This window comes from Paramylibacter ulvae (genome assembly GCF_014652655.1).
Lineage (GTDB): Bacteria > Pseudomonadota > Alphaproteobacteria > Rhodobacterales > Rhodobacteraceae > Amylibacter > Amylibacter ulvae.
Map to the genome: position 1 here is coordinate 284,970 of NZ_BMZF01000003.1, position 57,671 is coordinate 342,640.

The window sequence follows — 57,671 nt, forward strand, 5'->3', positions numbered from 1 at the left end:
GTATGGACCACTGTGCCACTATCGCCTTCGGCAACCAATGCGCCAAAGCTGTCGATATTGGATTCGCCGTAATGATATGGATAAACATGTTTTGGTTTAAACGCTGCAATCGCCGATGCGGCCTGGTTGATATCCATCGTATAGGGCAGGTTCATTGGTACGAACGCCAGATCAATATCAGTAAGTGCGCGCATTTCGGGAATATCTTCGGTATCACCCGCAATATAAATGCGGCTGTCACCAATGGTGAGGATATAACCGTTGTCGCGCCCTTTGGGGTGATATTTCAAACGATCCTCGGCCAAATTATACGCAGGGATCGCATCAATAGCGATATCGCCAATCGTTGTGTTTTCACCATTGCCGATTTTTTGTGCCTTTGATTTCAAGGCATCGGGCAACATGTCAAAAACGGCGGGGTTGGTTAACAGTTTGGTGTTATCCTTGGCCAACACGGCGAGCGTATCAGGGGCGTAGTGGTCGCCATGTTCGTGCGTGAGCAATATCAAATCCGCGTCAGGACGCCCAGCATAGCTGGCAGGATCGCCGACAGGATCATTGTAGATCACCATACCCGGTGTTTCCATCACGAATGACGCATGCGCAATTGGGTGAACTGTTATTGAACCTAGGCTTGTTTCAAACATATCTGAACCACCTGTTTGTGCATGTGCAGCGTAAGGTAAAATGATTGATGCGCCAAGCGTGGTCGCACCAGAAGACAAAAATTGACGGCGAGAATACATGTTGTTCCTCCTGTTGGGGTGAGCCGAATTTTCAGCCTAGCACATCATATACGCATCGATAATCACATCTTTGTTTGATCGCCCGACTACTTGGTCAGCAACAACTTATTCTGTCGTGTTTTGCGTAGCGTATAAACCTGATGATCCAACACCAACTGCACGGTGTTATTTTCGCCAAGCAAATGTTCAACATTGAATGTGGGGCCGGTTTGAATGTCGGTGGATTGGGCAGGTTTAATTGGATGTGGAGCGTTGTATGACATAGGATTTCCTTTTTTGAGTAAAAGAGTCAGGTATTGACGCTTTTTACCAAAGAGTCGGCATTTTGCAATACCTGATTAAAATGCTAGGTTAATAATCTGATACCCGCCGATTTCTGATCTCGGATAAGAAATGTCACAAAAGTGTAGAAAAACATGCTTAGGTTGTAGGCAGATTCTATGCAATTTGGGGACACATCATGCATTTTCGTCACTTCTGGCAGAGCCACATTTTTGGAAATTCTTCATCGAACACATTGATCGGCACCGAACGATCGGAACATTTTTACGGCTTTGGCGGTGACGATACGATCATCGGCGGCGGTGGGAATGATCGCATTTTTGGTGGGCGTGGATCGGATACCGTTCAATTGAATGGATCCATTGCAGATTATGACATTATCAATCGCGGTGGTTGGTGGAACCCAATCACGCGTGTTGTGCAGCGTGATGAAAATGGACATGTGGAATCTGTGACACGATTACATTCCGTAGAATCGCTATATTTTGCAGGGGATGATTATACCTATCATTTGGATGGGACAAATAACGCCGCATTGGCGGGTGACGATACCGCATCGGTATCCGAGGACGATGTTTTGACGTTGGATGTGGATGATTTGCTGGCCAATGACCAAGAGTTTGATGGCGATACACTTTCAATCACAGCCGTGTCTGCAACCAGTGATGCAGGTGCGGTGGTGACGCTTGCAAATGGGATGGTTTCGTATGACGCGGGGGATATGTTTGATAGTCTTGGCGCTGGGGATACTGCAACCGATACATTTACTTATACGGTGGATGAAGGGCAGGGCGGCGCGGATACCGCAACCGTGACCGTTACAATTACGGGGGTAAATGACGGCCCCGTGATCGTAAGTGCAGATGCATTTACAATCGACGAAAATCAATCTGGTGCGGTGGCGTCGGTTTTCGCAACCGATGTGGATGGGGATGGGGTTACCTATGCCATCATTGGTGGTGCAGATGCCGCGAATTTTGCCATCGATGCACAAACTGGCGAGCTGATCTTTGTCGCTCCACAAGATTTCGAAAACCCTGCGGATGCTGATCTTGATAATGTTTACGAAGTGTCAGTCAGTGCGACCGATGACATGGGTGCCGTTACAACACAAGACATCACCACAACCGTGACCGATGTTGATGAAACACCCTCGGTGGATGCACGTATCAACGAAATTCATTATGACAATGCAGGCGCAGACGAAGGTGAATTTTTCGAAATTCGCACCAATGCGGGCGATGATGTGTCAACGCTGGTGGTAGAACTGTATAACGGATCAAATGGTACGGTTTATCAAACCGTTCAGGTGTCTGATCTGACAATGACGACCGATGGAACATTTGATTATTACGTTTGGGATGCTGGCAGCATTCAGAACGGAAGCCCCGATGGAATTGCGTTGTCAAACGATGGAGCAGTTGTTGAATTTCTCAGCTATGAAGGTACATTGACCGCGGTTGGTGGTTCCGCTGATGGGATGACCTCCACCGACATTGGGCAATCTGAAACCAGCAGCACGGCCATTGGTGATTCATTGCAACGTGACGAAGATGGTGTATGGGAAGCGCCACGCGCCAATACCCAAGGTGGTTCAAATGATGCCATTGTGACACCAACACTGGATGCACGTATCAACGAAATTCATTATGACAATGCGGGCGCGGACCAAGGTGAGTTTTTTGAAATTCGCACCAATGCGGGCGATGATGTGTCAACGCTGGTGGTTGAACTGTATAACGGATCAAATGGTACGGTTTATCAAACCGTTCAGGTGTCCGATCTGACAATGACGACCGATGGAACATTCGATTATTATGTTTGGGATGCTGGCAGCATTCAGAACGGAAGCCCCGATGGAATTGCGTTGTCAAACGATGGCACGCTTGTCGAATTTCTCAGTTATGAAGGTACATTGACCGCTGTTGGTGGTTTCGCTGATGGCGTGACATCAACCGATATCGGGCAATCAGAGCCAAGCGACACAGCCATTGGCGATTCCTTGCAACGCAACGAGGATGGAACGTGGGATGCGCCACGCACAAATAGTGCAGGTGGCGATAACGGGGGTGCAACAATACCCGCCGTGGTTATCAATGAACTCGCGGTCAGCACCACTGGTACGGATTGGGAATTTGTTGAGTTGGCAGGCGTTGCGGGTACATCGCTTGACGGGTTTGCACTGTTACAGCTTGACGCGACTGGCGAAGTGATCAGCGCGATTGATCTGAATGGTCAAAGCATTGGCGAAAACGGTTATTTCTTGGCGAGCAGCGATCAAGCCGAGGCAACATTTGGCGTGACGGGTAATGTTACATTTGCCGATAATACGCTGAACAATGAAACATCCAGTTTTCTGTTGGTGGATGGGTATGACGGTATCACCACGTCGGGTGATCTGGACACGGATGATGATGGTGCGTTGGACAGCCAACCATTTGCAAGCGTAGTGGACTCTGTTGCGCTGATCGATGGGGATGCGGGATTGGTTTATTCCGATAATGTTGTTGGGCCTGATGGTGCATTTTTACCCGCAGGCGCGGTGCGCAGCCCCGAAATTATCGGTGAATTTGAAGCCACAGATTTTGCCGATAGTGCGGGTTACACCCCAACCGCGGGTGATGTGATCAATCCAGAACCAACAGAGGCCACGTTGATTTCGACGATCCAAGGTGCTGGCGATGCCAGCTTTATGGTTGGTGAATATGTTCTGGTTTCCGCCATTGTGACCTATGTTGTGAGCGATGGTTTTTACCTGCAAGAAGAAGACGCAGATGTCGACGCAGATGTGAACACATCAGAGGGGTTGTTTATCTTTACCGGTGGTGCACCGCTAGTGGTTGCGGGCGATTTGGTGGAAACGATTGGTACGGTAACTGAATTCAACGGGCTGACCGAAATGAACAACGTGACCAGCACAATTGTACTGTCTAGTGACAATACAATCCCAACGGCGGCACAGGTGCAACTGTCTGGCAGCGCATCAGATTTCGAAGCAGTCGAGGGCATGCATGTTTCTGTGACCAGCGGCAATGGCGAAGCATTGACCGTGATCGAAAACTTTAATCTTGATCGCTTTGGTGAAATCACCATCAGCGCAGGCGTGCAAACCCAGCCTACGCAAATTTTCGATGCGCAAACACAAGGCGATGAAATTGCGCAGCTTCAAGAGGAAAACGCAAACAACACCTTGCTGATCGACGATGGCGTTTCGGCGCAAAATCCAGATGAATTTCAGTATATCCCCAATACAACGGGCGATAATGGCAATGGTTATCTGGATAGTGGCGATACGTTTGATGTGGGAAGTTCCACCATTCGCTTGGGTAGCGAGATTACCGAACCCATTGATGGTGTGATGACGTATGGATTTGGTGATTACCGCCTGTTGGTGAATGGCACGTTGGCAATCGACGAAGACACCAACACGGGTGCGCGTGATGAAAGCCCAGACGATGTGGGTGGTAATATCCAAGTGGCTAGCTTCAATGTGTTGAACTATTTCACCACATTCACGGGGCAGGGTGGCTCAGGCCCAAATAACCTGTCACCGCGTGGTGCCAGCAATCAAGAAGAATTTGATCGCCAATCTGAAAATATCGTTAACGCGATGTCTGGTACAGGTGCCGAAGTTTTTGCATTGCAGGAACTGGAAAACAACGGATTTGATGCAGGTTCAGCGATTTCAACTTTGGTGAGCGAATTGAATATCGAGGCGGGCGCAACGGGATCAGATGCCATTTACGCCTTTGTTGATCCAACCAACGGCGCGGTTGATGGTTTTGTTGGTAATGATGCGATCACCACTGGTATTGTTTATGATAGTAACGCGGTGACATTGGTTACATCCGATTATCTAGAATTTGCAGAAGACTCTAATGCGGCAACATATGCTTTGGCGGAGTTTTTGAACCAATATGTGTCTTCATCCAATCAACTTGATGATTTGGGGCGCAATCGTCCCGCTGTAGCTGCGACGTTTGCCGATAACGAAACGGGCGAAACGTTTACAATCGTAAGCACCCATTTCAAATCCAAAGGCGACAGCGGGTTGCAGAATTTGGCCGATGCGGTACAGGCTGCACTGGATGCTGGCACCATTCCCGCGGACGAGGTTGACGCCGTTACCGATGGATTGGCAGCATTGCTCGCCGATCCAAATTTTGACCAAGGCGATGGCCAAGGGTTTTGGAACGGTGTGCGCACCGATGCCGCAAACGAAGTGGTCGATTGGATGGAAAATTCATACGCAGGAACCAGTACCGATGGCGATTATCTGATCATGGGTGATTTCAACGCTTACGGCATGGAAGACCCAGTTCAGGCCGTGCGCGACGATGCGGGCCTGGCCGATTTGATTGATCAATTCATTGGCCAAGAAGATGCCTATAGCTATGTCTTTGATGGTCAACGCGGCACATTGGATCAGGCATTCGCATCCAACAGCATGGCGGATCAGGTCACGGGCGTAACTGAATGGCACATCAATGCGGATGAACCCGATTTGTTGGGATACGATAGTGATTTTAATAATCCTGCGTTTTACAGCGATGATGTGTTCGCTGCGTCCGACCATGACCCATTGATCATTGGGCTTGATTTGGGCGATCAGGTAATTGGTTGATCATAATCCAAGGGTGGTGTGATTTACACCACTCTTGGTTCACCAAAGACATCTAATATCTGTTGGCGAAACCATGTAATCGCGGGATCGCTATCGGTGATCTGATGCCAAATCATTTTGACCTCATGTTCACCAAGGGGAACGGGGATCGGCAAAATTTGTGCTTGTTGTTGGTTTTTCAAACTTTGCGCATATTGGCTTGGTACAATCGCAACAACATCCATTTGATTTAACAACTGGGGCAATGCACCAAAATGGCGAAGCCGCAGAACGATGTTATTGGCCAAACCCTTTTTGGATAATTCATCCTCGATATCATTGGCATAAGTGGCGCTGGGGGCTGTTAAAGTAATAGGGGCGTCGCGCAATGTTTGGTATTTACGAGGATCAACATCGCGCCCAATGATTGCACGGTAGGTTTCGTGAAACAGGGTGGTGGAATTCAACCCATTTCCCGCAGTGTTCAAAATACCAATAGCGATATCACATTGGCGTTGTTGCAATGCGTTGTGTAAATTTTGCCGTGCAGCGGCAATGTTGTGCATCCGCAGATTTGGTGCAATTTGGGACATGTGATGTGCAAGGCTGGGTAGAAACATCATTTCACCCAAATCAGAGAGCGATAGGCGAAAAGTTTCGCTGCTGCTGTGAGCGACAAAATCGTCTGGTTGTTGCAACGCATTTTCAATGCCTGCCAAATTTGCGCGAACGATGGGCAAAATTTTTGCACAATATGGTGTCGGGATCATGCCGTCGCGGGTGCGCAAAAACAGGGGATCATCAAGGGATGTGCGCAGGCGTGCCAATGCATTACTTGACGCGGGTTGGCTCAGCCCCACTACACCGCCCGCGCGTGACACCGATCCATGCTGATCAATGGCGAGCAACAGGCGCAACAGGTTAAGGTCGATATGATTTACATTTATTGAAATGGTGAATGTTACCTATTCATTAATTAACTTTGACTTTAATTTAGTTTCACGCGACCATCTGTGCAAGAATTAATGCGCAAGAGGTAGCGATATGGAACGTTCATTCGCCAAGGAAATCGAAAGCCTGACACTAGGTGACGGGGAAACATTTTACGGCGAAGGTATCCTCGCTGTGACCAAGGCATTATTACAATCCGGTGTTTCCTATGTTGGCGGATACCAAGGTGCCCCTGTGTCCCATTTGATTGATGTGATGGTTCAGGCGAAATCGGAAATGTCCGCCCTTGGTGTGCATGTGGAACCTTGCACGAACGAGGCATCGGCGGCGGCGATGTTGGGCGCATCGATTATGTATCCCGCGCGCGGGGCAGTTACTTGGAAATCCATTGTTGGCACGAACGTCGCCGCCGATGCATTGTCCAATTTGGCATCTCCCGGTGTGATCGGTGGTGCGTTGATCATCATCGGCGAAGACTATGGCGAGGGTGCCAGTGTTATTCAGGAACGATCACATTCTTACGCGATGAAATCCGGCCTGTGGTTGATGGATCCGCGTCCCAATTTGGACAGTATGGTCAATTGTGTTGAACACGCGTTCGATTTGTCAGAGGCGTCAAACACCCCTGTGATGATGGAGATGCGTATTCGCGCGTGCCACGTCCAAGGCAGCTTTATCGCCAAGGATAATATTGCCCCTGAAATTTCGACAGAAAAACTGCTCGCGGAACCCGCCCCGCATAACTATGCACAATTAGCCCACCCTCCTGTAACTTTTGCCCATGAAAAGCGTAAATATGACGAGCGCATGCCCGCCGCGCGTGAATATATCCGCAAACACAAGTTAAACGATGTTTTGTCAGGGCGGCATGAAAATGTCGGTCTGATTGTGCAAGGTGGTTTGTATAATGCGCTGATCCGCGCGTTGTGTGAAATGGGATTGTCGGATGATCAGGGCAATTGTGACATCCCGATTATGGTGTTGAATGTGGTTTATCCATTGGTGCCCGATGAAATCGTGGAATTCGCCGTGGGCAAAGACGCAGTTGTTGTGATCGAAGAAGGCCAGCCAGAATATATCGAACATGAAATCGGATCGATCCTGCGCCGCCGTGATGTGAACACCAAGTTGTCAGGCAAGGATGTTTTGCCAATGGCGGGCGAATACACATCAGAGGTGTTGATGGATGGTGTTGCCAAATTCCTGCGCCAATATTTACCGGCTGTTGGCAATCAACTGATCGATCAACAATACGAAGAAGAGGTTGCACAGCTTCGCAAAGATGCGAAAAAATATTTGGGTGAACCTGTACCGCCACGCCCACCTGGGTTTTGCACGGGTTGCCCTGAACGACCGTTTTTTGCGGCATTGAAATTAACCGAACGTGAAATCGGTAAGGTGCATTATTCGGCTGATATTGGCTGTCACGCATTTGCGACATTTGCACCGTTTAATTTTGGCAACTCAATCCTTGGCTATGGTATGAGCCTTGCGTCCAATGCCAGTGTCAGTAGCTTTCAACAAAAACGATCGCTTGCGGTGATGGGCGATGGCGGGTTTTGGCATAATGGTTTGCTGTCAGGCGTCACATCGCGATTGTTGAACGATGGCGATGGTGTGTTGGTCATTATGAAAAACGGTTACACCTCTGCCACGGGCACACAAGAGGTGATTTCATCACCTGATTCCACAATGAAGCTGGCCGCCGCCGAAAAAAGCGCCACAACTGGCGAAACCACGATAGAGGATGCGTTGCGCGGGGTCGGTGTAAAATGGCAACGCACGGTTCATACCTATAGCGTTTCAAAAATGCGCGATACGTTACGCGAAGCATTTCAAACTCCGTTCAACGGGTTAAAAGTGATCGTCGCCGAAGGCGAATGCCAGTTGGAGCGCCAACGCCGCATCAAACCCATTCGCGCCAAAGCCTTGGCCAAGGGTGAGCGTGTATCGCGCACACGTTTTGGCATTGATGAAGAAACCTGTACAGGTGATCATTCGTGTATCCGTTTGTCAGGCTGTCCAACGCTTACGGTGAAAACATCATCCGATCCGCTGAAAACCGATCCCGTTGCACATGTGACGAATGGTTGTGTTGGTTGTGGATTGTGTGGCGAAGTGGCCCATGCTGCAACCCTGTGCCCATCGTTTTGGCGTGCAGAAGTGATAAGTAACCCAAACCTATTTGATCGCGTGATGGCAAAATTGCGTGGTGTTTTCACGGGGGTGCAATCAGTATGAATAATTCAGATAAAACATTGCGCATTTTAATCGCAGCCCTTGGTGGACAGGGTGGTGGCACGTTGATGAACTGGATCGTAAGCGCGGCGCGTCAAAACGATTTTCACGTTCAGGCAACGTCGGTTCCAGGCGTTGCACAACGCACGGGTTCAACCAGTTATTACATCGAAATTTCGCCCGATAAAAACGCGGTACTGGGGTTGGTGCCGATGCCTGCGCGTGTGGATGTTGTGCTGTCGAGCGAGCTGATCGAAACGGCACGCATGATGGATGCGGGCTTTGTCTCGCCAAACCGCACGACGTTGATATCATCATCCAGCCGCGTGTTTTCAACGGCGGAAAAAATCAATTTGGGGGATGGTCGGTTTGATGCGCCAGCGGTGAAAGATGTCGCGCAAAAATTGGCCAAGACCTGTCATTTGTTGGATTTGGAGCAGCTTGCGAATGATCATAAAACATTCATCAGCGCGACCATGTATGGCGCGTTGGTCGGAAGTGGTGTTTTGCCGTGGCCTGCGGATAAATCCCGCGTGATTTTGGAAACGGGAGGCAAAACATCGCCAAACCTTGCAGGGTTTGATGCGACGCTTGCGGCATTGCAATTGGATGCACTTGTAAACGAGCATGAAGACGAAACAGAACAACCGTCCATAACATCGCTATCTGGTTTCGAGGATTGCGCCCCTGCTTTGCGAGAGGTGATCACGCTTGGCCATGAACGCACAATCGATTTTCAGGATGCACAATACGGCGCGTTGTACGTCACGCGGTGTAAACAATTGATCGATGCAGCGCAATCCGATCATACCGCACAGGCCACATTAATCGAGGCATGTCGTCGATTGGCGCTTTGGATGGCATATGAGGATACGGCGCGTGTTGCCGATTTGAAAACCCGCGCATCGCGTTTTGAAACCATTCGCAAAGAAGCGGAAATCAAAGATGGTCAGGTTTTTCGTATTACCGAATACCTAAAACCCCGCGCAGAAGAGATTGCGGATGTAATGCCGCGATGGATTGGTGAACGCATTATGAAACGCGCCGTGCGCGGTGGATGGTTCCCGTTCATTGGGCGTGGGATTTATATCCGATCAAATGGGATTGTGGGTTATTGGTTGTTGCGCAGTATGGCGGCATTCAAACATATCCGTCGAAAATCATTGCGATATCACGTTGAACAAGAAGCGATCGAAAATTGGCTTGCGAAGATGACGCAAGCATTGCGTGATGCCCCCGATTTTGCGGGTGCCTTGGCACAACTGCCCCGCGTTTTGAAAGGATATTCAGATACGCAACAACGCGGCAAGCGCGCGTTTGATATGATCATGGCGGATATTGTCGATCCTGCGATGGATGCTGATTTGTCGTCGAAAACAAAATCGCTTCGCGGGGCGATTGCGGCGGCACTTGCCGATGAAAACCACAAATCATTTGATCAATTTATGCAAACAGGCGAAATTGAAATTCAACCACCCACACTTGCCCGAAAGCCAGCCCATGCACATTAGTCAACGAAAATTACAGATCGAATGGGGTGATTGTGATCCTGCTGGGATCGTATTTTATCCACGCTATTTTGCATGGTTTGATGCATCCACGGCCAATCATTTTGCCAGCGTTGGATTGCCAAAACCAGAATTGATCGCGCGTTACGGTGTTGTTGGTTTCCCAATGGTTGATACGCAAGGCAGATTTTACATCCCCTCAAAATTCGGGGATGAAGTTACCATTGAAACCAGCATAACAGGATTTGGAAAATCAAGTTTTGATGTGCATCACCGGTTGTTGCGGGGTGATAAATTGGCGGTTGAAGGGTTTGAAAAACGTGTTTTGGTGAAACGCGCTGATGATGGTGAGGGGATAAAGTCGGTACAGGTACCTGATGAAATCCGCACACTTTTTCAGTGATAGGTGAATTTTTGGCATTAAATCGCAAACGTTTTGAATGTATAGTGTGATCATTATTCATTCAAAGAGGTGTGTCATGTCCAAAAATACCGAACCCAAACGTCCAATCGTATCATCACGCCATCTAGCGCAGGGTGAGGGTTGGGAAACTTCGGAATTGGAGTACGGCATGATCATCGCCTATAACGCTTTTAGCCGTTGGATGGTGCGTTGCATGTCGGCGGCAGGGCGTGTGGATTTAACGCCGCTCGAGATTTTGGTGTTGCATAACACCAATCATCGCGGGCGCGGCAAACGGTTGAATGACATCTGTTTCCTGTTGAATATCGAGGATACGCATACCGTCAATTACGCGTTGCGCAAGTTGTTGAAAATGGAACTTTTGGTATCTGAAAAAATCGGCAAAGAGGTTTTCTACAACGTGTCTGATGCGGGGCAGGGCTTGTGCGAAAAATACCGCGAAATCCGCGAACGTTGTTTGTTGGATGGTTTAAGCAGCTTAAATATGTCTGGGGATGAAATGCGTAAAATCGCGGCTGACCTGCGCACATTGTCGGGACAATATGAACAAGCCAGCCGCGCCGCTGCTTCGTTTTAGTTAGCCAGACATTGCATTTGGTAAAAATGTGACAATGGATGGGAATGCGGTGATCAAAGCCACACCCAAGAGCAACAGTAGGAAAAATGGGAAAGCTGCCTTTGCGATGCGCAAAATGTTGATCCCCGTTAGCCCTTGGATAACGAACAGGTTAAATCCAACGGGCGGTGTGATTTGGCTCATTTCCACCACAACCACCAGATAGATACCGAACCAGAGCGGATCAATTCCGACCTGAACAACCATTGGCATGATGATAGAGGTGGTTAATACCACAACGGAAATCCCGTCCAAAAAACATCCCAAAATTATGAAGAATACTGTCAAGGCAGCGAGTAATGCATAAAGCGATAAATCCATGTCGCCAATCCACGCGGCAAGGTTGCGCGGCAATCCCGTGAATCCCATCGCGCTTGATAAAAACGCGGCACCAACAAGGATGAATGCAATCATACAAGATGTACGCGTGGCAGACATCACCGCATCCCAAAAGAGTGATTTGGAAAACGAACCGGTTAGATAGGCCAATAAGATTGAGAGCACCACGCCAAGTGCAGCGGCATCTGTTGGGGATGCGAGCCCAGCGTAAATTGACCCGATCACACCGATGATCAACAATGCCACGGGGATCAGGTTGCGCGATGCGCGTAATTTTTCACGCAGGCTAAATTTGATGTCATCTTTTGGGATCAGGTCAGGATTTAAAAACGCACGAATGGCGACGTAGCCTGCAAACAAGCTGATCAACATAATCCCTGGCAAGATGCCTGCCACGAACAAACGGGCAATGGATTGTTCTGTGGCCACGCCGTAAACGATTAAGATAATCGAAGGCGGGATCAGCAACCCCAATGTTGCGGAACCTGCGAGTGTGCCCAAAATCAAGCCTTCTGGATATCCGCGTTCCTTAAGTTCCGGAACAGACATGCGCCCAATCGTGGCGGCAGTGGCGGCGGATGATCCTGATACGGCGGCGAAAATTGCGCAACCCAAAATGTTCACATGTAATAATCGCCCCGGCAAGCCACCAAGCCATGGGGCAAGCCCGCTAAACATATCTTGGCTAAGCCGTGATCGGAGCAATATTTCACCCATCAGGATGAATAATGGTAACGCTGTGAGCGACCAAGAATGGCTATGGCCCCAAAACGTTGTGGCCAAGACCAGACCAGCGGGTGCATTGGAGAAAAATGTGATGGCAACTAGCCCAACAATGGCGAGCGACACCGCCACCCAGACGCCCATTGCCAACAGGGCAATCAGAATCCCAAGAAGTGTAAGTGCGATAATCGGATCTGACATCTTATACCTCGTCGGCAGTGGTTAAAATGGGTTCACGTTTGCGCAATAGTTCAACAAATGTATCAATCAATGCGATCAACAATATCACCAGCCCAACAAAAACCACGCTTTGGGGGATCCCAAGCGGAATGGGAATTATTCCCGATGATTTATCGCCGTAATGAATGCTTTCTTGGACCAGTTTAAACATGAACCAAGTGGCGTATCCGACGAGTGATATGGAAATAATCAGGCTGATCGATTCAAATAAAACTTGAATGTTTTTCGACATGGTTTGTATGACTAGGTTCACACGAATGTGCCCGCCGCTGCGCAATGTATGCGCCAAAGCAAGGAATGATGAGGCCGCCAGCATGTAGCCTGAAAAATCGGCATAAGAGGGAATTGTCGTTGGCAAGATTTGCCCAAACATACGACCAAACCCGTTTAACAAAATTTGACAACTGATCAGTACACAAATCGCCAATATCAGTATGCCCGCAAGCGCGCCTGACATATGGTATAACCTATCCAAAAATTTACGCATATCATCCCCTTTGATAACCGCCCCCGAAGGGGCGGCAGTGTTTATTGGCTATATGTCGCAATGATGGATTTGGCCGCGTCCGATGCTTTGGCATCCCATGTTTCCAACATGGTGGCCCCAATCGCCTGAAGCCCTGTTTTCAAAGCATCAGTTGGCGTTGAAATGGTCATGCCATTTTCTGCCATAACGGCAGTTTTTGCGGTTGCTTCCTCGGCGGACATTTCCCAACCGCGTGTTTCGGCGGCCGCTGCTGCGTCCAATACGGCCTGTTGTGTTTCGCCAGACAGGCCATCAAACATACGCTTGTTAACAACGACGATATTTTTTGGAACCCATGCGTCGATGGCGTTATAGTTGCTGACAAAATCCCACGCTTTGGAATTTGCACCTGTGGATGGTGATGTGATCATCGCATCAACTTGGCCTGTGCTGAACGCTTGTGGAATGTCGGGTGCTTCAACTTGAACTGGGGCGGCACCTGCAAGGGCTGCGAATTCTTCGAGTGCGGCGTTATACGCGCGAAAGCGTAATCCGTTTAGCTGTTCAACTGCCGTGATTTCATTTTTGGTATACAGCCCTTGTGCTGGCCATGGCACGGAAAACAATGGCATCAAACCTTGTTCTGCCAACAGCTCCGTTATCACTGGCTTTTGCGCAGACCAAAGTTTTGCCGCATCATCATATGATGTTGCCACAAATGGCTGGCTGTCGACACCGTATGCCGCATCCTCATTTGATAGGGTCGAGAGGAAAAATTCACCAAGTGCTACTTGACGCGAACGAACCGCGTTTTTGATTTCACCATGTGGAAACAGTGATCCCGCCGAATGGATGGTGATGTTCAGATCACCATTTGTGGCCGCGCTCACGTCTTTTGCAAATTGGGAAATGTTTTGTGTGTGAAACGTTGAATCGCCGTATGGCGTTGGCATATCCCAGTCTTCTGCGAATGCTGGCATGGCGAAAACAGCGCTGGCTGCAATTATTGTAAACTTGTTCATATCAGGCTCCCTTGTGAAAGATTTCGGTTTTTTGCGAATCTCTTCGTTGACATTACGTTGTCATTTTGTCAGCGTAATGGCAATAAATCAACAATTTTCTAGATTCGGGTGAAATGATATGTCTGGTACAGTAAATTCAAAGTGGCAGTTTTGGGTCGATCGCGGCGGCACCTTTACGGATATTGTTGCGCGCAAACCTGATGGGAAACTTGTTTCACATAAATTACTGTCTGAAAATCCCGAACTCTATAAAGACGCGGCCGTGCAGGGCATTCGCGATATGCTCGGGCTTGAACCCGTTGATGACATGCCAAAAGGTAAGATTAGCGCGGTAAAGATGGGCACAACGGTTGCGACCAATGCATTGTTGGAACGTGACGGCGAAGATTTGTGTTTGTTTATCACAGCTGGATTTCATGATGTTTTGCGGATTGGTTATCAAAACCGCCCGCGTTTATTTGATCTGCACATTCAATTACCCGAACTGTTGTATAATTCTGTTTGCGAGGTCGAAGAACGCCTTGATGCTACTGGCAATGTATTAACACCCCTAAATTTGGATCGCGCGCGCGCAGATTTACAAACACAGTATGACGCTGGATTGCGTAGCGTCGCGATTGCATTCATGCACAGCTATCAAAACCCTGATCATGAATTAGCGGTTGCAAAATTGGCGCGCGAAATTGGGTTTACGCAAATTTCAACAAGCCATGAAACATCAAAATTGATCAAGATTGTTGGGCGCGGTGATACAACTGTTGTCGATGCATATCTGTCGCCAATTTTGCGTCGTTATGTCGAACAGGTTTCCGATGCGTTGGATGTGGAAAACGGTGGCTGTGATCGTTTGTTCTTTATGAAATCTGATGGTGGATTAACGCAAGCGAACCTGTTCCAAGGAAAAGATTCAATTTTATCGGGCCCTGCGGGAGGCGTGATCGGGATGGTTTCAACGGCCGCCGATGCAGGATTTGAAAAAATCATCGGATTTGACATGGGTGGCACATCCACCGATGTCTGCCATTACGCGGGCGATCTGGAGCGATCATTTGAAACAGAGGTCGCGGGCGTGCGTATGCGCGCACCGATGATGGATATCCATACAGTTGCGGCCGGTGGTGGTTCCATTTTGGCATGGCGAGATGGACGCTATCAAGTGGGGCCAGAATCCGCGGGTGCAAACCCTGGTCCTGCGTGTTATCGCCGTGGTGGCTCATTGACGGTGACGGATTGTAACGTGTTGTTAGGGCGCTTGAACCCCGCTTATTTCCCCAAGGTATTTGGCCCCAACGGGGATCAACCGATGGACACTAAAGTCGTTCGTCAAAAATTTGAAACACTGGCAAAAGAAATTGCCGCGGATACTGGTTCGGATGCAAAATCACCCGAAGAAACCGCCGAGGGTTTCTTGAAAATCGCCATTGAAAATATGGCGCATGCGGTGAAAAAAATTAGTGTGGAACGCGGTCATGATGTGACCGACTATACGCTTGTGTCATTTGGTGGTGCAGGGGGGCAGCATGCCTGTTTGGTGGCCGATGCGCTTGGCATTCGCCGCGTGTTTATCCACCCATTTGCGGGGGTTTTGTCTGCATTGGGAATGGGACTTGCTGATGTGCGTGCATTGCACGAAGAACAGGCTGACTTGACTTTGGATGAATTGCCAACCGCCGTAGAACGCATTGCTGCATTGAAAGATCTAGCGCGAGCAGAAATTCAGAAACAAGGTGTGCCCGAGGAACAGATTATCACCCAAGACTCCTGTCATGTGCGATACGATGGATCACATCAAACCTTGCAGGTTCCGTTTGGTTCACGTGATGATATCCAATCGGCATTCGAGGATGCACATAACGCACGGTTTGGCTTTATATCACCGGATCGATTGATCAAAATTGACATGCTCACCGTCGAAGCCATTGGTGAAATGACAGATAAAGCAATGGTCGAAGAGACACCAAAAGCAGCACAAGACCCTGAATATGTGCCCGTGTATTGTGATGAGAAATTACAAAATGCACCGCTCTTTGATCGCAATGCACTGCAACAGGATGATCGGGTATCTGGACCCGCGGTTATCACCGAGCCAACGGGTACAAATTTTATTGTTTCTGGCTGGCAAGCGGTGAAGGATGATCTGGGAAATCTGATTATTACCCGCGTCAAAGATCGCATCAGCGAACATGCAATCGGCACCACCGCCGATCCTGTGATGTTAGAAGTCTTCAATAACCTGTTTATGTCCATTGCGGAACAAATGGGAACGACACTGGCGCACACAGCATATTCAGTGAATATCCGCGAGCGGTTGGATTTTTCCTGTGCGTTGTTCGACGCAACGGGGGATCTGGTGGCAAATGCCCCCCACGTTCCCGTGCATCTGGGATCAATGGGGGAAAGTGTGCGCACGGTTATTCGCCTGAACGCGGGTAAAATGAAACCGGGCGACAGTTATATGCTAAACGCACCATTCAATGGCGGCACACATTTGCCCGATGTTACCGTGATCACGCCCGTGTTCAATCGCGGTGGCGATGACATTCTGTTTTACGTTGGATCACGTGGGCATCACGCCGATATTGGTGGGCGTACCCCAGGATCTGCACCACCCGATAGCACTCATATCGAAGAAGAAGGTGTCGTGATCGACAACTTTAAATTGGTTGAAAATGGGCGGATGTTGATTGATGAAACGCGGGCCGTTTTGGCATCTGGGCGCTATCCTTGCCGTAACATCGATCAAAACATTGCGGATCTAGAGGCGCAGATCGCGGCCAACACGACAGGTATTAACGAAGTCTATCGTATGATTGATAACTTTGGTGTGGATACGGTGCTGGCCTACATGAAACACGTGCAAAATAACGCCGAAGCATCCGTGCGTCGCGTCATTGGTGAATTGAAAGACGGGTCGTTTGATTACCCACTGGATCACGGTGCGCATATAAAAGTGTCCATCAAAGTTGACCAAGAAAATGGTCGCGCGGTTGTGGATTTTACGGGTACCTCAGACCAACACAGCGGCAACTACAACGCGCCGCTATCAATCTGTCATGCGGTGGTGTTGTATGTTTTTCGCACACTTGTTGGAAAAGATATCCCGATGAACGAAGGGTGTTTGAAACCCATCGATATTATTGCGCCAAGCGGTTCAATGATTAATCCCGTTTCCCCCGCCGCCGTGATTTCAGGGAATACAGAAGTGAGTCAAGCAATCGCCGATTGCATGTATGGTGCACTTGGCGTGTTGGCAGGGAGCCAAGGCACAATGAATAATTTTGTTTGGGGAAATGAACAGTTTCAAAATTATGAAACCATCGCAGGTGGCACTGGTGCGGGCAACGGGTTTGATGGCGCAGATGCCGTGCATTCGCATATGACCAATACACTCATGACAGATCCAGAAGTGTTGGAAACACGCTTTCCTGTGCGCGTCGAAGAGTTTTCCATTCGCAAAAATTCTGGTGGTGGTGGGCGTTGGCACGGCGGTAATGGCCTGACCCGCCGCTTGCGGTTTTTAGACGATGTGACAGTGACAACTTTATGTTCGCACCGTATCGAGCAGCCCTTTGGCGCACAAGGTGGGCAAAACGGCGGGGTCGGTGAAAACCGTGTGATTCGATCTTCGGGTGAAATCGAAGAATTACAGGGCAATGATATCGCGCAATTGCAATCTGGTGACATGTTTGAAATGAAAACACCCGGTGGTGGTGGCTTTGGAAAACTGGCTTAGATGTTGTTTTTATTGTAATAATTGCATTTTGTTCAACCTTGGGGTGGTAATTTTTATCGCATGGGCGTAAGGGCGTAAAAAACCCCTATTGCTATATGATTGGTATGCTCCATGCGATACCCCGATCCGTTTCCCGCACGTCAATGGCTTGGCCAAGTGACAGGCACAACCTTGCGCGCAGATGCTTTTGCAGGCTTTACCAATGCCGCGATTGTTTTACCCCAAGGTGTTGCCTTTGCCACCATCGCTGGCCTGCCAGCGGAATACGGTTTGTACACAGCGATGATCACTGCGGTGGTTGCTGCGATGTTTGGATCATCCATGGTGATGATTTCGGGGCCAACCACGGCAATTTCGGCGGTTCTGTTCGCCACGCTGAGCGATATGGCAGCACCAGGTTCGGCGCACTATATCGAATTGGCCTTGATGATGACAATCCTTGTCGGGTTGTTTCAAATCGCAGGGGGGATAGGGCGGCTTGGCGGGCTAATTTCATTCGTTTCGCATTCGGTGATGACAGCGTTTACCGCAGCTGCCGCGTTGTTGATTGCAGTGAGCCAGCTTGCAGGGGCATTTGGCGTGCATGTTGAACGCGGTGGGAATGTTGTTGAACGCATTTATCGGTTGTTTGAAAATATCGGAACGATCAACCATTATGCGGTTTTGATCTCATTGGGGACGTTGGCGATTGCTATTCTATCTCAAAAAATTGCACCTAAATTACCCGGATTTTTGATTGCGCTTTTGGCTGGATCATTTGGTGCATATGCACTGGATGCCGCGTCACATGGCGTGCATATGATCGGGGCATTACCCGCTATCGTTCCAAGCCTTAAACCACCGACCAGCGCCATTGGCGATATCGGCGTTTTGGCACCGGGTGCGGCGGCGATTGCATTGGTTGGGCTGTTAGAGGCGATTTCGATTGGTCGTGCATTCGCGGTGCGACGCAAAGAGAACTTTGATGCCAATCAAGAAATGATCGGCCAAGGCATGTCGAATTTCATCGGCGGGTTTTTCCAATGTTATGCAGGGTCGGGTTCGTTTACCCGAAGTGGCGTAAATGCAACCGCTGGGGCGATGACACCAATGTCTGGTGTCTTTGCAAGCGTGTTTTTATTGCTGATCTTGTTGTTCACAGCGCAATTGGTGGCGTTTATTCCCACCCCAGCAATGGCGGGTTTGATCCTGTTTGTGGCGTGGAAATTGATTGATGTGCACGAAATCAAACATATCATCGAAACGAAAAGCGCGGAAACTGTGATCTTGTTGCTGACACTTGGTGCGGGTTTGTTGATCGAATTGGATTTTGCGATTTATGTTGGTGTTATCGCATCACTGGCTGTGTTTGTGTATGAATCTGCGCGCCCCGATTTAACGATCACCGCACCGATGGTGGCCGCAAATGGGGATCGCAAATTCCGCGATGCCGTGAAAAATGATCTGGAACAATGCCCACAATTGGTCAGCCTAAGCATTGACGGGCCGCTTTATTTTGGCTCTGTGGAACATGTTGAAAAACGTCTGAAACGTATTCGACGCCGCAATCCGCGTCAGATCAATATGGTGCTCTACCTTAAAGGTGGGGGCAAAGTTGATTTGGCTGGTGCAGATTTGTTGATCAGCGTCATCCGCGAAGTCAGATCGGTTGGCGGTTCTTTTCGCATCGTTGCCAATGTGCAAACTTTGATCGACAGTTTGGAACGCTTGCATGTGATTGATGAACTGGGCCCACAAAAGCTGTTCCATTCCAAGGGTGAGGCCGTGGCGGACGCAACGCGCGATTTCAATTTGCGGGTGTGCAAGGCCTGTATTCGCGATGTGTTTCGCGAATGTGATCGCCTTCGTGATACGGAACTGGAAACGGATCGTTAACCAAAGGGCGGGATAGGGTATCCTACCTCTGCCAAATACAATCCTTGTGGTGGGCTGACGGGACCACAGGCCGCGCGATCAGCGGCATCGAGCGCGATTTTTACATCATCAGGGTGCCATGATCCGGCGCCAACGCGTTCCAATGTGCCAACAAAACTGCGGACTTGGTTATGCAAAAAGCTACGCGCGCGGACATGAAAACGATATTCAATTGCGCCATCAAGTTGGATTTCTTGGATATCCAATTGATCTAAGGTTTTTATCGGGCTTTGTGCTTGGCACATCACGGATCGAAACGTTGTGAAATCATGCTGCCCGAGCAAATGATTTGCGCCCTGTTGCATTGCATTGACATCAAGAGGATTGTTTACCTGCCAGACCAACCCTGCATCAAAAACCGTGGGTGCGCGGCGTGCAATAATACGAAATAAATAGCGTCTTTCAATTGCACTAAACCGTGCGTGAAATTCATCGTCGACCAATGCGCAATCGGTGATTGCGACGGGATTTGGTTTCAGGTGATAATTCAACGCTTCGGACAGGCGAAATGCGTCCCAATCTTTGGTCAAATCCACATGTGCAACCTGAGCCGTGGCGTGAACACCGGCATCGGTTCGCCCGGCAGCGTAGATTGTACCGCAATCGGATTCCAATTTTTGCAACGCTTCTTCAACAACTTGTTGCACGCCCAAATGTTGTTTCTGGCGTTGCCAGCCAACATATGGCGCTCCGTGGTATTCGATTTTTAGGGCATATCTGGGCATAGCGATGCGATACATTGCAATCATGCATTTGCCAATACCCCTATTAAAAACCTGCCAGCGGCACTAACTATAGTCAAAGAGATAAAGGATACTGAATTTGGTTGTTGGAAATATCGTCGATAACATCACGCGTATGGCGGAAACGGCGGCGGACGGCGTGAATGAAACATTGTTTGAACCCGTTGTTCGTCTTGGTGTTACGGGGTTGTCGCGATCTGGGAAAACGGTGTTTATCACATCGTTGGTTGCCAACATGTTGGATCGCGGGCGCATGCCCCAATTGGGTGCGGCGGCGCAGGGCAAAATTATCGCGGCGTATCTGCAACCCCAACCGGATGACACGATTCCACGGTTTGACTATGAAACGCATCTTGCTGCGATGACAGGTAAAAACCCACATTGGCCACGATCCACTCGCTCGATCAGCCAATTGCGATTATCATTGCGTGTGCAACCATCGGGGATCATTTCGGGCCTGCGCAGCCCACGCACGGTGCACATCGACATCGTTGATTATCCGGGTGAATGGTTGTTGGATTTACCGCTGCTCGATCAAAGCTTTGCACAGTGGTCGGCACAATCTATTGCTTTGGCCAAATTGGGGCAACGCGCTGATTTAGCCACCGAATGGTTGGGGCAACTAGAAGATACTGACGCCGATGCCCCCCTTAATGAAGTATTGGCGCAAAACCTTGCAAAAAGTTTTACAAGTTACCTCACCGCAAGCCGTGAAGCGGGATTTTCTGCATGTTCGCCGGGGCGTTTTTTGATGCCTGGTGATTTGCAAGGTTCGCCAGTTTTAACATTTGCACCGTTGCGAGAGGGCGCGCGGAAACGCGGATCGCTGTACCGCGAATTCGAACGTCGTTTCGAGGCATATAAATCCAAAATCGTGCGCCCATTTTTCAAAAATCACTTTGCCCGTATTGATCGCCAAGTTGTGTTGGTTGATGCGCTTGGCGCAATCCATGCTGGACCACAAGCTGTGAATGATTTGCGCAATGCAATGGTCGATATTTTGTCCTGTTATCGCATCGGACAAAACGGAATTTTTGCGCCTTTGCTTGGGAAAAAGGTTGAAAAAATCCTGTTCGCAGCAACCAAAGCAGATCATTTGCACCACACTCAGCATAATGCGTTAACCAATATTATGCAGGCGCTGTTGCGTGATGCAAAGGATCGCGCAGAAGTTAAATCAGTGAATACTGCCGCGATGGCGATCGCCAGTTTGCGCACCACCGTTGAAGAAACTATTCAACACGACGGAGAAACATTGGATTGCGTACGCGGCACCTTGCTGGACACAGGGAAACAAGCGGTAATGTACCCAGGTGAATTACCCGATGATCCCATGTCTATCATTTCAATCGCAAAACAGGGCGCTGACAATTGGTTGGATAATGACTATGCAATCATGCGATTTGCGCCGGCTGATATGACGCTGAAATCGGGTGATGGCCCACCGCATATTCGCCTTGATAAGGCCGCGGAATTTTTGATCGGAGATCGTTTGAAATGAGCAAAACGAAAAAAGCACCGATTGTGATTGAACTGGATACGCTACCCACAAAATCAAAACGAACCACGCCAAAGTCAAAGTCGGTTCTAAATGATGCGCACCTGTCCCCCGCAGATGCACCTGCGATCATCGACACACCGATAAATGGGGATGCAATGCAATCCGTTGCACAGATCGCTGCGGCAAGGCCATCGCGATTGTTAAGGTTTCTGGGCTGGGCGGTGTTTACATTGTTTGGTTTGGTTATATCGATTGCATTTTGGGATTTCACAATGGATTTGTTGGCCCGCAATGTCTGGCTTGGCCGTATCGCACTGGGCTTGATTGCGGCGATGATTTTGGCATGTACGCTGATCGTATTGCGCGAACTGGGCGCCATTTCACGTCTGCGTAAAATTGATGATTTGCGCGAGGTCAGCGAACAAATATTGGTCCAAGGTGATCTGGTAGCCGCCAAAAAACACAGCGATAAAATCGCGGCACTATTGAATGGACGCGATGAAATCGGTTGGGCGCTGGCCGAATACCACGAACATTCAAACGATCAATTTGATGCAGCATCACAGATGCATTTTACCGAAAATACATTATTTCAACCCTTGGACAGACTTGCCCAAAAAGAGATCGAATCCGCCGCACGACAGGTGGCGACAGCCACCGCGATGATACCACTTGCATTGGCGGATATTGTCATTGCTCTGACCGCTAACATTCGAATGATCCGCCGCGTTGCGCAAATCTATGGCGGGCGAACAGGTACATTTGGATCATGGCGATTGATGAAAACGGTGGCGGCACATCTGGTGGCAACAGGGGCCGTTGCAATTGGGGATGATATGCTTGGATCCATCGCTGGCGGGGGTGTTTTGTCAAAACTATCGCGTCGTTTCGGCGAAGGCGTCGTGAATGGTGCATTAACCGCACGCGTTGGCATCGCCGCAATGGAAGTCTGCCGCCCAATGCCGTTTGTTGCGCTCAAACGTCCAAAGGTAACTGCATTGATGAAAAATGCGCTGGTGGGGTTTTTTGGGTAAACTAGCGCAGGTTTGGCACAAGCCTTGCGTCATTCGTAATTCCCATTTGCAGGCTTGCACCGATGCGCCGCGCCAATCGGATCATAAATGCAGCCTTGGATGGTGGTAACACTTGTTCCGCGCTTTGCTGAAATAGATCAAGCCAGATTGGAAAGTGTTCAGCGTGAATATGGCCTTGGGTGCGATGGGCTTGCATTGGATTGCCCTGATAATCACGTTCATGCAAGATTGCATTCGCCCAAAACCGCGTGATTTTGTCTTCGTGGCTTGGCCATGCATCCGCAGAAATGCTGATCGCAAAAATAGGTGCCAAAATGGGATCCTTACGAACGTATGAATAAAAATGCGTGATCAATTTTTCAATATCTGTGCGTGTTATTGCGTGATCAGGCACAGTAATACGCAACCAACAGGCCCAAGGGCAGCCAAACCAGCGTATTTAGAAACGACCGCATCAAACCCATTTCGTCGGTTGGTTTTATCCCAAAGTAGAGACAAAGTTTGGTGTCAGGCCATAAGAAAGCATCGGCGAGTGTGTTGAGGAGAGACATCATCGATTCCTTAATAAGTATTTTGGATGCGTAATTAATACGCTTTTAATTGCGCATTGTAAATGCTAATTAAACTCCATGCAGTTAACAAAATTTACAGATTACGGATTGCGGGTATTGATGCAGGTATATGCATCCGCACCTGCGCGTGTTTCGGTTGGGCAAATATCGACCAGCTATGGCATATCAAATAATCATGTTGCCAAGGTCGCATCGGCACTTGTGCACGGTGGGTTTTTAGAATCTGGTCGTGGGCGTGCGGGTGGCTTGACCCTTGGGCGCGATGCCAAAGACATCAACATTGGTGCGGTTGTGCGACATTTATCGGGTGACGTCCCTGTGGCCGAATGTTTCGCGGCTGGTTCCTGTGATTGCAGCGCTTTTGCACAATGCGGCCTGCGTGGCCCATTGCATGATGCGCAACAGGCATTTTTCGGCGTATTGGATGCGTATAATCTGGATCAAGTTGTGAAAAACAGAATATTGATGGATGGGCTGTTGAACAGCGAGAGTGCGTTTTAATCGAGCGGCGCAACGCCACGTGCTGGGTTCACCAATGATCCGCATACCAGTTTTGTCAAAATTTGCGGGACGGGTGGAACAACGCTGGCAGGTGCAAGCAGATAATCGCGCAGTATCGGCAATAGCCGACTGTCAGATTGATACATCGGGGTGAATGCCCAGCTCATCGCCTGATAAATTCCCGCGTGCCATTTGCGTGCACGCGCATAGTTTTCAAGTGCATTCGAAGGTTTTGTACGCAAGCTTTCCGCCATCGCATATGCATCAAGCAGTGCCATATTTGCACCCTGTCCCAATTGCGGGCTGGCGCGGTGGGTCGCGTCACCAACATGGACAAGTCGATCTGAATAGGGGCGCCGCAAAGTACCATGCGAATATTTCGCCATTGTCATGTCATCATGTGATTTGATTTGGCTGACAAATGGTTCAATTTCTGGCCACAATGCGATTGCATCATTCTGCCATTGCGACAAAAGGTTTTGTTTCCATGTATTATATCCGTTTCGTGGTAACGACCAAAACAATGCGGCCTTTGGAGTGTTGTCATTTGGCATGGTGCCCAGGGGCAAAATGCCGATCATATTTTTGGCGCGGTGGTATTTTTGGCGCAATTCATCTTGTGCTAAACTGGTGCCGTTTGGCCAATCAACAGTTCCCCAAATTGCACCATACGAAAGATCGCGTGCCACAAGCGGACTAAGTGGTGAATTTGCACCAGCGGCATCAATGACAAGGTCGAATGGCCCAACTGTTGTACCATGTTCGAATGTCACCATGCGCCCGATGTCTGAAGCCGTTGAATGTATTGCTTTGTGTCCATTGGCAATGGCTACACCGATGGCGTTCGCACGTTTCCAAAGGATATCGAATAATGCAGCGCGGTGGATGGCAAGACCAAAGTCAGCACCACCCTTGGCACCGTAAGCAACATTTAGAACCGCACGGTTGCGTTTGGTTTCATGCCCCAACATGTGGAAAATTTTTGCACCAGCATCAATGGCGTGATGCAACACACCAAGGGATGATAAAACCCGTTGTCCGACGGGTTGAATAACCAAACCTGAACCAACTGGGGCGCTGGTTTCGAATTGATCGAACACGGTTAATTCGTGTCCCTGTTCTTGCAACATTATTGCGCTTGCTAATCCCCCAATACCACATCCAACAATCGCAATTTTCATCTTCGTTTCCTTTGGTGTGCCATTGTGCAAAACCTATGATAATCGGCCGTGTCTGAATAGGATAAAAACACCACTGTCAAAGGCTGGACGAAGTGGTTTTGTACGCTTATAAGCCAAGTCATGGAACGATTATTCGCGATTATTATACGAATTATTTGCCCGGCGCTCTGAACTCAGAACCGCCGGGATAAGGCGTATGGAATACCGCGCCGCACTTTCCCTTTACAGAATTCTCCAAGACTGGAAACGATATGTGCGCTGACACACCCGAATATAAAACGACATTAAACCTGCCCGTCACTGATTTCCCGATGCGTGCAGGGTTGCCCAAACGCGAACCTGAATGGTTGCAACGCTGGGCGGATATCGGCATTTACGATCGCTTGCGCGAAAAAACAGGGCGCGAAACATTTGTTTTGCACGATGGCCCGCCCTATGCGAACGGGCATTTACACATCGGTCATGCGCTGAATAAAATCCTCAAAGACTTTATCGTGCGCAGTCAGCAAATGCTGGGCAAAGATAGCCGTTATGTTCCAGGTTGGGATTGCCACGGCTTGCCGATTGAATGGAAAATCGAAGAGCAATACCGCAAAAAAGGCAAAAACAAAGACGATGTGCCCGTTGTGGAATTGCGCCAAGAATGCCGCAAATTCGCCGAAGGTTGGATCGATATCCAGCGCGACGAATTCAAACGTTTGGGCATCACTGGTAAATGGGACAACCCATATCTGACAATGAATTATCACGCAGAGGCCGTGATCGCGGATGAGTTCATGAAATTCGTCATGAATGGCGCATTGTATCAAGGCTCAAAACCTGTGATGTGGTCGCCGGTGGAAAAAACCGCACTGGCCGAGGCCGAGGTCGAATATCACGATCACAAATCACACACGATCTGGGTTCCGTTTAAAATCACATCCCCTGTGGCGGATGATTTGGCGGCGGCGCGCGTGGTGATCTGGACAACGACGCCGTGGACGATCCCATCAAACAAAGCGATCTGTTTCAACGAGGGTTTGAAATACGCATTGTACGAAGTGACTGAAGCACATGACGGCAACTGGGCCGCGGTGGGCGAGCGTTACGTCATGGAACACACCCTTGCATTGGCAGCATTCGGTGCGGCCAATGTCGAAGAGGGCGGATTTAAATATATCCGCGATGTCACGTCGGATGAATTGGCATCAATGACATGTGCGCACCCATTGGCAGGTGCTGACGGCGCGGATGGTTTCTGGGATTACGATGTGCCGATGTTGCACGGTGACCACGTCACCAACGAGGCGGGTACAGGTTTTGTACATACTGCACCGAGCCACGGCGCGGATGATTACGAAGTATTCATGAAACGCAACTGGCTGGATCGCATGACCCATAACGTTGGCGAAGCATCTGAATTTTTGCCACATGTGCCGTTTTTTGCAGGATTGGAAGTGTTCGATCGCAAAGGCAAAGAGGGCAAGGCGAACAACACGGTGATCAATAAATTGGTCGAGGTCGGTGGCATCATTGCGCGTGGACGTGTGACACACAGCTACCCCCATTCGTGGCGATCAAAAGCACCGATCATCTTTCGCAACACGCCACAATGGTTCACAGCAATCGACAAAGAAATCGGTGGAAATGATACGTTTGGCAAAACCATCCGTACCCGTGCATTGACCGAGATCGACAATGTGAAGTGGACACCACAAACAGGTCGCAACCGTTTGTATTCTATGATCGAAGCACGCCCCGATTGGGTGATGAGCCGCCAGCGTGCATGGGGTGTGCCATTGACCTGTTTCACCAAGAAAGACGCATTGCCAACTGATCCGGATTTCATCTTGCGCGATGATGCAGTGAATGCACGTATCGTGGCCGCATTCGAAGCCGAAAGCGCGGATTGTTGGTTCGCGGATGGTGCCAAGGAACGATTCCTTGGCAATGATTACAATGCTGATGAATGGGAACAGGTTTACGATGTGTTGGACGTATGGTTCGACAGTGGGTCAACCCATGCGTTCGTCATGCGTGATCGCGAAGACGGGCCAGAGGATGGCATTGCGGATCTGTATCTGGAAGGGACGGATCAACATCGTGGTTGGTTCCATTCATCCATGTTGCAATCATGTGGTACGAATGGTCGCGCACCGTATAAGGCCGTGTTGACGCATGGATTTACCTTGGATGAAAAGGGCATGAAAATGTCCAAATCCGTGGGCAATACAATCGCGCCAGAACAGGTAATCAAACAGTATGGCGCGGATATTTTACGTCTGTGGGTGGCACAGGCCGATTACACCGCCGATTTGCGTATCGGGCCAGAAATCTTGAAAGGTGTTGCAGACAGCTATCGCCGTTTGCGCAATTCCATGCGGTTTATCCTTGGCAATTTGAACGGGTTTAGCGACGCCGAGAAGGTTGATCCTGCTGATATGCCCGAGCTGGAACAATGGGTTCTGCATCGATTGGCCGAATTGGATGATGTGGTGCGCGATGGTTATGCTGCCTATGATTTCCAAGGCGTGTTCCAACAGTTATTTCAGTTCTGCACCGTTGATTTGTCATCTGTGTATTTCGATGTGCGCAAGGATGTTTTATACTGTGATGGTGATGATAGCATCGCACGCCGTTCGGCGCGTACGGTTCTGGACATCCTGTTCCATCGTTTAACGAAATGGTTGGCGCCAATGTTGTGTTTCACAATGGAAGACGTCTGGTTGGAACGTATGGACGCCGATGGCGCATCTGTGCATCTAGAGGATTTCGTCGAAACGCCAAAGGCATGGTTGAATCCAGAACTAGATGCAAAATGGAATGCGATCCGTCGAGTACGCCGTGTTGTAACGGGCGCAATCGAAGTTGAGCGTACCGCCAAAAATATCGGTGCAAGCCTTGAGGCCGCGCCAACCGTTTATGTGGCGGATGCCACAGTGTGTGGCTATCTTGATAGCATCGATTTTGCCGATGTGTGCATCACATCTGGTATCACCATCAGCGGAGAAGATGCACCAAGCGGCGCGTTCAAATTGGATGATGTTGATGGCGTAGCTGTGGTTTTTGCCAAAGCATCGGGTGATAAATGCGAGCGGTGTTGGAAAACATTGCCAGACGTTGGCACGCATAAACATGCGGGCACGTGTGCGCGTTGTAACGACGCGCTTGGTTAATGGAATATTATTTAGGGCGCTGCATGTCAGTGCCCTAAAAAAATCCATAGACACAGCAGGGTGCGTTCGCGCACACTCTTTTCAGTGTTTTAAAGAGGCTGTGAATGAATTGTGGTGTCATAAAAACCCCCGTTGGATTTGTTTCTGTTGTTGAACAGGATGGTGCCATAACCCAGTTGAATTGGGGTGGCGAAAACAGTGGTACGCGTACAGGATTGATAAAGTCCGCGTTGTTTCAGTTGGAACAATATTTCAACAATGATCGCGATGAATTTGATTTACCGCTCAACCCAGAAGGCAGTCTGTTTCAACAGCTTGTTTTTCGCCAAATGTCGAAAATTCCCAAAGGCCGCACAGTGACTTATGGCGATATCGCGACCGCACTTGACGCCCCCGCACAAGCAATCGGACAGGCCTGTGGTGCCAATCCGATCCCAATTATCATCCCATGCCACCGTGTATTGGGCGCGAATAGCTTGGGTGGTTATTCAGGTGAGGGTGGTGTTGAAACCAAAGTGAAATTATTGCGTTTTGAAGGGGCTGCGGGTTTGTTAATTTGAATGAAATCGCTTTCAATCAGATTACGGCGGCGTATTGTGGTCTGAAAAATTAGGAGATCACCGTGAGCTTTTCTGTTTTTTCTGCCGTAATTTTTGCGGCATTTTTGCATGCCGCGTGGAATGGTGCGGTGAAGTTCGGTGCTGATAAATTACAAGGCATGGTGTTGCTGTCCATTGCGCATGGTCTGATCGGGTTGATCATGATTTGGCAATTTGCGCCACCGGCAAAACCCGCTTGGGGACTGCTGGCGATTTCTGTTTTATTCCATTTGATTTATAAATTTTGCCTCACAGGGGCGTATGAACGCGGGGACTTATCGCGCGTTTATCCCATCGCGCGTGGGCTTGCGCCGATGATTGTTTTGGTTATCGGTTTTTTCATTTTGCCAGATGAAATCAAATCAAATCACGTCGTGGGTGTTCTGTTGGTGGGGTGTGGTATTTTATTGTTGGCGCGCGGCGTGTTTACCATGGGTGAGTCACGCGCGTTGCTGCCATTTGCGATCGGTTCTGCGATTGGGACTGCGGGTTATTCGTTGTCCGATGGCATGGGTGCGCGTTTGTCGGGCGATGTTTCGGGGTATGTTGGTTGGTTGTTCTTTTTTGATGCGATCATATTTACGGTTTGGGGAACCTGGCGGCGTGGATTTAGCGTAATTCCGCTAGCTCCCAAAACGTTGGGTTTAGGGCTTGCTGCGGGTGCGATGTCTGTGGGGGCGTATTGGATTGCGGTTTGGGCAATGACGATTGCACCCATCGCGTTGGTTACGGGTTTGCGCGAAACATCTGTGATGTTTGCCATCCTGATCGGATTTCTGTTGATGGGTGAAAAAATTGACAAGGGCAAGATGATCGCTGCCCTTGTAATAATGTTGGGCGTAATCGTTACGCGGATTTAGCAGGAAACATTTGTTGTACGATGCCAACCAATAACAGATACAAACTGGTTGCCATCAATATCCCTGTTACGATTGGCCCAGCATGGAAATTTTCCCATGCGGCAATGCCTGCCATGACGGTCCATAATGCAGCAATCGGCAGGCTGATATTACGCCACCGTTCGGTGCGTACCGGGTGGATGAATTTCAACGGTGTGAATTGGCTCGCCGCAAGAATGACGGTTAGCACAAGTATGATTTGCCATGATGGTTCAGTTGCAAACATCACCAGAACAAACATATTCCAACACCCCGGGAAGCCCGAAAAACTATTATCTTTGGTTTTCATGCGGGTGTCTGCAAAATAAAGCGCGGATGTGAATGCAATTACGATAATGCAAACCCAACCCGACCAACCGTTTAACAATCCTTTTTCGAACAATGCGAAGGCAGGTATGAACACGTAAGTCAGATAATCAATGATCAAGTCCAACAAAACGCCATCATATTCTGACGCATTTTTTTTTACATCGTATCTGCGTGCAAGTGGACCGTCGATGCCATCAACGATGAATGCTACGACGAGCCAAAGGAACATTAAATCCCATTTCAGATTGACGGCCGCCAATGTCGCAAGCATTGCGAATACGGCACCTGATGCGGTTAGATAATGTACGCTGAGCGCTTTGATACGTAATGTCATATAACTGTCTTATCTGATTGGTTTGGATTTACAACCAATTAGGCCCCTTTAGGGTGGCTCTTGCGATAAACTTCCATCAGGCGTGCTTGGTCAACAGATGTGTATGCTTGTGTGGTTGAAAGCGATGCATGGCCAAGCAATTCTTGGATCGCGCGCAAATCGCCGCCTGCCTCTAACAAATGTGTTGCAAATGAATGGCGAAGCGCATGTGGCGTCGCACTTGCAGGCAGGCCAAGCTGCATCCGCGCCTGTTCCACAACCTTTTGAATCAGACGTGGGTTTAATGGCCCGCCACGTTTGCCAAGGAACAATGCGTCATTTGGGTCTTGGGCATGTGGGCAAAGTTTACGATATGTTTCCACCGCGTTACGTGCGATGGGCAATACGGGCACCATGCGTTCCTTGCCACCTTTGCCGCGAATTTTTAACACATCGGGCAATGGAGCGTCTTTGAATTTCAAACCAAGCGCTTCGGATATGCGCAACCCACAACCGTATAACAAGGTGACAACGGCCATATCACGTGCGCCGATCCAGCCATCCATTGATTGCAATTCAACGGTGCTGATCAATTCAACAGCAGCGGTGCGTTCCACGGGGCGGGGCAGTGGTTTTTTGAATTTTGGTGCGCGGGTTGCCAATACGGCAGTCACGTTCATATCCGTGGTTTCGGATAGCCACCCATAAAAGCTTTTGACTGCAGATAATGCACGCGCCATGGATCGGGGGGATAAATCGCGTTGGCGTTCAAATGATAACCATGCACGCATGTCACGCGTGGTGACGTCTGCCAGCATTTTTTGCGATGTTGCTGCTGCTTTGTGGTTGGTTAAGAAACCCAAAAACGAGGAAACGTCATTACGATAGGCATGTATGGTTTTTTCGGCTGTTCCGCGCAGGGCGGTCATGCTGGTCAACCAGCGTTCCATCAAATCATACGCGCCTGATCGTTCATTCATGCGCAAGCCAGCGTTGCAAGATGCGCTCGAACACTCCGCCAAAGAACACCAATAAATCGGTGCCCATTGCCGGTGAAAATTGATCGGTGTCGCGTGAAGACAATGCCAACAGGCCAACACGATTGCCCGTTCCCAAATCCAGTTTTAGCAATGCCTCCGATCGGATGTGATCGGCGTGTTCATCATGAATCTTTGTAATACCACGTTTGATTTGGCGCAATGTGATCAGGCGTGGCTCAACCTCGCGACCCAGCGTGATGTAATGATCCACCTCGCCTTCGCGCAAAAAGACGACACCTTTGCCAAATTCTTCGCGCAGTGCTGGAATATCGCGTTCGGTTACATGGGCGGTTTCCATACACAGCTTGGCCATTGTTACATTCAAAACATCGGCCAAACCACCGTCTAAGAAATTCAAAAACTCGGCAAAGCTGTTTGGTTCCAATGCCGCCAAAACCGCGCGGTGCAAATGATTGGTGGATGCGATATTGTCATAAGCCGCCGACAAAATGGTTTTGTGATGCCCTTCCAATTGATCAAGCCGTTCTTCAAGGCGTTGAACAACAGCGGTTTTTAGATCAACAATATTATCACCCTTGGTCGCATCATCAGCAGAAACAAGCGCGCGCATGACCTCTCGGTCATTTAGGATCGCATTGGGATCACGCAAAATCGTATCGCGAAGATCGGAGATTGATACCTCTGAAGTCATGCGCAAAGCCCTTATAGGATGTTTTGACCAGTTTTTGCCCAGTCGTTCATGAATGCTTCTAGACCGTTATCGGTCAACGGGTGCGACGCAAGCTTTTTGATAACGGATGGTGGTGCGGTGATAACATCGGCGCCAATGCGGGCACATTCGCTAACATGATTTACTGTGCGAATTGATGCCGCCAAAATTTCAGTTTCGAAATTGTAGTTATCGTAAATTGTGCGAATGTCTGCGATCAAATCCAAACCGTCAATGTTGATATCGTCAAGACGACCAATGAACGGAGAAATGAATGTGGCACCTGCTTTCGCTGCGATCAATGCTTGGTTGGCAGAAAAACATAAGGTCACATTCACCATGTTGCCCTCTGACGACAGCGTTTTACAGGCTTTCAAACCATCCCATGTCAATGGAACCTTAACCGCGATGTTATCTGCGATTTTTGCCAATTTGCGCCCCTCGGCAATCATTTCATCGGCGGTTGTTGCAACAACTTCGGCGCTAACAGGCCCAGCAACTAAATCACAGATTTCTTTGGTCACTTCTAAAATGTCACGACCAGATTTCAAGATCAATGAAGGGTTCGTTGTGACACCATCCACGATCCCCAATTCGTTCAATTCAGCAATCTCTTCAACTACTGCTGTATCTGCAAAAAATTTCATAGTATTCCCTCGTGGTTATGTGGTTTGATGCTCACTCGACGCGAATGTTATATGATGAAACCCCGTTAGGAAATACCAGATTGATCGAAACAGGCCAAACACGTGGTTTCTATGCCCAAGGAGCGCTGGTTGCGGTGTTAACGGCGCAACCGCTGGATCGGTTTTTGGACTACAAAGCACCAGAGGGCGGCGTGATGCAAGGCGCCTATGTCGAGGTGCCACTTGGCCCGCGCAAGGTGTTGGGCGTGGTTTGGGGTGCTGGCGAGGGCAAATTTGACCCCGCAAAGATTCGCAAGATTTCAAATGTGCTGGATGTGGCACCGATGCGCGAGGAAATGCAAATTTTCTTGCAAAAGGTGGCAGATTACACGCTTACCCCGATGACGGCGATGTTGCGCCTTGCCACGCGTGCGCCGGGTCTGACAAATCCGCCCAGCATGCAAAGGGTTGTGGCACTTGGATCAGGCCAGCCTGATCGCATGACACCCGCACGTGAAAAAGTTTTGGCCGTGTTAGAAGAACAAGAAGGTCAGCATTTCATGCCCAGCGAATTGGCGCAAATGGCAGGGGTGACGCCATCGGTGATTAAGGGTTTAGTCAAACAAGGTGTTATCGTTGAATTGGAAACACCGCGCGATGTGCCATACCCCAAACTTGATCCATCGCTGCCCAGCAAAACATTGACGCCTTCGCAGGCATCAGCGGCAACACAATTACAAGCGCATTTGCAAACGGGGGCATATCAAACCACGCTCCTAAAGGGTGTCACTGGATCGGGAAAAACCGAAGTGTACCTAGAGGCCGTCGCCGAATGCTTGCGCCAAGGGCGACAGGCGTTGGTATTGTTGCCCGAAATTGCACTGACCGTTGAATTCCTTGATCGGTTCGAAACACGTTTTGGCCGCCGCCCCGCCGAGTGGCATTCGGGTGTTACCATGACCGAACGTCGCCGGTGTTGGCGCATGGTGGGACAGGGCGATGCACAGGTTGTGGTTGGGGCACGTTCATCGCTGTATTTACCATTTCAAAATCTTGGCTTGATCATTGTCGATGAAGAACACGACACATCGTACAAACAAGAGGACGGCGTGTTTTATTCCGCACGAGATATGGCGGTGATGCGGGCATCAATTTGCGGTGCATCCGTTGTCTTGGCATCGGCGACACCGTCATTGGAAACGTGGGTCAATGCAAAGGCTGGAAAATATACGCGCATTGATTTGGAAAAACGTTTTGGTGCGGCTGAATTACCCGACATGTGTGCGATTGATCTGCGCGAGGACGCGTTGGAAACTGGGCGCTGGATTTCATCAACCCTCGTGTCACAGGTGAACGCACGCCTTGAATTAGGTGAACAATCGTTGCTGTTTTTGAACCGTCGTGGTTATGCACCGCTGACCGTGTGTCGTGCGTGTGGTGAACAGGTGGGGTGTGATCATTGTGATGCGCGAATGGTGGAACATCGTTTCCACGCACATCTGATGTGCCATCAATGTGGGGAAACCAAACCAATCCCCGAAAAATGCCCATCTTGTGGTGTCGAGGGACGCATGGCCGCCGTCGGGCCAGGTGTTGAGCGGCTGGCAGAAGAGGCCGCCGATCGTTTTCCAGATGCGCGCATATCGGTATTATCATCAGATATGTCGCTGTCTGCCCGCGCGTTAAAATCACGTATCGCCGAAATCGCGAATGGTGAAGCGGATATCATCATCGGCACGCAATTGGTGGCCAAGGGGCATAATTTCCCGTTGCTCACCTGTGTTGGTGTGATTGATTGTGATCTGGGTCTGCAAGGCGGCGATTTACGCGCCGCCGAACGCACATTTCAATTGATCCGACAGGTTGCAGGGCGGGCGGGGCGCGCCGAGAAAAAAGGTGTGGCCTACCTTCAAACGCATCAACCTGAGCACCCTGTGATCAAGGCGATTATCGCAGGTGAAGAAGATGAATTTTGGCAAGCAGAAGCTGCATCACGCGAACAGGCAGGCGTACCACCATATGGGCGCATGGCGGGGATTGTGATTACGGGGCCTGAATTATCCGTGGTGTCAAACGTGGCGCAACATTTGGTGCGAACATCAATCGGGCTGCGCCAAATCGGGGCAGAGGTTTATGGACCAGCCCCCGCACCAATTGCGCGGGTACGTGGCAAACATCGTATTCGATTGTTGGTGAAAGCGCCAAAGGGCGTGATGTTGCAGCCCGCATTGGCCGCGTGGCGCGCGGGGATTCGCTTGCCCAACAATGTGCGCATGAACATCGATATCGACCCGCAGAGTTTTTACTAACTGGCAAAAGATAATTTGCCACGTTAAAAGACATTACAATCAAGTGGATATTACTATGACTTCGAAAATTACACCGCGCCCTGGCATTATGGATATTGAATTGTACGTCGGTGGCAAAGGGCATCTTGATGGCGTTGAAAATGTGGTCAAGCTCAGCTCCAACGAAAACCCATTGGGGCCAAGCCCCAAGGCGATTGCTGCGTATCGCGAAGAGTCAAAATATCTTAACATCTATCCATCATCGGACCACGGGGATTTGCGCGATGCGATTGCGCATGTGCATGAACTGGATGCGAGCCGTATTATTTGCGGCAATGGTTCCGATGAAATTATCACGTTTTTAACCCAAGCATTCGCGGGTGAGGGCGACGAGGTCGTATTCACCGAACATGGCTTTTTGATGTACAAGGTTTGCACATTGGCGGCGGGTGCAACACCCGTGGTCGTGCAAGAAACCAACCGCACCACTGATGTTGATGCGATCTTGGCTGCGTGCAACGAAAACACCAAACTGGTATTTATTGCGAACCCAAATAACCCAACAGGAACAATGATTGACGCCGCAGAGGTTGTGCGTTTGGCCGATGGTTTGCCAGATCAAACATTGTTGGTGTTGGATGGCGCATATGCCGAATTCGTCGATGGATTTGATGGTGGTGCATCGCTGATTGATCAGCGGGACAATATCATCATGACACGCACGTTTTCCAAAATTTACGGGCTTGGTGGTTTGCGCTTGGGTTGGGCATATGCCCCGCAAAGGATCATTGATATTTTGGGGCGCATGCGCGGCCCGTTCAATGTGAATTCTGCGGCTTTGGCGGCGGGCTTGGCCGCAATGAATGATCAGGAATATGTTGATACCTGTCGCATTGAAAATGCCAAATGGCGTGATTGGTTGGCGAGCGAACTTGGCAATGCGGGCGTGCCATCGGATGCATCGTTTGCGAATTTTATCCTTGTTCGTTTTTCCAGTGAAACCGAGGCCGACAATGCAAACACAGCATTGCAGCAAAATGGCCTGCTTGTGCGCGCGGTAAAGGGTTATAACCTCCCTAATTGTTTACGCATTACTATTGGCAAGGGCATTGATTGCAAACGTGTTGCCAGCGTTTTGATCACGTTTAAACAGGGACAATCAACATGAGCATCATTTATGAAAAGGTTGCGCTCATCGGGTTGGGATTGATCGCGTCATCCATGGGACATGCGATGAAACGCGCAGGCGTTGCTGGTGAAATCATCGGCTATGCCCGATCCAAAGAAACCCGTGATATCGCACTGGAAATTGGGTTTTGTGATCGTGTTGAAGACAGCGCAGCCAAGGCGGTGTTTGATGCCGATCTGGTGGTTTTGTGCGTTCCTGTTGGGGCGATGGCGGATGTCGCGCTTGAAATCGCGCCAAATCTAAAATCGGGTGCAACGGTATCTGATGTTGGGTCGGTGAAAGAGGCCGTTATCGCCGCGATTGAACCAATCCTGCCCGATAATGTGTCATTCATCCCTGCACACCCGTTGGCGGGTACGGAACAATCAGGGCCGCGATCCGGTTTTGCCGAACTGTTTGATAATCGTTGGTGTATCTTAACGCCCGTGGGGGCACCGCATGTACAAGAGGTTTCGCAGTTACAATCATACTGGCGCGCACTTGGTGCCAATGTTGAAACAATGGATCCAGCGCATCATGATTTGGTGTTGGCGGTCACGTCACATGTGCCCCACCTGATCGCATATACCATGGTTGGGGTGGCCGATGATTTGGGGCGTGTTACCGATGAAGAAGTGGTTCAATACTCCGCCGCTGGTTTTCGCGATTTTACAAGGATTGCCGCATCTGATCCAACCATGTGGCGCGATGTGTTTTTAAACAACAAAGAGGCGACGCTAGAAATCTTGGGGCGGTTCACAGAAGAGCTGTTTGATCTGCAACGTGCCATTCGTCGTGGTGACGGGGTGCAATTGCACGATTATTTCACCCGTACTCGCGCCATTCGCCGTGGTATTTTGGATGCAGGGCAAGATATGGATGTACCCAATTTTGGACGGAACGTGCCGCATGATGATTGATGGGTTGAAGATTGTTGTATTGGCGAGCGTGTTGGCAACACCCTTATTTGCCCAAGATGCAAAAATTTGCGGGGATCGCAAAATTCGGGGAGAAATTGCGACCCCCATCATGGCCAAAACAGTGGGCTGTGGTATCGTGAGCCCCGTACGGGTGACATTGGTGGATGATGTTCGTCTGTCAACGCCGGCACTGATTGATTGCACAACGGCAAAGGCATTGAAAACTTGGGTCAAAAAATCGGCGAAACCTGCATTTAAACGCAAGGGTAAACTTGCGGAATTGCATGTCGTTGCCAGCTATTCGTGCCGTACGCGTAATAATAAGCCAGGTGCGAAAATGTCTGAACACTCATTGGGTCATGCTATTGATATCGCAGGTTTCACATTAAAGAACGGGAAAAAGGTTTCGGTTCTAAATGACTGGGGTAAGGGTAAATATCGCAAACCGTTGAACAAGGTTCACGCCAATGCTTGTGGAATTTTTGGCACGGTGCTCGGTCCCAATTCAGACGTCCATCACCGCGATCATTTTCATTTTGATACTGCGCGATATCGAAACGGGCCATATTGCCGTTAATTGTTCAATCGTGGTCTACGAATTTGTGGTGCAGGCCCAATCGGGATGGGGCCGATACTGGTCATACGATTGGCAAATGACAGCGGAACATCCAGCGTATTTTGATTGCCTGCAAGCATGGCGATTAGCCCCAGACCTGTTTCCAATTTTCGCGCCAAACCAGCATCAATGGCACCATTTTCCTGCGCCAGTTTAATCATGTCTTTCCAGTTTTTCGCACGTACAGTGAGCTTGCCTGTTGGATAACCTTGGGCGTCAATAGCAAGTGAACCCGTACCTTGAAGTTCAAGCCCGCCCCAAACAGCGCGACCATCGGTGATATCCAATTTGGTGAGCGTTGGTAAATTACCCTCAACACTTAACCGATCCCATTGGGCATCATAATGTGCGGTGGTGCTGACGCTGACTGTCTGAAAGGTTTCAGGCAGGATGCCCGATTTATCGAACCCTGCTTTGATATCGCTTGGCGGGGTGAAGCCAAGTGCATCAAATGCGATGTCATATGAAAATTCGGATGCATCCGTGCGGCGCATTGCCAAAATCGCAGATTGAATATGGCTATTCCAGTCTTGGTTGCTGATCAATTTAACATCGTCCAAACTGGCGGTGAAACGTTCCAGAGCTAATGCGGTGTTTGCACGAAAAACCACGCTTGCACTGATTTCTGCGCTGTCCACTGTGATGTTTTGGTTTGGTGTTGATACGGTTTGGGCCTGTGGCCACTGTGCGATAATGTGGTTTGGTTTATAGCTCAGCATCAGGAATTGCATTTCAGGTGCAGACCACGCCCAGCCAGAATTCGGGTCGGCGATTTCTAAATCCGAAATAATTGTATCAAATCGATTTGGAAAACCACGCACATTCACATTGCTGGAATTCGCAACCCAGCCCGCATTTTGTTGTTGTTCAAGCCAGCGATTTACCGAACGCTCTTGGGCGCTGGAACCGATAAACCAATAGGCCGCCCAACCAATAGCCGCGACAAGTATAGCGATGACAAGAATGCGCATTTTTGTTATTTCCTAAATTCTTTGGCGTCTCTATAACGCGTGTTCAAACGGGAACCAAGACTGATGAATACGAATGATCTTTGGGTATTTGGCTATGGCTCTTTGATTTGGAACCCTGGTTTCAAGGTCGCCGCCCAGAAAATTGCAACGCTTGATGGGTATATGCGCAGCTTTTGTATGCGTTCAATCCATCACCGCGGCACAGAGGATCACAATGGTTTGGTTCTCGCACTTGATGAACACGATGGCGGGACCTGTAACGGGGTTGCGTTTAACGTCGCCGCTGAACATGCGGATCAAACGATTGAATATCTGCGTGAACGTGAATTGATTTCATCAGCCTATGTCGAAAAAATCTTGCCGATTAAATTCCAAGACGGTGGCGAAGCGTTGGCGGTTACTTATGTGATTGACCCGCATCACGTACAATATTGCCATCTGGAATTGGAAGAACAGGCGCGGATGATTTCAACGGCTGTTGGTGGGCGTGGGCCAAATACCGAATATTTGTATAATACCACCGATTGTTTGAATGCTCTGGGTCTACACGACCCAGAGCTTGAGTGGTTGACTCAGCGCGTAAAAGAACTGGCGGTTTAATCAACCGCTTCCACATCTAACACCATGCCGTTGGCCTGTGTCACGCGTGCGGATTTACCAGCTTTGCTTGTATGACCTTCAGGCCATTTTGCGCGCCAGCGCATGCCTTCTAATTCGATCACACCTTCGCCATTGGCAAATTCCAATACCTTTCCTACGCGGCCAATGAAACGTGCGCCACGTTGGTTCAACATCGCGTCACCTTCGCCACCGCCATCGCCGTATTTTAGAAATAACAAACGCCCAATGTATGTGAGCGCGATTGAAATCGCCGAAAAGGTTATAACCTGAACACCCGCGGATAATGATGGGCTGGCAGCCGTCAGTGCCGCCATGCACAGCGCCGCGAGGGCTGGCCAGATCAGGAAAAACGAGAATGTCGCCATTTCAAGCGCTGCCAAGCCAAAGGCCAATGCAACCCACCACCACGGTGACATTCCTTCGAGGAAACCGAATGTTTGCGAAAGCATTTCCATGTTAACCAGCCCTTTCTGTTACTTTTTCAACTTTAGCGGACCATCATCGCCAGATACGGCCCTTGCGATGTCAGCGATCCCACCGATGCTGCCCAGCAGATTTGATGCCTCTAGTGGGATCATAACTGTTTTTGAACTTGGGCCGGCGGCGATGTCGCGCAATGCTTCGGTGTATTTTTGTGCCACGAAATAATTCACCGCCTGAATGTCACCTTTGGCAATCGCTTCTGATACCATTGCGGTCGCTTTTGCTTCCGCTTCGGCGGCACGTTCACGTGCTTCGGCGTCAAGGAATGCTGCTTCGCGGCGGCCTTCAGCCTCGCGCACTTGTGCTTCTTTTTCACCTTCGGCTTTCAAGATCGCAGATTGTTTGTGACCTTCGGCGGTCAAAATATCCGCACGCTTGCCACGTTCCGCTTTCATCTGACGCGCCATCGCTTCGTTAATGTCAGGTGGCGGTGCCAGATCTTTGATTTCAACGCGGGTCACTTTGATACCCCAAGGCGACGCCGCTTCGTCAATGACGCTGAGTAGTTTAGAGTTTATGAAATCGCGGTTCGAAAGGCTTTCGTCCAAATCCATATTACCGATAACCGCACGAATGTTGGTCATAGTCAGATTTGACAGGGCACGCTGTAAATCACGCACTTCGTATGCCGCGCTTGCCGCATCGACGACTTGGTAAAATGTTACAGCATCGGTCATGACCATTGCGTTGTCTTTGGTGATCACTTCTTGGCTATCAATATCCAGAACCGTTTCCATCATATTGATTTTCGCACCGACCTTGTCGATGAAAGGGATCAAAAATGCCAAACCGGGCGTTAATGTGCGCGTATAACGGCCGAAACGTTCAACCGTCCACTGTTCGCCTTGTGAAACGACTTTGACCGATAAATAAACCAATATGATTGCAAAAACGAGAATTGCGATCGTCGAAGCGCCGAAATATTCCATTGCTGTTCCTTTTTGTTAAATGTTTCTACCTATGTGGGTATTTTTAAGGTGATTTACAACTGAATTCACCATGAATGCGGCCTGAATATGACCGAAACTTACTGTTTGGAATAATTGAAACTTGGCGTTAGTCTGTGGCAAAACAACGAGCGAAATGTAAAAGATGACAAGTCTAGACAGGCAAATACACGTGCGTTTCACGCAGCCCGTGAATCAAATCATCACGATGATGATTTTGGTCGGGCTTGTTTCTGTGGGTACATATTTTGCATATCCAGCGGTATCACCGATATTTTTGGCGTCGCCATATTTGAATGGTGTCATCATTTTAGTGTTTTTATGCGGGATGATATCGTGTTTTTGGCAGGTGTTTACGTTGATCAAATCGGTGAATTGGATCGAAGGTTTTGCGTTTGATCGCCCTGGGCATGATTTTGTTAAGGCACCCAATATATTGGCGTCATTGGCGGCGATGCTATCCGAACGCGCCGCACGTTTTGCGCTAACGTCTACGTCAACCCGTTCGATTTTAGATTCCGTTGCAACACGTCTGGATGAAGGGCGTGAAATAACGCGTTACATCATCAATTTGCTGATTTTTCTTGGGTTGTTAGGTACGTTTTACGGGCTTGCAACCACCATTCCAGCGGTGGTGGATACAATCCGATCACTCGCCCCGCAAGAGGGTGATTCAGCCATGGGTGTGTTTGACAATCTTATGACGGGCCTAGAGGCGCAATTGGGTGGTATGGGCACGGCGTTTGGATCGTCATTACTCGGGCTGGCGGGATCATTGATCGTGGGATTGCTTGATCTGTTTTCGGGGCGCGGGCAAAACCGGTTTTATGGCGAGTTGGAAGAATGGCTTTCATCCATTACCAAACTGGGATCAACTGGTGATGGTGGCGATGCGATTATGTCCGCAGGTCTTTTTGAAAGTGCCAGCGTTCAGATGGAAGGTCTACAAGTGATATTGGCGCAAACAGCTGGTCGCATGGATCAGATGGCCAATGCAGTTGAACAGATGATTGAACATGCAAACAACGCCCAGACAAATAACGCGCAGTCATTATCTGAAATCGCGCGGGGGCAATCACAAATTGTCGATGCCATTGCGCGTATGCAAGCCGAGGGTGACGGTATTTTAGACGCCGAAACGCGTATGCGACTGCGTAGCATGGATGGGCAATTATCCCAAATGCTCGAAGAAATGGCAGCAGGGCGTGCGCAAGGTTTATCCGAACTGCGTAGCGATCTGAGCTTGTTGAATAAAAACTTGGCGCAACTGGGCAAAAGATAACCGATATGGCCTTGTCCCGACGTACCGCAAACCGATTTAACGCCAATATCTGGCCTGGTTTTGTTGATGCAATGACCGCGTTGTTGTTGGTTTTGACGTTTGTGTTGTCGATTTTCATGATTGTTCAATTTGTGCTGCGCGAAACCATTTCAGGGCAGGGTGAAGAACTGGATAGTTTAAATGCCCAAATGATCGGGCTCGCCGAAGCATTAGGATTAGAAGAGCAAAAATCACTGCGACTACAAGGAAGTGTCAACGCGTTTCAAAATTCGCTGCGTAGCGCCGAGGATACAATTGATAGCCTCCAAGGGCGGCTCGCTAATTTTGAACAGCAAGTGGCAGGATTACTGGCGCAGAAAAGCCAATTGGAATTGGACAATCAACAATTGGCTGCCGATAACGCAGCGCAAATCAGTGAAAAAGAAGCGGTTCAGTTGGCGTTGGCACAGGCACGAAGCGAGATTGACAAATCCACAGAAGAGGCACGATTAGCCGCCGCAAAACGCGACGCCATGGAAGCATTGATTGCGGATTTGAACGCGCAATCACAACGCCAAGCGGCCGCTCTATCAGATGCAGAGAAAGATAAGCTGACAGAGATGGCCGCAGCGGAAGCATTGCGTAAACGGCTGAGCGAAAGTGATGCTGAATTGAGTGCGTTGACACTCGCACTCGAAGCAAAGCGCAAAGAGGCAGAGGAAACCTTAACCTTGCTAGCCGCAGCCAAAGCCGCACAAGACGAATTGGAAAATGCAGCCGGTCAAACGTTAAGCGAAAAACAAAAACAGGCGGCATTATTGGCGCAGGCGAACAGGTTGCTCGCAACACAAAAAGATATCAATACAGAGGGGCAACGAAAGTTGGCATTGCTCAATCAGCAGACCTTGGAACTGCGCCAACAGTTGAACCAATTGCAAGGGTTGCTTGAAGATGCACAGGCCAAAGATATCGAAGCACAGGTTCAAATCCAAACACTGGGAAGCAATTTGAATGCGGCACTGGCACGCACCGCCGCCGAACAGAAAAAACTGGCAGCATTAGAGAAGAAAGAACGCGAACGATTAGAGGCGGAGGCCAAAGATCTTGAAAAGTTCAGATCAGAATTTTTCGGTCGCGTGCGCGATTTACTTGAAGGACAAGAAGGTGTTCGCATGGTCGGCGACCGATTTGTGTTTTCATCAGAGGTGTTGTTTGACGTCGGCTCCGCTGATCTGGGGGCTGGCGGACAGCGGGAACTACAAAAAGTTGCAGGTATCTTGAGTGAAATCGCCGATGAAATACCAAGCGAGATTGATTGGATTTTGCGCGTTGATGGGCACACCGATGTGATCCCGATTTCAGGCAATGGCGCATTCAAGGATAATTGGGAATTGAGTCAAGCGCGCGCGCTTTCGGTCGTCAAATATTTGATCAACCCATTGGGCATTCCCGCCAATCGTTTGGCGGCAAACGGGTTTGGTGAATTTCAACCGATTGACCCAGCACGCAATGCGAATGCATATGCATTGAACCGTCGGATTGAATTGAAGTTTACCGAAAAATAGGGGCTATTTGCGACCCACCAAATACCATACGTCGATGTTGCCTTTGCCTTTAATTTCCACCTGACCACGCAATTCAAAGTCAAATGCGCTTTCAAGAAGTTCTTTGGTGGATGTGGTGACTTGAATACGGTTGATGTGACCGTTGGTTTCCAAGCGTGCGGCAAGATTCACAGTGTCCCCCCAAACATCGTAAAATGGTTTTTTGGTGCCAATAACACCAGCAACCACAGGCCCGGAATGGATGCCAATGCGCAACTGTACTTTTTTACCAAAGTTTTCAGGCATCGTTTTGGCAATTTCAAGCATTTCCAATGCCATATTCGCGACACGCTCGCAATGATCATCTTGGGCGGAGGGCATGCCACCCGCGACCATGAATGCATCACCAAGGGTTTTGATTTTTTCCAAACCGTGTTTGGTTGCAAGCGCATCAAATTTGGTGAAAAGGGCATTTAAAAATGCAACAACCTTTTCAGGTGGTTGGTTGGAGGCGCGTTCAGTAAAACCAACGATATCGGCAAATAGGATTGTTGCCTGCTCATGCCCATCCGCGATCGTCTTTTCTGGGTCACGTTTTAGCTGTGCGGCGATGGATGTGGGCATCATATTGGCAAGCAGCTGTTCGGAATATTGATACTCTTTTTCTAGTAATGCTTCGGCTGTGTTGGCTTGGTAAAACGCATAGCTGACCAAACAAAACTGTAACATAAGCACAGAGACGATATTAACGAATGCAAGGATAGATTGATGAAGTTGTGGTAATTCCAACCAATGCGCGGATTGGGGCCAGAAAAATTCTGCCGATAGAAAAATCGATGTTTGCACAATGATTGAGAAAATCGAAATTGGATTGGCGCTTACGTTATAGATCAGGATTGCACCTGTCGCGCCGCCCAGAAAAAAGTAGTGAATGCCAGAATCCGAGCCAAAAAAGTAAACCAATGTCATTCCATAGATCAACCAGATCGACAGATTATAAATGCTTCCAACATAGGAATTTAGTTTGTGAAAGAAGGGCGTAAACAGGAACAGACCAGCAACCGTAAACATCATCATCACTGGAACGATATATGCGATAGGATCAAACAGAAAGAAAATGATTGCATATATTACCGACAAAACGGCAATGACTGTGATTAACACGTTGGTGACAATCAAGCGACGGCGCGTACCAATATCATAACCTTCGGTACCAATTTCAAACCATTTGAAAAAACGAGCCTTAAGCTTTTCCAAGATATTTCCCCTTAACTTTGCCATACATTAGGTAATGAAACAGTTCTTACAAGAGCTAAAAGGTTGGAATTCAATCAGGAGTTGGACTGTGTGCCAAATTAACAGGCATTTTTAAGTGATCCGATCTATCAGATACCAAATTTCAACCTTGCCCTTGCCTTTTAGCGTCACGCGGCCACGTTTTTGAAATGAAAAACGATCTGTGAGGAGTTGTCTGGTAGAATCAGAAACCTGAATGTGATTTGGCTTGGCATTGGTTTCAAGGCGCGCCGCAAGATTTACCGTGTCACCCCAAACATCGTAAAATGGTTTGTGCGTGCCGATCACCCCCGCCACGACGGGCCCAGAGTGAACACCGCATTGCAGCGATATATCCACATCGGATTCGGTTGCAAATTTTTCAACCACGTCGCGCATTTCTAACGCAACAAGTGCGACGTTTTTGGCGTGTTCTTTCATGGGCAGCGGAAATCCAGCCCCTGCCATAAAAATTGCACCATCGGTTTTGATTTTTTCAAGTCCGTGTGCTTGTGCTATGCGATCAAATTCGGAAAAAATTCGGGTCAAAAGTTCTACGGATTCTTTGGGGGTCTTTGTATCATAAACATGCTCGAACCCAGCGATTTTGGCGAAAATTATGGTCGCGTCATTATGGCGTTTCGCAATTGTTTTACATGGATCACTTTTCAACGCATTCGAAATCAATGGTGGCATCATATTTTCCAACAAGCGGTTGGAATATTCACACTCTTTGGTTAACGACGTTTCCGCAGTTTTTGAAAGGTAAACCGCATAGCTGATCAAACAGTAATGAAAAACGAGCAAAAACAATATGTTCAGGATAAACATGGTGTATTCAAAATTTTGCGGTAATGCATAAGCGTCGCGCGGCGCGATACGATAAACTTCTGCATAGAAGAAAATCAACATTTGCGACAAAAAAGAAAAGACAGATACGCCATTTCGGCTCAGATTAAATATCAGAATTGCGCCTGCGGCACCACCAAGAAAAAAATAATGAATGCCTGAGTTAGACCCAAATAAATGCACCAAAATTCCACCATAAATGAGCCAGACGGTTAAATTATAGAGATCCCCATAATATCGCCCCTGATTATGCAACATCGGTGTTCGCAGGAATAACGCAGCCATTACAATCATGAAAATGATAGGTAATTTAAAGGTGTTGATGTCGTAGATTGCAAAAAATATAGCGTAAAAAATAGAGAGCGCAGAAACGAACGTTATCAACACGTTGATTACGATCAATCTGCGGCGCGTATGTATCGCATAACCTTCGGTCCCCAGCTCAAGCCATCGAAACAGCCTAAGTTTCAGCCAGTCCATTTTTGCACCCCTTACGTAACGTCAGATTACGCTTTTCTGGAAATTGCACAAGCCATCAAAATCCAAAATAGGATGCGACTTTTGGAACCAAGGGTATCGTTTAAATTTCAGATACATCGGGCATAAGACGGCAAAACCCGCGGCCAGGTTTGGGCGCGGGCTTTGTTTCGTCAGATAATTGTTTTTCGAAATTTAGTCCGCGGTTAGCAACGGAGGTTTTTTGTTGGATATTTTCGGTGCTTCGGGCGCGACCAGTTTCAAATCCAATTTACCATTTTTCAAACCAACCTTGACCAAACCACCTTTGGCGAGTTTGCCAAACAGCAATTCTTCGGCCAGCGGTTTTTTGAGGTGTTCTTGAATGACCCGCGCCAGTGGGCGCGCACCCATGCGATCATCGTACCCTTTGTCCGCCAACCATTCCGACGCTGCAGTGGTTAATTCGAATGTGACATTGCGATCCATCAATTGTGCTTCGAGTTGCAGTACGAATTTATCGACCACTTTCAAAATCACGTCTTTGGACAATGCGCCAAAGCTGATGACTGCATCCAAACGGTTGCGAAATTCTGGGGTGAATGTGCGTTCAATTGCGGCGGTGTCCTCGCCTTCGCGACGATCACGGGTGAAACCAATGGCCTCTTTCGCTTGTTCGGACGCGCCCGCGTTGGACGTCATAATGATGATCACATTGCGAAAATCCGTTGTGCGCCCGTTATGATCAGTCAGCTTGCCGTGATCCATGACTTGCAACAGAATATTGTAAACATCTGGATGTGCTTTTTCCATTTCATCCAGCAGCAACACACAATGTGGGTTTTGATCGACACCGTCGGTCAACATCCCGCCTTGATCAAACCCAACATAGCCAGGAGGCGCACCGATTAGGCGGCTCACCGCGTGTTTTTCCATGTATTCGGACATATCAAAGCGCAACAATTCAACACCAAGCGTATCGGCAAGTTGTTTTGCGACCTCTGTTTTACCCACACCTGTTGGCCCTGCGAACAAATAATTGCCAATAGGTTTTTCAGGTTCGCGCAGACCCGCACGCGCCAGTTTGATGGCGGACGACAATGCCTCGATTGCGGTGTCTTGGCCAAATACAACGCGTTTCAATGATGCTTCTAGATCGCGCAACAATGTGACGTCGTCTTTGGAAACATTTTTCGCTGGGATACGTGCGATTTTGGCAACCACGTTTTCGATTTCGGTGGTGCCAATGGTTTTGCGCCGCTTGCTTGCGGGTAACAAACGCTGCGCCGCACCCGCTTCGTCGATCACGTCAATTGCTTTGTCTGGCAATTTTCGATCATGGATGTAGCGCGCAGAGAGTTCGACAGACGTTTTCAGCGCATCCATGGTGTATTTCACGTCATGATGTTCTTCGAAGTGTGGTTTTAAACCTTTTAGAATTTTGATGGCATCTTCAACACTTGGTTCGACAACGTCGATTTTTTGGAAACGACGTGACAATGCGCGGTCTTTTTCAAAATGTTGGCGGAATTCCTTGTATGTGGTTGACCCCATGCAACGTAATTTACCACCTTGTAATGCGGGTTTTAACAGGTTGGACGCATCCATCGCGCCACCACTTGTTGCACCTGCGCCGATCACGGTGTGAATTTCGTCGATGAACAATACGGCATCTGGATGGTCTTCCAATTCGGTCATCACCGCCTTGAGCCGTTCCTCGAAATCACCACGGTAACGTGTGCCTGCAAGCAATGCGCCCATGTCCAAGGAAAAGATTGTTGTTCCCGACAATACTTCTGTTGTTTCGCCGGCAATAATGCGCACCGCCAAACCTTCGGCGATGGCGGTTTTACCAACGCCTGGGTCGCCCACCAACAATGGGTTGTTTTTGCGGCGACGGCAAAGAACCTGAATACAACGCTCCACCTCGTGGTCACGACCGATCAACGGGTCGATTTCACCAGCCTGTGCGCGGATATTCAAATTTTCACAGTATTTATCCAATGCAGATTCGGCTTTTTCACCTTCGGTCACGCCTGCATCCATATCTTCGAATTCTTCTGCACCTGTAAGGGGGCGAGGTTCGGAATATGTGCCATCTTTGGCGACACCGTGGGAAATGAAGTTGACCGCGTCATAGCGTGTCATATCCTGTTCCTGCAGGAAATATGCCGCATGGCTTTCGCGTTCGGCGAAAATGGCGACGATGACATTTGCGCCCGTCACTTCTTGGCGACCAGAGCTTTGCACATGAATGGCGGCGCGTTGAATGACGCGTTGAAAACTGGTGGTTGGTGTCGCCTCTAATCCTTCGGCGTCATTGACCAATGAATCCAGTTCTGTATCCAAAAATTGGATTAATTTTTTGCGCAACCCTTCCAGATCAACACCACAAGCACGCATTACACGTGCCGCTTCGTCTTCGTCGATCAACGCCAGCAACAAATGTTCCAGCGTGGCCAATTCGTGTTTTCGTTGGTTTGCGTAACCCAATGAAGTGTGGATTGCGATTTCTAGACTGCTCGAAAATGAAGGCATGGACTGCACCTTTCTGTTTGGGACGTCTGTTCAACCAGTGGGTCAAAAAATGTCAGAACACCCATTAGTCTATAGTTTTGCGTATTTTTGCCGAGCTTCAAGTGCAAAAATGTACTTTCTCGTCACAAAATCGCAAAAACTAATCACAAAAAAGTAAATTTGTGACTGTTATCTCTTTTTCGCAGACAAAAGAGTTTTGGGCCGTGATTTTTCGGCTTGTTTAAAAAGTGAAAAGGTCTGGTTCACATAATTGACCGCCGCCGAGATATGATCAAGGTATTCTTTGAGTGCGGGGGTTTCCTCGGCCTCGATCAAGGAAACAGGGCGTTCTTGCGGGGTTGTTTCAAACTGCACACAAAACCACGGATCGCCGCGTTTTAATATCAGATCTTGTTGGACATCATGCCATTCAAACGCCCACATCAATGGGCGAGGCCAAACATGGATCGGGAAACGCCCCCCAAAGATTGTACCCGGCAGCGGAGATTTGCGATAATGCATGAACGCATCCAGCTGCGTCATATATGTTGGTTCATCGGCGATGAATAAATAGGGCAGGGATATTTGGATTGTCGGACGATCTTTGTATCGCCATTCTTTTTCAGCCGTCACCGATAAATGTTTACCCAGAAATTTTGGGCGCACGGGGCTGGCATCACTGGCCATGTTGCGCAACCCAACCTTGCCATCCTTGTCGCGTGTCAGGCGCAGATGCATATCAAAGGGTACGCGAACTAAAAAGTAACGACTTTCCATATTGATAATCGCGGGACAGCGCGATGCGGATTTTGCGTGCTGTTTATTCATTTCTGGCGAACGCACACGTTCGGGTGGATAAAACACCACACCAGATGTCGGATTGGTCAACATCCAGCCAACCTGCATCGTTCCCGCACGCGCAGGGGGTTGTGGTGTGTCCTGAAACCAATCCGCCAGAGCCATTAAAAGTTATCCTTTCGTGTGCGAATTTCGCCAAATACTTGGGCATCACTGTCATCCGACATGCCCAATAACTTTTTCACCTCTGGCAGATCCGCGCGTAAAAATGGGTTTGTTGCCAATTCCAATTCAATACTGGCGGGAACGGTGAAACCACCTGCTGCACGTGTCGCGTCAATATCTGCTGCGCGTTTTTGTAAGGCTTGGTTATTGGGTTCAATGGTTAGTGCGAATTTGGCATTGCTGGCGGTATATTCATGGCCAGAATACACCAGCGTTTCAGGGCGCATTTCCATGAACTTTTGCAATGATTTCCACATCATTGGTTGTGTGCCTTCAAAAATTCGCCCACAGCCAAGCGCCATAAGGCTATCTGCGCTAAACACCATATCAACGTTTGGGAAATGATACGCGATGTGGCCAACGGTGTGGCCCGATACATCGACCACTTCGCCAATTTCGCTGCCAACGGCAAATGAATCGCCTTCGTTAAATGCCACATCCAGTTTTGGCAGACGGTGTTCATCTGCCTTGCCTCCCAGAACAACCGCGCCTGTTGCTGTGCGCAATTCATCAACGCCTTGGATATGATCGGCATGATGATGCGTGATCAAAATCATATGAAGTGGCCAGTCGCGCTCCTTGAGCGCGGCCAAAATCGGCGCGGCATCTGGGACGTCAACCACCGCAACCTGTTCTGTTTCAGGGCAGCGCAACAAATATGCGTAATTATCAGCAAGACAGGGGATTGTTACGATATCAAGTGGCATGGTATTTCCGAAAAATATGTATAGGTTGAAACCCAAACTAAACGAAATTTTCAAGGCGATGCAATGCATTTAGATGTGGTTGATCTGCGCGGGTTCTATTACCGCACCAAATTGGGACGCATTGTGCAACGTGCATTGCGCACGCAATTAATCAAACATTGGGGCGATACCAAAGGGCAAACCGTGGTTGGATTCGGATTTGCCGCGCCATTATTGCGCCCGTTCATCGCCAATTCACGCCGTGTGATGTGTTTGATGCCCGGCCAACAAGGTGTGATGCCTTGGCCAGAGGGTGAACCAAACCATTCGGTATTGGTCGAAGAAACCGCTTGGCCCATTGCCACGGGCAAGGTCGATAAATTGGTGGTGCTGCACGGATTGGAAACCTGCGACAGTGCGGGGGAATTGTTGGATGAAATCTGGCGTGTGTTGGGGCCCGGTGGTCAGGTGATGTTTATCGTGCCCAACCGCTCGGGTCTGTGGGCGCGTTCAGATAAAACACCGTTTGGATTTGGGCGACCATATAGCGTGACGCAATTGGATAATCAGTTGCGCCAACATAATTTCGTACCAGAACGCCATTTTTCGGCGCTGTTTTTTACACCCAGTGAAAAACCGTTTTGGTTGCGCATGGCGCGTTTCTGGGAAGGTTTTGGCCTGCGCAGTATTGTGCCACTGGTTGCAGGTGTTGTGATGGTTGAGGCGACCAAACAAGTTTACGCACGTCCGAAATCTGGATTAGGCGAAGCCGTGCGCAAACCGCTAGAAGCGTTAGAGGGCATCACGCAACCCAAAGGCAAGCCAATTTCAGAACAACAAGGCTCAAGTGGCTCCGTTAAATAGTTTTTGGTGCCTAGATTTCATTCAAATCACGAATTCCACCACCATTCTGGCACGAGATTCGTGATCTGACATCGCCGAATTGGCAATTTTTTTATGATATCTTGGCGCAGATTGTCGCAACTTGGCCTTAGCGCGCTGAATTCAAACAAAATTCCGACATTCAACGGAATAGTTAAGCGTATTGCGCAACGCCATTTCGTTTGTTATCACCCGCCCAGTTGATATGGGTCATGCAAATGGCTCGACCTAGGCATAATCGGAAGGGAACACGTGTCCGAAACAGCTTCTACATCTTCGGGGGTGGCCGCGCGCTATGCGACGGCACTATTCGAATTGGCGAAAGACGCCAAAAAACTGCCCGCTGTTGAAAAAGACTTAAACAGCTTGTCTGCTGCATTAACTGAAAGTGCGGATTTGACGGACTTGATTAATTCACCGATCTATTCGCGTGATGATCAAGCGGCTGCTGTCACAGCGTTGGCAAAGAAAATGAAATTATCACCATTGGTGGGTAACACGTTGGCCTTGATGGCGCAAAAGCGTCGCCTGTTTGTGGTTCCTGCATTGATCACTGCTGTCAAAGCAATGATCGCAGACGAAAACGGCGAAGTTACCGCAGACGTAACATCCGCCAAGGCGCTGACCAAAGCGCAATCAGACAAACTTGCCAAGACGTTGAAAGCGTCTGTTGGTAAGGATGTGAATATCAATGCAACCGTCGATGAAAGCCTTATCGGTGGGTTGATCGTTAAAGTGGGTTCGAAAATGATTGATAGCTCGATCAAATCGAAACTCTCCAATCTTCAAAATGTAATGAAAGAGGTCGGATAATGGGTATCCAAGCTGCAGAAATCTCTGCGATCCTCAAGGACCAGATCAAGAATTTTGGTCAAGAGGCTGAAGTCGCAGAAGTAGGCCGCGTTCTGTCCGTAGGTGACGGTATCGCGCGTGTATACGGTTTGGACAATGTCCAAGCTGGTGAAATGGTTGAATTCCCAGGTGGTATCCGCGGAATGGCCTTGAACCTTGAATCTGACAACGTTGGTGTTGTTATCTTCGGTTCTGACCAATCAATCAAAGAAGGCGACACTGTTAAGCGTACAAACGCGATTGTGGACGTTCCAGTTGGTCCAGAATTGTTGGGTCGCGTTGTTGACGGTTTGGGTAACCCAATCGACGGCAAAGGTCCGATCAAAACGAAAAAGCGTTCAACCGCTGACGTTAAGGCGCCTGGCATTATCCCACGTAAATCTGTTCATGAACCAATGGCGACTGGTATCAAATCTGTTGATGCTTTGATCCCAATCGGCCGTGGTCAGCGCGAATTGATCATTGGTGACCGTCAGACAGGTAAAACTGCTGTGGCGTTGGACACGATCTTGAACCAAAAAGCATACAATGATGCTGCTGGTAAAGATGACACCAAAAAATTGTTCTGTATCTATGTTGCGATTGGTCAAAAACGATCAACTGTTGCGCAGTTGGTGAAAAAATTGGAAGAGTCTGGCGCGATTGAATACTCAATCGTTGTTGCTGCGACTGCGTCTGATCCTGCACCGATGCAATTCTTGGCGCCATATGCGGCGACATCTATGGGCGAGTATTTCCGTGACAACGGCATGCACGGCTTGATGATTTATGATGACTTAACGAAACAAGCGGTTGCTTATCGTCAGATGTCATTGTTGCTTCGTCGTCCACCAGGACGTGAAGCGTACCCAGGTGACGTTTTCTATCTACACTCTCGCTTGCTTGAACGTTCTGCGAAATTGGGCGATGCGGCTGGTAACGGTTCATTGACAGCTTTGCCGATCATTGAAACCCAAGGTGGTGACGTTTCTGCGTTTATTCCAACCAACGTGATTTCAATTACAGATGGTCAGATATTCTTGGAAACTGATTTGTTCAACCAAGGTATCCGTCCTGCGGTGAACACTGGTTTGTCCGTTTCTCGTGTTGGTTCATCTGCGCAAACAAACGCGATGAAATCTGTCGCGGGTTCGATCAAATTGGAATTGGCTTCTTATCGCGAAATGGCTGCGTTTGCGCAGTTTGGTTCCGATCTTGATGCATCAACTCAACAGTTGTTGAACCGCGGCGCGCGTTTGACTGAATTGTTGAAACAACCTCAATACTCACCACTGACAACTGCTGAGCAAGTTGTTGTGATTTATGCAGGTACCAAAGGGTATCTGGACAAAATCGCAGTGAGCGACGTTGGTCGTTTCGAAGCGGACTTGTTGAGCAATGTGCGCAACAACCACGCTGATCTGTTGGAGTGGATCACAAAAGAAGATCCAAAAGTCAAAGGCGAAGCCGAAGACCGGATCAAAGCCGTTGTGGAGTCTTTTGCAAAAGACTTCGCGTAACTGTAGGCCTTTTTAGAACAAGGAGTTTGGCATGCCAAACCTCAAGGACCTAAAAAATCGGATCGAGAGTGTTAAGTCCACTCGTAAGATCACCAAGGCCATGCAGATGGTTGCCGCGGCAAAATTGCGCCGCGCACAAGAAGCGGCCGAAGCTGGCCGCCCTTATGCAGAGCGCATGAATGCCGTGATGGCCAATTTGTCAGGTGCGGCAGCAGGGTCAGACTCTGCGCCGAAACTGTTGGCTGGTTCTGGTGATGACAAGGTACATCTTTTGGTGGTTGCGACCGCTGAACGTGGGCTTTGTGGTGGTTTTAACTCATCTATCGTGAAATTGGCGCGCGCCAAGGCGCAAGAGCTGATTTCAACTGGTAAGACCGTGAAAATTTTGACCGTCGGCAAAAAAGGCCGCGAGCAAATGAAGCGCGATTTCAGCGATTTGATGATCGACCATGTTGATCTGTCAGAAGTGAAAAAAGTGGGTTATGTAAATGCCCATGCAATTGCGACTGACATCGTGAACCGTTTTAATGCGGGTGAATTCGATGTTGCGACGATTTTCTTTAACCAGTTTGTATCGGTGATCAACCAAGTGCCAACGGCACAACAATTGATCCCTGCTTCATTCGAACAACAAGAAAACGTTGAAACACCGTTTTACGAATATGAACCAAGCGAAGAAGAAATTCTGACCGATCTGTTGCCACGTGCATTGAGCACACAAGTTTTCACAGCATTGCTGGAAAATGGCGCATCAGAGCAGGGCGCACGTATGTCCGCGATGGACAATGCAACGCGCAACGCTGGTGAAATGATCGACAAGCTGACAATCGTGTACAACCGTTCACGTCAAGCAGCGATTACAAACGAATTGATCGAGATTATCTCGGGCGCGGAAGCGCTGTAAAGAACTGGAGAAACCAAAATGGCTAAAGCGAAAGCAAAGGGCGCAACTGGTAAGATCACGCAGGTGATTGGTGCGGTTGTGGACGTGCAGTTCGACGGCAACCTGCCCGAAATTCTGAACGCACTAACAACAGACAACAACGGCGTCGAACTGACATTGGAAGTTGCACAGCACTTGGGCGAAAACACTGTTCGTACAATTGCGATGGACTCAACCGAAGGTTTGGTTCGCGGTCAAGCTGTGGTTGACACGGCTGACCAAATCAACGTTCCAACGGGTACCGGCACATTGGGTCGTATCATGAACGTAACAGGGCAACCTGTTGATGAATTGGGTCCGGTGAAATCAAAAACATCACGCCCAATTCACGGCGAAGCACCAAAATTTGACGAACAGTCAACAGAAACTGAAATCCTGGTAACAGGTATTAAAGTTGTTGATTTGCTCGCCCCTTACACAAAGGGTGGTAAAATTGGTCTGTTTGGTGGTGCTGGTGTTGGCAAAACCGTTTTGATCATGGAATTGATCAACAACATCGCGAAAGTGCACTCTGGTCTGTCCGTGTTTGCGGGTGTGGGCGAGCGTACACGTGAAGGTAACGACCTTTACCACGAAATGATTGAATCTGGTGTTATCGTTCCTGATAACATGGAAGAATCAAAAATTGCGCTGGTTTACGGCCAAATGAACGAGCCTCCCGGGGCACGTATGCGTATTGCTTTGACTGGTTTGACATTGGCCGAGCAGTTCCGCGATGAATCTGGTTCAGACGTTTTGTTCTTTGTTGATAACATCTTCCGCTTTACACAAGCGGGCGCCGAGGTTTCCGCGCTATTGGGTCGTATCCCATCTGCTGTGGGTTACCAGCCAACATTGGCAACAGACATGGGTGCGATGCAGGAACGTATTGCGTCAACCAAATCTGGTTCAATTACATCTGTACAAGCTGTTTACGTGCCTGCGGATGACCTTACTGACCCGGCACCTGCGACATCATTTGCGCACTTGGATGCGACAACCGTTCTGGATCGTGCGATTTCAGAAAAAGGTATCTATCCTGCGGTTGACCCATTGGGTTCAACATCGCGCTTGCTTGACCCGTTGATCATCGGTGAAGAGCATTACAAAGTTGCGACAGACGTTCAGCAAATCCTACAACGCTACAAATCATTGCAAGACATCATTGCGATTTTGGGCATGGACGAATTGTCAGAAGACGACAAAATGACCGTGACACGCGCGCGTAAGATCGAACGTTTCCTATCGCAACCATTTGACGTGGCCAAAGTGTTTACTGGTTCTGACGGTGTTCAGGTTCAACTGGAAGACACAATCGCATCATTCAAAGCGGTTGTTGCTGGTGAATATGACCACTTCCCAGAAGCGGCATTTTACATGGTTGGTGGTATCCAAGACGTTATTGCCAAGGCTGAAAAATTGGCTGCTGACGCTGCCTAATGCATTTTGCACCCGATTGGTTTTCTGATCGGGTGCAACATCTTAATTGCTGGTGATTGGTTTGGGGGAACCCGAACAAATCGCAAAAACAACAGGAGCCTGATAAATGGCGACTATTCAATTCGACCTTGTGTCACCAGAGCGTAAATTGGCATCACTTGACGCGACAGAGATTCAAATCCCTGGCGCTGATGGCGATTTCACTGCGATGGCTGATCATGCACCATTCTTGACCACGCTGCGCCCCGGTGTGTTGCGTGTGAAGGCTGGCAATGATGTGACAGAATATGTTGTGACTGGTGGTTTTGTTGAAATCTCTGGTACTGCGGCGTCTGTGTTAGCAGAAAACGCAATGCCAAAGGGCGAAGTAACACGTGAAATCATCGATGGTTTTATAGCAGAGGCTACCGCCGCTGCTGAAACTGCGCCAAGCGAAGAAATCGATATGGCGAACAAGCGCGTTGCAGATACAAAAGCACTGCTCGATATCATTTGATATCAACAAAGTAATGACAAAAGGGCTCCTTTGGGGCCCTTTTTTTGTCTCTGATCAAGGGTAATAATTATGAAAAAGTTAAATTCAGCCATTGTCGGAATTGATCAAGGTGTCGCCGACTTGTTTTCAGATTTCGAAGACGAAGGCCCAATGTGGTCTGGTGATGGTACGCGTGAACGTTTTGTGAAGGTTCAATTTTCCAACGCGTTCAAATCCGTTCCCGCTGTCCACGCCAGCCTAAAAATGATCGACATCAAACACGACCACAATTACCGCATGGATTTGCAAGTCGGTAGTGTTTCCGAAACTGGGTTCGTTTTATTGATCCGCACGTGGGCGGATACAAAAATCGCGCGCGCATCCGCATCTTGGATGGCCATTGGCGAAATGCGCGACGAGGCTGACTGGGACGTTTAACCGTTCTGGTAATACCGATCGTAAATCGGGCCAAGCGTACCTTCTTCGAACAATGACGATACAGACGTACCGTTGGCAATATTCAATATCGCTTGAGACAACATTGGCGCCAGCGGCACAACGCGAATTTTTTCACAATTGCGTGCCTCTGGTGTCAGTTCAATCGAATCCGTAATCACCAGATGTTTCATGCTGGAATTGGTGATGCGTTCAATCGCAGGGCCAGACAAAACGCCGTGTGTGATATATGAATGTACTTCGCTGGCACCTGCCTCTAACAATGTATCAGCGGCCTTACACAATGTGCCCGCGGTATCACAAATGTCATCCACGATGATACATTTACGCCCAGTCACATCACCAATCACTGTCATTTCGGAAACTTCACCTGGTGCGTTGCGGCGTTTGTCAACGATTGCTAATTGGGCACCAATACGTTTGGCCAATTCGCGTGCGCGTGCCACACCGCCAACGTCAGGTGAAATCACGGTTACATCGGACAGATCGCCAAAATGATGCTGCACGTCCAGCGCAAAAACGGGTGCTGCATAAAGGTTATCCACGGGAATGTCGAAAAAGCCTTGGATCTG

General features: G+C 48.9%; 49 protein-coding genes (2 of these 49 cut by a window edge). 27 read left to right on the forward strand and 22 right to left on the reverse strand.

What is annotated here, in order from left to right; all coding sequences use genetic code 11:
- On the reverse strand, nt 1-746 hold the 5' portion of the coding sequence (locus tag IE094_RS08180) for an MBL fold metallo-hydrolase (RefSeq protein ID WP_189640102.1). Its footprint begins 19 nt before the window's first position; 746 of the gene's 765 nt are visible here — the first part of the coding sequence; it begins with the start codon at nt 744-746; the stop codon falls past the left edge of the window.
- A gap of 86 nt (nt 747-832) precedes the next feature.
- Nucleotides 833-1,009, reverse strand: coding sequence for a hemin uptake protein HemP (gene hemP / locus IE094_RS08185; protein WP_189640103.1), 177 nt, complete (start codon nt 1,007-1,009; stop codon nt 833-835).
- A gap of 197 nt (nt 1,010-1,206) precedes the next feature.
- Here hemP and IE094_RS08190 point away from each other — a divergent pair, with 197 nt between their 5' ends.
- Nucleotides 1,207-5,652 carry an ExeM/NucH family extracellular endonuclease gene (locus tag IE094_RS08190; RefSeq protein WP_189640106.1) on the forward strand — a complete coding sequence of 1,482 codons (4,446 nt, stop codon included), beginning with the start codon at nt 1,207-1,209 and terminating at the stop codon, nt 5,650-5,652.
- A gap of 23 nt (nt 5,653-5,675) precedes the next feature.
- Here IE094_RS08190 and IE094_RS08195 read toward each other — a convergent pair whose 3' ends face one another.
- On the reverse strand, nt 5,676-6,548 hold the full coding sequence (locus tag IE094_RS08195) for a LysR family transcriptional regulator (protein ID WP_189640108.1): 873 nt from the start codon (nt 6,546-6,548) through the stop codon (nt 5,676-5,678).
- A gap of 127 nt (nt 6,549-6,675) precedes the next feature.
- On the opposite strand from IE094_RS08195, the gene IE094_RS08200 reads away from it, so the two are divergent.
- The 4 genes from IE094_RS08200 to IE094_RS08215 all read left to right on the forward strand — a co-directional run bounded on the left by IE094_RS08200 (nt 6,676) and on the right by IE094_RS08215 (nt 11,329).
- Entirely contained in the window at nt 6,676-8,823 is a 2,148-nt protein-coding gene (locus tag IE094_RS08200; protein ID WP_189640110.1) for a thiamine pyrophosphate-dependent enzyme, read from the forward strand.
- Nucleotides 8,820-10,331 (forward strand): indolepyruvate oxidoreductase subunit beta family protein, encoded by a 1,512-nt coding sequence (locus IE094_RS08205; protein ID WP_189640113.1) that lies wholly within the window; start codon nt 8,820-8,822, stop codon nt 10,329-10,331. The genes IE094_RS08200 and IE094_RS08205 overlap by 4 nt, the downstream gene beginning before the upstream one ends.
- Nucleotides 10,321-10,731, forward strand: coding sequence for an acyl-CoA thioesterase (locus tag IE094_RS08210; RefSeq protein ID WP_189640116.1), 411 nt, complete (start codon nt 10,321-10,323; stop codon nt 10,729-10,731). Before IE094_RS08205 ends, IE094_RS08210 begins: the two co-directional genes overlap by 11 nt.
- A gap of 76 nt (nt 10,732-10,807) precedes the next feature.
- Nucleotides 10,808-11,329, forward strand: coding sequence for a winged helix DNA-binding protein (locus IE094_RS08215; protein WP_099591591.1), 522 nt, complete (start codon nt 10,808-10,810; stop codon nt 11,327-11,329).
- Here the strand turns inward: IE094_RS08215 and IE094_RS08220 are convergent, their stop codons facing one another.
- From IE094_RS08220 to IE094_RS08230, 3 genes are read right to left on the reverse strand one after another with little or no spacing between them, the layout of a single operon-like run.
- Nucleotides 11,330-12,631 carry a TRAP transporter large permease gene (locus IE094_RS08220; protein ID WP_189640119.1) on the reverse strand — a complete coding sequence of 434 codons (1,302 nt, stop codon included), beginning with the start codon at nt 12,629-12,631 and terminating at the stop codon, nt 11,330-11,332.
- Between the two features lies 1 nt (nt 12,632).
- The gene (locus IE094_RS08225; RefSeq protein ID WP_189640122.1) at nt 12,633-13,157 is read right to left on the reverse strand and encodes a TRAP transporter small permease; all 525 of its coding nucleotides are present in this window, start codon (nt 13,155-13,157) and stop codon (nt 12,633-12,635) included.
- 41 nt (nt 13,158-13,198) lie between these two features.
- Complete coding sequence (locus IE094_RS08230; protein ID WP_189640125.1) at nt 13,199-14,158, reverse strand: TRAP transporter substrate-binding protein; 960 nt, start codon at nt 14,156-14,158, stop codon at nt 13,199-13,201.
- A 118-nt stretch (nt 14,159-14,276) separates the two neighbouring features.
- On the opposite strand from IE094_RS08230, the gene IE094_RS08235 reads away from it, so the two are divergent.
- Nucleotides 14,277-17,891 carry a hydantoinase B/oxoprolinase family protein gene (locus IE094_RS08235; RefSeq protein ID WP_189640127.1) on the forward strand — a complete coding sequence of 1,205 codons (3,615 nt, stop codon included), beginning with the start codon at nt 14,277-14,279 and terminating at the stop codon, nt 17,889-17,891.
- A 111-nt stretch (nt 17,892-18,002) separates the two neighbouring features.
- Nucleotides 18,003-19,766, forward strand: a complete 1,764-nt coding sequence (locus tag IE094_RS08240; RefSeq protein WP_189640130.1) for a SulP family inorganic anion transporter — start codon at nt 18,003-18,005, stop codon at nt 19,764-19,766.
- Here the strand turns inward: IE094_RS08240 and truA are convergent.
- Nucleotides 19,763-20,530 carry a tRNA pseudouridine(38-40) synthase TruA gene (gene truA / locus IE094_RS08245; RefSeq protein ID WP_189640262.1) on the reverse strand — a complete coding sequence of 256 codons (768 nt, stop codon included), beginning with the start codon at nt 20,528-20,530 and terminating at the stop codon, nt 19,763-19,765. The genes IE094_RS08240 and truA overlap by 4 nt on opposite strands.
- Nucleotides 20,531-20,627: 97 nt before the next feature.
- Between truA and IE094_RS08250 the strand changes: the two genes are divergently transcribed.
- Entirely contained in the window at nt 20,628-22,049 is a 1,422-nt protein-coding gene (locus tag IE094_RS08250) for a YcjX family GTP-binding protein (RefSeq protein WP_229802158.1), read from the forward strand.
- On the forward strand, nt 22,046-23,083 hold the full coding sequence (locus IE094_RS08255) for a YcjF family protein (protein ID WP_189640132.1): 1,038 nt from the start codon (nt 22,046-22,048) through the stop codon (nt 23,081-23,083). The genes IE094_RS08250 and IE094_RS08255 overlap by 4 nt, the downstream gene beginning before the upstream one ends.
- A 1-nt stretch (nt 23,084) precedes the next feature.
- On the opposite strand, the gene IE094_RS08260 is transcribed toward IE094_RS08255, so the two are convergent.
- A complete protein-coding gene (locus IE094_RS08260) occupies nt 23,085-23,396 on the reverse strand; it encodes a group III truncated hemoglobin (RefSeq protein WP_229802159.1) in 312 nt (103 codons plus the stop codon).
- Nucleotides 23,397-23,712: 316 nt separating this feature from the next.
- On the opposite strand from IE094_RS08260, the gene IE094_RS08265 reads away from it, so the two are divergent.
- Nucleotides 23,713-24,156: an RrF2 family transcriptional regulator gene (locus tag IE094_RS08265; RefSeq protein ID WP_189640134.1), complete on the forward strand. Its 444-nt coding sequence runs from the start codon at nt 23,713-23,715 to the stop codon at nt 24,154-24,156.
- Here IE094_RS08265 and IE094_RS08270 read toward each other — a convergent pair.
- Nucleotides 24,153-25,337, reverse strand: coding sequence for an FAD-dependent oxidoreductase (locus IE094_RS08270; protein WP_189640136.1), 1,185 nt, complete (start codon nt 25,335-25,337; stop codon nt 24,153-24,155). The genes IE094_RS08265 and IE094_RS08270 overlap by 4 nt on opposite strands.
- 251 nt (nt 25,338-25,588) lie before the next feature.
- On the opposite strand from IE094_RS08270, the gene ileS reads away from it, so the two are divergent.
- The 3 genes from ileS to IE094_RS08285 all read left to right on the forward strand — a co-directional run bounded on the left by ileS (nt 25,589) and on the right by IE094_RS08285 (nt 29,951).
- The gene (gene ileS, locus IE094_RS08275; RefSeq protein WP_189640138.1) at nt 25,589-28,492 is read left to right on the forward strand and encodes an isoleucine--tRNA ligase; all 2,904 of its coding nucleotides are present in this window, start codon (nt 25,589-25,591) and stop codon (nt 28,490-28,492) included.
- Nucleotides 28,493-28,596: 104 nt separating this feature from the next.
- A complete protein-coding gene (locus IE094_RS08280; RefSeq protein WP_189640140.1) occupies nt 28,597-29,052 on the forward strand; it encodes a methylated-DNA--[protein]-cysteine S-methyltransferase in 456 nt (151 codons plus the stop codon).
- Nucleotides 29,053-29,114: 62 nt separating this feature from the next.
- Complete coding sequence (locus IE094_RS08285) at nt 29,115-29,951, forward strand: EamA family transporter (protein ID WP_189640142.1); 837 nt, start codon at nt 29,115-29,117, stop codon at nt 29,949-29,951.
- Here IE094_RS08285 and IE094_RS08290 read toward each other — a convergent pair.
- The 4 genes from IE094_RS08290 to fsa are packed head-to-tail and all read right to left on the reverse strand — an operon-like array spanning nt 29,938 to nt 32,969.
- The gene (locus tag IE094_RS08290; protein WP_189640144.1) at nt 29,938-30,633 is read right to left on the reverse strand and encodes a CDP-alcohol phosphatidyltransferase family protein; all 696 of its coding nucleotides are present in this window, start codon (nt 30,631-30,633) and stop codon (nt 29,938-29,940) included. The genes IE094_RS08285 and IE094_RS08290 overlap by 14 nt on opposite strands.
- A gap of 38 nt (nt 30,634-30,671) precedes the next feature.
- Nucleotides 30,672-31,592: a tyrosine recombinase XerC gene (locus tag IE094_RS08295; protein WP_189640146.1), complete on the reverse strand. Its 921-nt coding sequence runs from the start codon at nt 31,590-31,592 to the stop codon at nt 30,672-30,674.
- Nucleotides 31,585-32,304 carry a DUF484 family protein gene (locus tag IE094_RS08300; protein WP_189640148.1) on the reverse strand — a complete coding sequence of 240 codons (720 nt, stop codon included), beginning with the start codon at nt 32,302-32,304 and terminating at the stop codon, nt 31,585-31,587. The genes IE094_RS08295 and IE094_RS08300 overlap by 8 nt, the downstream gene beginning before the upstream one ends.
- A gap of 11 nt (nt 32,305-32,315) precedes the next feature.
- Nucleotides 32,316-32,969: a fructose-6-phosphate aldolase gene (fsa, locus tag IE094_RS08305; protein ID WP_189640151.1), complete on the reverse strand. Its 654-nt coding sequence runs from the start codon at nt 32,967-32,969 to the stop codon at nt 32,316-32,318.
- 44 nt (nt 32,970-33,013) lie between these two features.
- Between fsa and IE094_RS08310 the strand changes: the two genes are divergently transcribed.
- Genes IE094_RS08310 through IE094_RS08325 form a run of 4 tightly spaced genes read left to right on the forward strand, consistent with a single transcriptional unit; the run spans nt 33,014 to nt 37,901 of the window.
- Nucleotides 33,014-35,257 carry a primosomal protein N' gene (locus IE094_RS08310; RefSeq protein WP_189640153.1) on the forward strand — a complete coding sequence of 748 codons (2,244 nt, stop codon included), beginning with the start codon at nt 33,014-33,016 and terminating at the stop codon, nt 35,255-35,257.
- Between the two features lie 55 nt (nt 35,258-35,312).
- Entirely contained in the window at nt 35,313-36,404 is a 1,092-nt protein-coding gene (hisC, locus tag IE094_RS08315) for a histidinol-phosphate transaminase (RefSeq protein WP_189640155.1), read from the forward strand.
- A complete protein-coding gene (locus IE094_RS08320) occupies nt 36,401-37,324 on the forward strand; it encodes a prephenate/arogenate dehydrogenase family protein (RefSeq protein WP_189640158.1) in 924 nt (307 codons plus the stop codon). Before hisC ends, IE094_RS08320 begins: the two co-directional genes overlap by 4 nt.
- Nucleotides 37,314-37,901 carry an extensin-like domain-containing protein gene (locus IE094_RS08325; protein ID WP_229802160.1) on the forward strand — a complete coding sequence of 196 codons (588 nt, stop codon included), beginning with the start codon at nt 37,314-37,316 and terminating at the stop codon, nt 37,899-37,901. The genes IE094_RS08320 and IE094_RS08325 overlap by 11 nt, the downstream gene beginning before the upstream one ends.
- On the opposite strand, the gene IE094_RS08330 is transcribed toward IE094_RS08325, so the two are convergent.
- On the reverse strand, nt 37,898-38,911 hold the full coding sequence (locus IE094_RS08330; RefSeq protein WP_189640162.1) for a DUF2125 domain-containing protein: 1,014 nt from the start codon (nt 38,909-38,911) through the stop codon (nt 37,898-37,900). The two genes, IE094_RS08325 and IE094_RS08330, sit on opposite strands and share 4 nt — an antisense overlap.
- A gap of 63 nt (nt 38,912-38,974) precedes the next feature.
- Here IE094_RS08330 and IE094_RS08335 point away from each other — a divergent pair, with 63 nt between their 5' ends.
- Entirely contained in the window at nt 38,975-39,511 is a 537-nt protein-coding gene (locus IE094_RS08335; protein WP_189640170.1) for a gamma-glutamylcyclotransferase, read from the forward strand.
- Here IE094_RS08335 and IE094_RS08340 read toward each other — a convergent pair.
- Entirely contained in the window at nt 39,508-39,987 is a 480-nt protein-coding gene (locus tag IE094_RS08340; protein WP_189640172.1) for an NfeD family protein, read from the reverse strand. The two genes, IE094_RS08335 and IE094_RS08340, sit on opposite strands and share 4 nt — an antisense overlap.
- An 18-nt stretch (nt 39,988-40,005) precedes the next feature.
- Nucleotides 40,006-40,944, reverse strand: a complete 939-nt coding sequence (locus IE094_RS08345) for an SPFH domain-containing protein (RefSeq protein WP_189640173.1) — start codon at nt 40,942-40,944, stop codon at nt 40,006-40,008.
- 208 nt (nt 40,945-41,152) lie between these two features.
- Between IE094_RS08345 and IE094_RS08350 the strand changes: the two genes are divergently transcribed.
- Nucleotides 41,153-42,244, forward strand: coding sequence for a biopolymer transporter ExbB (locus IE094_RS08350; protein WP_229802161.1), 1,092 nt, complete (start codon nt 41,153-41,155; stop codon nt 42,242-42,244).
- 5 nt (nt 42,245-42,249) lie between these two features.
- Nucleotides 42,250-43,788, forward strand: a complete 1,539-nt coding sequence (locus IE094_RS08355) for a peptidoglycan -binding protein (protein ID WP_189640177.1) — start codon at nt 42,250-42,252, stop codon at nt 43,786-43,788.
- Nucleotides 43,789-43,791: 3 nt separating this feature from the next.
- Here IE094_RS08355 and IE094_RS08360 read toward each other — a convergent pair whose 3' ends face one another.
- The 5 genes from IE094_RS08360 to gloB form a co-directional block, all read right to left on the reverse strand.
- Nucleotides 43,792-45,024, reverse strand: coding sequence for an adenylate/guanylate cyclase domain-containing protein (locus IE094_RS08360; RefSeq protein ID WP_189640179.1), 1,233 nt, complete (start codon nt 45,022-45,024; stop codon nt 43,792-43,794).
- Between the two features lie 111 nt (nt 45,025-45,135).
- Nucleotides 45,136-46,371, reverse strand: a complete 1,236-nt coding sequence (locus IE094_RS08365) for an adenylate/guanylate cyclase domain-containing protein (RefSeq protein WP_189640181.1) — start codon at nt 46,369-46,371, stop codon at nt 45,136-45,138.
- A gap of 192 nt (nt 46,372-46,563) precedes the next feature.
- A complete protein-coding gene (gene clpA / locus IE094_RS08370; protein ID WP_189640182.1) occupies nt 46,564-48,885 on the reverse strand; it encodes an ATP-dependent Clp protease ATP-binding subunit ClpA in 2,322 nt (773 codons plus the stop codon).
- Nucleotides 48,886-49,053: 168 nt separating this feature from the next.
- The gene (locus IE094_RS08375; protein WP_189640184.1) at nt 49,054-49,827 is read right to left on the reverse strand and encodes a hypothetical protein; all 774 of its coding nucleotides are present in this window, start codon (nt 49,825-49,827) and stop codon (nt 49,054-49,056) included.
- Nucleotides 49,827-50,594: a hydroxyacylglutathione hydrolase gene (gene gloB / locus IE094_RS08380; protein ID WP_189640186.1), complete on the reverse strand. Its 768-nt coding sequence runs from the start codon at nt 50,592-50,594 to the stop codon at nt 49,827-49,829. The genes IE094_RS08375 and gloB overlap by 1 nt, the downstream gene beginning before the upstream one ends.
- Nucleotides 50,595-50,657: 63 nt before the next feature.
- Here gloB and IE094_RS08385 point away from each other — a divergent pair, with 63 nt between their 5' ends.
- The 7 genes from IE094_RS08385 (at nt 50,658) to IE094_RS08415 (ending at nt 57,081) form a co-directional block, all read left to right on the forward strand.
- Entirely contained in the window at nt 50,658-51,437 is a 780-nt protein-coding gene (locus tag IE094_RS08385; RefSeq protein ID WP_189640188.1) for a class I SAM-dependent methyltransferase, read from the forward strand.
- A gap of 270 nt (nt 51,438-51,707) precedes the next feature.
- Nucleotides 51,708-52,268, forward strand: a complete 561-nt coding sequence (locus tag IE094_RS08390) for a F0F1 ATP synthase subunit delta (protein WP_189640190.1) — start codon at nt 51,708-51,710, stop codon at nt 52,266-52,268.
- The gene (gene atpA / locus IE094_RS08395; RefSeq protein ID WP_189640192.1) at nt 52,268-53,806 is read left to right on the forward strand and encodes a F0F1 ATP synthase subunit alpha; all 1,539 of its coding nucleotides are present in this window, start codon (nt 52,268-52,270) and stop codon (nt 53,804-53,806) included. Before IE094_RS08390 ends, atpA begins: the two co-directional genes overlap by 1 nt.
- A gap of 31 nt (nt 53,807-53,837) precedes the next feature.
- A complete protein-coding gene (locus tag IE094_RS08400; protein WP_189640193.1) occupies nt 53,838-54,710 on the forward strand; it encodes a F0F1 ATP synthase subunit gamma in 873 nt (290 codons plus the stop codon).
- An 18-nt stretch (nt 54,711-54,728) separates the two neighbouring features.
- The gene (gene atpD, locus IE094_RS08405; protein WP_189640195.1) at nt 54,729-56,168 is read left to right on the forward strand and encodes a F0F1 ATP synthase subunit beta; all 1,440 of its coding nucleotides are present in this window, start codon (nt 54,729-54,731) and stop codon (nt 56,166-56,168) included.
- Between the two features lie 106 nt (nt 56,169-56,274).
- Nucleotides 56,275-56,664, forward strand: coding sequence for a F0F1 ATP synthase subunit epsilon (locus IE094_RS08410; RefSeq protein ID WP_189640197.1), 390 nt, complete (start codon nt 56,275-56,277; stop codon nt 56,662-56,664).
- Between the two features lie 69 nt (nt 56,665-56,733).
- Nucleotides 56,734-57,081 (forward strand): H-type lectin domain-containing protein, encoded by a 348-nt coding sequence (locus IE094_RS08415; protein ID WP_189640199.1) that lies wholly within the window; start codon nt 56,734-56,736, stop codon nt 57,079-57,081.
- Here the strand turns inward: IE094_RS08415 and IE094_RS08420 are convergent.
- Nucleotides 57,078-57,671, reverse strand: partial view of a ribose-phosphate pyrophosphokinase gene (locus IE094_RS08420; RefSeq protein WP_189640201.1) — the 3' portion only. The gene runs 423 nt beyond the window's last position; only the last 594 of its 1,017 coding nucleotides appear in the window; its start codon lies beyond the right edge, outside the window; its stop codon occupies nt 57,078-57,080. The genes IE094_RS08415 and IE094_RS08420 overlap by 4 nt on opposite strands.

Coding starts and splice junctions, on each gene's coding strand:
- IE094_RS08255 (WP_189640132.1), top strand. CDS start 22,046: ATGAGCAAAACGAAAAAAGCACCGATTGTGATTGAACTGGATACGCTA.
- IE094_RS08205 (WP_189640113.1), top strand. CDS start 8,820: ATGAATAATTCAGATAAAACATTGCGCATTTTAATCGCAGCCCTTGGT.
- IE094_RS08235 (WP_189640127.1), top strand. CDS start 14,277: ATGTCTGGTACAGTAAATTCAAAGTGGCAGTTTTGGGTCGATCGCGGC.
- IE094_RS08325 (WP_229802160.1), top strand. CDS start 37,314: ATGATGATTGATGGGTTGAAGATTGTTGTATTGGCGAGCGTGTTGGCA.
- IE094_RS08410 (WP_189640197.1), top strand. CDS start 56,275: ATGGCGACTATTCAATTCGACCTTGTGTCACCAGAGCGTAAATTGGCA.
- IE094_RS08340 (WP_189640172.1), bottom strand. CDS start 39,987: ATGGAAATGCTTTCGCAAACATTCGGTTTCCTCGAAGGAATGTCACCG.
- hemP (WP_189640103.1), bottom strand. CDS start 1,009: ATGTCATACAACGCTCCACATCCAATTAAACCTGCCCAATCCACCGAC.
- IE094_RS08240 (WP_189640130.1), top strand. CDS start 18,003: ATGCGATACCCCGATCCGTTTCCCGCACGTCAATGGCTTGGCCAAGTG.
- IE094_RS08280 (WP_189640140.1), top strand. CDS start 28,597: ATGAATTGTGGTGTCATAAAAACCCCCGTTGGATTTGTTTCTGTTGTT.
- IE094_RS08300 (WP_189640148.1), bottom strand. CDS start 32,304: ATGACTTCAGAGGTATCAATCTCCGATCTTCGCGATACGATTTTGCGT.
- IE094_RS08345 (WP_189640173.1), bottom strand. CDS start 40,944: ATGGAATATTTCGGCGCTTCGACGATCGCAATTCTCGTTTTTGCAATC.
- IE094_RS08375 (WP_189640184.1), bottom strand. CDS start 49,827: ATGGCTCTGGCGGATTGGTTTCAGGACACACCACAACCCCCTGCGCGT.
- atpA (WP_189640192.1), top strand. CDS start 52,268: ATGGGTATCCAAGCTGCAGAAATCTCTGCGATCCTCAAGGACCAGATC.
- IE094_RS08220 (WP_189640119.1), bottom strand. CDS start 12,631: ATGTCAGATCCGATTATCGCACTTACACTTCTTGGGATTCTGATTGCC.
- hisC (WP_189640155.1), top strand. CDS start 35,313: ATGACTTCGAAAATTACACCGCGCCCTGGCATTATGGATATTGAATTG.
- IE094_RS08215 (WP_099591591.1), top strand. CDS start 10,808: ATGTCCAAAAATACCGAACCCAAACGTCCAATCGTATCATCACGCCAT.
- ileS (WP_189640138.1), top strand. CDS start 25,589: ATGTGCGCTGACACACCCGAATATAAAACGACATTAAACCTGCCCGTC.
- clpA (WP_189640182.1), bottom strand. CDS start 48,885: ATGCCTTCATTTTCGAGCAGTCTAGAAATCGCAATCCACACTTCATTG.
- IE094_RS08415 (WP_189640199.1), top strand. CDS start 56,734: ATGAAAAAGTTAAATTCAGCCATTGTCGGAATTGATCAAGGTGTCGCC.
- IE094_RS08200 (WP_189640110.1), top strand. CDS start 6,676: ATGGAACGTTCATTCGCCAAGGAAATCGAAAGCCTGACACTAGGTGAC.
- truA (WP_189640262.1), bottom strand. CDS start 20,530: ATGCCCAGATATGCCCTAAAAATCGAATACCACGGAGCGCCATATGTT.
- gloB (WP_189640186.1), bottom strand. CDS start 50,594: ATGCCACTTGATATCGTAACAATCCCCTGTCTTGCTGATAATTACGCA.
- IE094_RS08330 (WP_189640162.1), bottom strand. CDS start 38,911: ATGCGCATTCTTGTCATCGCTATACTTGTCGCGGCTATTGGTTGGGCG.
- IE094_RS08400 (WP_189640193.1), top strand. CDS start 53,838: ATGCCAAACCTCAAGGACCTAAAAAATCGGATCGAGAGTGTTAAGTCC.
- fsa (WP_189640151.1), bottom strand. CDS start 32,969: ATGAAATTTTTTGCAGATACAGCAGTAGTTGAAGAGATTGCTGAATTG.
- atpD (WP_189640195.1), top strand. CDS start 54,729: ATGGCTAAAGCGAAAGCAAAGGGCGCAACTGGTAAGATCACGCAGGTG.
- IE094_RS08210 (WP_189640116.1), top strand. CDS start 10,321: ATGCACATTAGTCAACGAAAATTACAGATCGAATGGGGTGATTGTGAT.
- IE094_RS08225 (WP_189640122.1), bottom strand. CDS start 13,157: ATGCGTAAATTTTTGGATAGGTTATACCATATGTCAGGCGCGCTTGCG.
- IE094_RS08335 (WP_189640170.1), top strand. CDS start 38,975: ATGAATACGAATGATCTTTGGGTATTTGGCTATGGCTCTTTGATTTGG.
- IE094_RS08190 (WP_189640106.1), top strand. CDS start 1,207: ATGCATTTTCGTCACTTCTGGCAGAGCCACATTTTTGGAAATTCTTCA.
- IE094_RS08265 (WP_189640134.1), top strand. CDS start 23,713: ATGCAGTTAACAAAATTTACAGATTACGGATTGCGGGTATTGATGCAG.
- IE094_RS08355 (WP_189640177.1), top strand. CDS start 42,250: ATGGCCTTGTCCCGACGTACCGCAAACCGATTTAACGCCAATATCTGG.
- IE094_RS08270 (WP_189640136.1), bottom strand. CDS start 25,337: ATGAAAATTGCGATTGTTGGATGTGGTATTGGGGGATTAGCAAGCGCA.
- IE094_RS08320 (WP_189640158.1), top strand. CDS start 36,401: ATGAGCATCATTTATGAAAAGGTTGCGCTCATCGGGTTGGGATTGATC.
- IE094_RS08230 (WP_189640125.1), bottom strand. CDS start 14,158: ATGAACAAGTTTACAATAATTGCAGCCAGCGCTGTTTTCGCCATGCCA.
- IE094_RS08385 (WP_189640188.1), top strand. CDS start 50,658: ATGCATTTAGATGTGGTTGATCTGCGCGGGTTCTATTACCGCACCAAA.
- IE094_RS08295 (WP_189640146.1), bottom strand. CDS start 31,592: ATGAATGAACGATCAGGCGCGTATGATTTGATGGAACGCTGGTTGACC.
- IE094_RS08290 (WP_189640144.1), bottom strand. CDS start 30,633: ATGACATTACGTATCAAAGCGCTCAGCGTACATTATCTAACCGCATCA.
- IE094_RS08310 (WP_189640153.1), top strand. CDS start 33,014: ATGTTATATGATGAAACCCCGTTAGGAAATACCAGATTGATCGAAACA.
- IE094_RS08365 (WP_189640181.1), bottom strand. CDS start 46,371: ATGGACTGGCTGAAACTTAGGCTGTTTCGATGGCTTGAGCTGGGGACC.